We start from the raw sequence: 56595 nt of genomic DNA, 5'->3' as shown, positions 1-56595 counted from the left end.
ACCCAAGCCAGCCCCGGATTCCGGCGCGGGTAACGCGGCTGGCTGGGCGACACCGCCGTACCGACGATGGTCAGTTCGACCGGGCCACGCGTTCCGGCGAGGCGGAGCGTCGTGCCGACCCGGAGACCGAGTGCCTCGGCGAAGCTTCGTTCGAGCACGATCCCGTCCGCCGGTTGCGTCGTACCCTCGATCGGCACCGGGCGGTTGACCTGTGGTGCGGAGGCCAGTCCGGCGAGCTGCAGCTGATCGGGGCCGTTGGCAACGGTCGCGTTGGCGTTCGGGACGGCGGCGTCGCGTTCGGCGACGCCGGGGAGGCCGGCGATCTTGGCGGCGTCCGCGGGTGAGGCGACGTTCGCGAGGACGTGGGCGCCGTTGGCTTCGGTGAAGGTCCGTTGCCACGGATCGCGCGCGGTGGCGCCGACCTCCAGGGCGAGCACGATGGTCGCGGCCGCCGCACTGCACAGCAGGACCGTCAGAACGCTCGCGAGGAGCCGGGAACGCATCCCCGCGAAAGCGAGCCGTGCCAGGGTCAGCGTCACCGTGGACCGCCGGCATCGAAGGGAAGCGTGACCGGCCGGGCGGCCTGCAGTTCGGTGTCGTCGTTCACCAGCCCGTCGCGAAGGGAGATGACCCGATCCGCCGCGGAGGCGACGCGGGAGTCGTGGGTCACCAGCAGCAGCGTCTGGCCGCGGTCGCGGGCGGCGCGGAGGAGCGCTAGCACCTCGCGGGCCGAGGCCGAGTCGAGATTCCCGGTCGGCTCGTCGCCGAGCAAGATGTCCGGGGTGTTCGCCAAAGCGCGAGCGAGGGCGACCCGCTGTTGCTGTCCGCCGGACAGTTGGGAGGGCGCGGCGTCGTACTTGTCGACCAGACCGAGGTCATCAAGGTATCTGCGAGCGGTCTCGCGGGCTTCCTTCCGGTGCCGGCCGACGAGGAGGAGCGGCAGTTCGACGTTCTCGATGGCGGACAGCGTCGGCACCAGGTTGAAGAACTGGAACACGAACCCGACCTTCTGCCGCCGCATCCGGGCCAGCGCGGTCTCGCTCAACTGGTCGATCCGCTCGCCGCCCAGCCAGACCTCGCCGGCCGTGGCCCGATCGAGCCCCGCCAGGAGATTGAGCAGCGTCGACTTCCCGCACCCGCTCGGCCCCACGATCGCGACGAACTCACCCTTGCTGATCGTGAGGTCGATCCCGCGGACGGCGAGCACGTGCGTGCCGCCGGTGTCGTAGGTCTTCGCGAGCCTTCTCGTCTCGAGTACCGGTGTCATGCTGACTCCCGCTGCATCGGCAGCTTCTGCTCGATCAGATCGAGCCACTCCAGATCGGCCTTCAGGTGCAGGATCGCCCCTTCGGCCAGCAGATCCGCGGCGGGCCGGCTGCCGTCGACCGACACCGCGGCGTCGAGGTCGCGCAGGGACTGCAGGTACTCGCGCCGCTGTCCGGCGATCAGCGCCTTCGGCTCGGCCAGTCCGGCCGACGCGAGAATCACCAGCTTCATGAAGAACTCGTCTTTCAGCCGCGTCCCCGGCACCGGCGTCTCGATCCACCCGGCCAGCGCCGCGCGCCCCGCCTCGGTCAGCTCGTACACCCGCTTGCGCCGGTTGTCGCCCTCGATGCTCTCCCCGACCACCAGCCCGTCCCGCTCGAGCCGGGCCAGCGTCGAGTAGATCTGCCCGGCGTTCAACGCCGGCAGCAGATCCCCGAACTCCTGCTCGAGTGCCTGCTTGATCTCGTACCCGTACCGGCTCGCATCGGCCAGCAAGGCGAGGAAGAGGGACCTCATAGATAGCGAGAATATATACCCGCTACCTATTTGTCGAGAGCGTCGCGAAGGGCGGCGCGGGTGGTGATGCCCAGCTTCGGGAAGATCCGGTACAGGTGCCCGCTCACCGTGCGCGGCGAGAGGTAGAGCTTCGCCGCGATCTCCTTGTTCGTGAGACCGGACGCGGCGAGGTTGGCGATCTGCAGTTCCTGGGCGGTCAAGGGCGCGCCTGACGGAAGGGCAGCAAGCCCGGCGGCACGCAACTCACGCTCCGCTCGGGCAACCCAAGGCTCAGCGCCGAGCGCCCGGAACGCGGTGACCGCTGCCTGGAGCTGGACCTTGGCCTCCGTCAGCGCGCGGGTCCGTCGCAGTAGCTCGCCGTACGAAAGACGTACGCGCGCAACGTCGAACGGCCACTGGTCGACGGTAGGAAGGGCCAGGGCGCGCTCGAACAGTGCAGGGTCGCCAGCCGCCATGCCCGCGGCGCTCGCGGTCAGGATGGCCAGTCTGGGCGAGAGTTCCGGCAGCCTCGCCTCCTCCATCGCCCGCACGTGGCGTTCGGCCTCGGCCCGCCGATCCGTGCGTACGGCGGCCTCGACGAGATCCATCGCGATCCACAAGCTGTGCGGGACGTGTGAGGCGAGCGTCCCGGCCGGACTGACCATGGTCGCGTGCTGGTAGGCGCTCTCGAAGTCGCCACGTCCGAGATCGCCCAGGACGAGGGCATGGTGAGCGAAGACGCGGGCCGTGCCGACACCTCGCGGACCGGCCCAGCCGATCATCTGCTCGGCCAGCGCCCGGCTCGTCTCGAACCTGCCTCTGACCGCGGCCAGCAACGCCTGGTGATAGCGGAAGTACCACCCGAAGAAGCGACCACCACCCTCCTCGGTCAAGGAGAGTCCTTCCGCGGCGAGCTCCGCGAGCTCGTCCCACTTGCCCCGGTGGAAGTCGTCGACACAGATGTCCATCAGCGCGACCAGGTGCCTTCTCGCCGGACCGCCCTCGCGCCCGTGCAGCACGGCCCGCCACAACCTGTCGCGCAGCTCCGCAAGCCGGTCGGGGTACCAGGCGGCCGCCGCGTGGCCTTGCACCAGAGGCGTGTCGTCATGCGCTTGCAGAGCGGCCATCAGCCGGGGGAGCGCGGTGACGCCGGTGCGGGCCGGATCGGCGACCATGTCCAGCGTCAGGGTGAGGAACGGCGGGGGGTCGTGCGAGAGCCGGCCGAGCGCGTCGTACAGCGGTGTCCACAGCTCGCTGCGGCCGCCGAAGAAGCAGATCAGCAGCAGCGTCGCGAGCCCGTTGACGAGCTCGACCTCGTCGGCGTCGCCGCGGTCGAGGCTGCCCTCGATGGCGCTGACCATCATGCGGTGCGCGGTGTCGACGTGCGCGTCGCTGCTGAGCATCACCAACGTGGCCGCCGACGCGTAGTGCAGTGAGGCGCTCGCGGCTTGCCGGCTGCCTTCGAGGAGTTCCGCCGTACTGCCGACCTCGCCCATCGCCTCCGCGCCGATGTACGCGGCCGCGGCGAGCCTGCGACAACCCTCGGTCCGGTCGGGACTCAGATCCGAGGCGCGCGTGAGCAAGGCGACCGCGGCGGTGTAGTCACCGCGCGCGACGGTGTTGTGAGCTGCCTCCTCCAGCGCCGCCGCGACCTGTTCGTCAGGCTCGATCGTGGCCTCGCCGAGGTGCCAGGCGCGGTGCTCGGGTTGGTGCGAGAGGACTGCGGCCAACCTCCGATGCGCCGTACGGCGTTCTGCCGAAGTCGTCGCCTCGACCACCGCCGATCGGATCAGCGGGTGCCGGAACTCCACCCGATGTGCGTGCTCCCTCACCAGTCGATCCCGCTCGGCAGGCGCCAGGTCGTCGATGCGGTACGCGTCCTTGCCCGCGGCCTCCAGCACGCCAAGATCCCCGGTGCCCTCGAGCGCGGCCGTCAGCAGAAGTGTCCTGGTCGCGTCGGGGAGCCTCGCCACGCGCGACACGAAATGCCGCTGCAGGTTCCGCCCGAGCGGCAGTACGGCGGGTAGCGGTTCAGTCGCGGCGCGCTGGGACTGGCTCAGCGTCCGTGGGAGCTCGAGCAGCGCGAGCGGAATGCCTTGCGCGGTGTCGAGAATCCGCGCCTTGACGGTGGCGTGCAGGTCGGGGAACCGGCCGGTGAGGAGTTGATCGGCGGCCGCGTAGTCCAGCGGCTTCAGCTCGTACGCCGGTAGTCCTGCTCGATCGAAGAATCCTTGGTCCTCGCCCGTCCGGCTGGCGGCCAGCAGCCCGGCCCGGCTACCGGCGAGCCTCCTCGCGACAAAGCTCAAGACACCCGCACTGGCCCGGTCGATCCAGGGGATGTCGTCCACGATGAGCAGGAGTGGCGATCGGGCAGCGACCCGGCGCAGGAGGACAGTGGCAGCGTTGGACACCAGCAGCCGGCCCGGAGGCGGACCGTCTCCGAACCCGAGCGCCACCTGCAGCGCGTCCCGTTGAGCCGTGTTCAGCTCGTCGAACTCGTCGATCAACGGGTACAGAGCCTGGTTCAGCGCCGCGTAGCTCAGCTCGCCCTCGAGTTCGGTGGCGACGACGCGCAGAACGGTCGTCCCCGACTCCCGCGCGTACCGCTCCGACGCGTCGAGCAGGGTCGTCTTGCCGACGCCGGGCCCGCCCGAAACCAGCAGGGTTCCACCGTTGACGGCGGCCTCCCGCACGAAGGTCCGGAGGAACTCGAGCTCCTCCAGGCGTCCGACCAGCGTGGGGCTCATCACTCACCTCCCGGCACCCGCTCCGGATTCTATGAGGCCCGCCGTCGGTCATCTGACTCGATCGCACGCGGCGGGTCAGATGACTCATCCGCGCCGGCGTACCGATCCACCACCGTGGTCGTGCCGAACACCCCACCTGAAAGGAAGGCACTGACCATGTCGCACCATCTCGACTCCCCGCTCGCCCGTCAGGACGTCCGTCTCGACCTCACCGACCTGTACGTGTTCCGCGGCGAGACCGGCACCGTGCTGGCGATCAACCTCTGTCACTCGCTCGCCGGTGACATCCCGACACCGGGCTACCACCCGGAGGGCAAGTACGAGTTCAAGATCGACCTCGACCACGACGGCGTGGAGGACCTCACGTACCGGTTCGTGTTCGGGGAGCGCGACCAGCTCGGCCGGCAGAGCCTGACCGTGCATCGGATCACCGGCGATCCGTCCGAGGCGGGCAGTGTCGTCGCGACGGGGGAGACGGAGGAGGCGCTGGACGGCGACGGCGGACTGCGCGTGTGGGCGGGCAAGGCCGGCGACCCGTTCTGGATCGAGCCCGACGTCCTGCACGCCGTCGGCCACGCCTTCCAGGACGGTACGGCGATCGACCTCGGCACCTGGACCCCCGACCAGGCGAAGAACCTGTTCGCCGGGCACACCGTCTACTCGATCGTCCTCGAGATTCCCGACACCGAACTGCTCGGCTCCGCACAGACGACCCGCCCGATCGACGTCTGGGCGGTCGCGAGCCTGGCCACGGACGCCGGCGGCTGGCGTTCCATCAACCGGATTGGACTCCCGATGATCCACCCGCTCTTCACGCAGTACAACGAGAAGCTCGGCGACGACCTCAACGACGGCCGGCCCGCGGACGACCTCGAGACCCACGGGAAGCTGCTGACCCACGACATCGCCGGCGTGGTCCGCGCGTACGGCACGGCTGCCGACCCGGAGGCCTACGCGGAGGCCGTCGTCCGGCGGTTCCTGCCCAACATGCTGCCGTACGTCGTGGGCACGCCGGCCAGCTTCGGATTCAACGCGTGGAACGGCCGCTCGCTGACCGACAACGCGCCGAACGTGATGTTCTCCATCGCGGCCAACACTCCGGTCTCGCTCGGGATCGGCAAGGAATCCGTGGCGTCGAAGCCGCGGGGCTCCTTCCCGTACGTTCCGGCGGCGAGCTGACCATGAACGTCAGGTGGCGCAGCATCCGTCCGGTGACCGTGGCGATGGCGGGCTTCATCCTGCTGCTGCACGTGGTCGGTTGGGGCGTGCTCGTCGGTCTGGTCGCGCCGAGGCACTACAGCCTCGGCGCGTCCGGCGGGTTCGGGGTCGGTCTGGGGCTGACGGCGTACACGCTGGGGATGCGGCACGCGTTCGACGCGGATCACATCGCGGCGATCGACAACACCACGCGCCGGCTGACCGCGGCCGGGCAGCGGCCGGTGTCGGTCGGGTTCTGGTTCTCGCTCGGCCACTCCAGCGTCGTGTTCGCGCTGTGCCTCCTGCTGGCCTTCGGTGTGCGCTCGCTGGTCGGCCAGGTCGAGGACGACTCGTCCGTGCTCCAGTCGGCCACGGCCGTCATCGGTACGGCGGTGTCCGGGGTCTTCCTCGTCGCAATCGGCCTGGTCAACTTCGTCGTACTCGCCCGCATCGCGGGTGTCGTGCGCCGGATGCGGCGGGGACACGACGACGAGGCGGAGCTGGAAGCGCAACTCGATCGCCGTGGTCTGCTCAACCGGCTGCTGCGCCCGGTGACCAAGGCTGTGCACAAGCCGTTCCACATGTACCCGGTCGGACTGCTGTTCGGCCTCGGCTTCGACACCGCGACCGAGGTGTCGCTGCTGGTCCTCGCCGGTGGAGCCGCGGCCTTCGCGCTGCCTTGGTACGCCGTCCTCGTGCTGCCGATCCTGTTCGCGGCCGGCATGAGTCTGCTCGACACGATCGACGGCTGCTTTATGAGCGTCGCGTACCGCTGGGCGGTCATCAAGCCGGTCCGCCGGGCGTTCTACAACCTGGTCGTCACGGCGCTGTCCGTGGCCGTCGCCCTCGCGATCGGCGCCATCGAGATCCTGTCCATCCTGACCGACCAGCTCGACATCACGTCCGGACCGCTGGCCGCCATCAGCGGACTCGACCTGAACCAGGCCGGCTTCGTCATCACCGGCGCGTTCGTCGTGACCTGGGCCGTCGCCCTCCTCGTCTGGCGCTACGGCCGCATCGAGGAACGCTGGTCCACCCGGTCGACCGGGTGGACCAGCGGCCGGTCCTAGGAGGCGTCGGCCTTGCGGACCCAGACTTCGCGGATGATCAGGAGGATCGCGGCGGCGCTCGGGATGGCGAGCAGTGCGCCGACGACACCCAGCAGTGCGCCGCCGAGGAGGGCGGCGATGACGGTGACGGCGCCGGGGATGTCGACGGCCCGGCGCATGATGCGCGGGGCGACGACGTAGTTCTCGATCTGCTGGTAGATGATGCCGTAGGCGAGGCAGGCGACACCGGTCCACAGGCCGGTGGTGAAGCCGATCAGCGAGACCACCACGACGCCGATCAGGCCGCCGACCATCGGGATGAAGTCGCAGAACATCACCACGATCGCCAACGCCACGGCGTACTCCCGCAGGCCGATGATCTCCAGGAAGATGAACATGCAGATGCCCGCGCACAGGGCCACCATGAACTGGCCGCTGACGTAGCCGCCGACGCGGGTCAGGACCTCGTCGCCGAGGATCGAGACGCGGTTGCGGCGGGTGGCGGGGACCAGGCTGTACGCCGCGCGCTTCACCGACGGGAGCGAGGCGAGGAAGTACAGCGTCAGGATCATGATCGTGAAGGTGTTGAACAGGGCACCCGCGACGACCCGGCCGACGCCGAGGATGCCGCCGAACGCCCGCTGTGCCAGGGCCGGGTCCTGGATGTAGTCCTGCGCCTTCTCGATGAACTTGTACTTGTCGTTGAGCTCGTTGAGCGTCCTCGACTTGGTCAGCAGATCGAGCCATTCGGGCGCGTTCTTGATCAGGCTGTTGATCTGGTCGGTGACCACCGGGACGATCGCGAAACCGACGCCGGCGACCGCCAGGATCATCAGCAGGAACACGACGCCGACCGACAGGCCGCGCTTCAGGCCGCGGCGCATGAACCACTCGACCAGCGGGTTCAGGCCGACGGCGATGAACATCGACACCAGCAGCAGGATCAGGACCGACTTGGCCTGGCCGAGGGCGTTCCACAATCCCCAGGCGACCAGTACGCCGAGGGCCGCGAAGAACCCGAAGACGAACGGGTTCGACCGCCGCAGCGCCGGGCCGGGCATCCCCATGCCCTCGTCCGGGTGCCGCTCCTCGATCAGCATGTCCTCGGCGAGGTCGTCGCCGGCAGCCTTCTCCGCCGCAACCTCGGCCTTCTCCGCCGCGGCCTCCGCCTCAGCCGCCTCGCGCGCGGCGGTCTCCGCCTCCTCCTCAGACTTCTCGGCCTTGTCGGCCGACTTCTCGGCCTTGTCAGCGGCCACGTCGGCATCCCGCGCCGAGGTGTCCGCCTGAGTTGCCGCGGTGCCTGCTTGGGTCGCGGCAGCTTCCGCCTCTTCAGCCGATTCCTCGGCTTGGTCGGCGGATTGCTTGGCCTCGCTGGCGGAGTGTTCGCTCTTGTCGGCGGCCGCTTGGGCCTCGGCGGCGGCGGTCTGAGCCTCCCTGGTCGCCTCGGCGAGATCCTGGCCGGGGGTCGCTGTGGAGGTGTCGTCGCCGGGTGGCGTCACGTCGTCTTGCCCTTCGGGGATCGCGAGCGGCCCTTGGCCTCGTCGGTCGTCTCGTCGTCGGCGGCCGAACCGTCCGGCCGCGCCTGCACCCGAGTCTGCTCGTTCGCGAGGTCATCCAGCCGCAACTCGTCGATCCGGGTCGAGTCGGCCGGCTCGTCGTCGTCCTCGTCCTCGTCCTCGGTGTCCGCGTCGGCGGTCGGGGACGCGACCGACGTGGCAGTCGCGACCGGCTTCGCAGCCGACGTGGACCCGCTAGCGGCCGAGGGCGACGCGCTGGCGGGGGAAGCGGACGAGGTGGAGGTGGAGGAGGCGGACGTGCTGGGGGAGGACGTGGACGTGCTGGCCGTGGAGTCGTCAGGCTCGGCCGGGCCGCCGGCGGTCTTGCCGGCGAGGTCGTCGGTGTCCTTCGGGTCGACCCGAAGGCTGGTGTCGATCCGGGTCTCGTCGACCCGGGCGTCCCCCGCGCCGATCCCCACGAACGGGCTGGCCCCGGTGAACGGACCCTCCTCCTCCGCGTCGTACGACGAGCCGCCCGGTGCCTTCGCAGTCCCCGCGAACGGGTCGGCGAACGGGCTGTCCGCCGGAGCAGGCGTGTCCTCGGCCGGGCGGTCGAACGCGCTGCCGGCCGCCGAGCTCTGCGGGCCGTCGAACGGGCTGGACGACGAGCCGGCGGGGGCCGGGGAGTCGGCAGAGTTGTCCGCCGTGCCCGCGAACGGGCTGCTCGCCGGAGCCGGTGCGTCGGTGGAGGCGGCGAACGGGCTGGGGGCCGGGCCGTCGAGCGGGCTGGGGGTGGCGGGGGACTGGGGGCGGGCGAAGGGGTTCACGTACGTCGGGGCGGCCGTTTCGGAGTCGAGCTCGGCGGCCTGGCGGGCGATGTTGCTGGCGATCTCGTTCAGGCCGGCGATCTGGGTCAGGATGCCGTCGCGCCGCTTGGCGAGCCGCTCGGTCTCGCGCGCCACGATGGTCCGCGACCGTTCCGCCTCGTCGGCGGCGTTCGCCAGCTCGGCCTCGGCGCGCGTGCGCGCGGTGGTGAGCAACTGCTCAGCCTCACGACGGGCCCGCGAGATCGTCCGCTCGGCCGACTCCTCGGCCTCGGTGCGGATCTTGCGCGCCTGCTCGGTCGCCTCCGCCACCCGCCGCTCGGAAGCCTCGGCGGCCTCCTTCATCTGCTCGGTCAGGTTCTCGGTGTCGGCGGCGATCTGCTGGTGCTTGTCGGCCAATTCCTTGGCCTGCTGCTCCCGCTCGTCGGCCAGCCGCGCTCGCAGCGCCGCGGACTCGCGCTGGATCGCGGTGCGGATCTTCTCCGCCTCGTGCAGGGCGCCGTTCTTCAGCGTGCTCGACTGCGACTCGGCGGTCAGCTGCAGCTGCTCGGCCTTGCGCCGCGCCGCCTGCAGCACCTCGGCGGCCTCGGTCTCGGCCGTCCGGCGGAGCTCCGCCGCGTCACCCTCGGCGGTCCGGCGCATGCTGTCGGCCTCGTTCAGCGCGACCGAGCGGATGTCGTCGCCCTCACGCACACCGGTGGCCCGGGTCGCGGCGGCCTCCTTGGCCGCGTTCGTCCGCAGCTCGTCGGCCTCCCGCCTGGCCTCCTCGAGAGCCTCGGACGCCTGGTCCTGGGCGAGCCGGAGGATCTGCGCGGCCCGGTCGCCGAGTCCGGCGTACGACGGGTTCGCGCTGGCCTCGAGCTGGCGTCGGGTCTCCTCCAGCTGGCGCTGCATCGGCGCGACGCTGCCTTGGAGTTCGTCGGCGCGATTGCGCGCCTCGACGAGTTGCATTTCCAGCGCGCGGACATAGTCGTCCACGGCCTGCTTGTCGTACCCACGGCGACTGACCGGGAAGCCCCCGGCCGCGGTCGCCGTACGGTCGAAGAACGGCAGGCTCGACTCGTCAGGCATTTCCCGAGATTCCCTTCTGGCGGCTCAGCTGAATCCCCCACCTTAAGCCTGTCAGAACCCGGGTGTAACCAGCCAATCGGCCCCGGTGGACAACTACCTGTTACGGAAGCGATTTATCGCCGCGGCGTGCTGTTCGCGCAGCTCCGGGTCCCGGACCCCGAGTCCCTCGGTGGGGGCGAGGGTGAGGACGCCGACCTTGCCCTGGTGCAGGTTGCGGTGCACGTCGTACGCCGCCTGGGCGGTCTCCTCGAGCGGGTAGACCTTGCTCACCGTCGGGTGAACCATGCCCTTGGCAATCAGTCGGTTCGCTTCCCAGGCCTCGCGGTAGTTGGCGAAGTGCGAGCCGATGATCCGCTTCAGGTTCATCCACAGGTAACGATTGTCGTACTCGTGCATGAATCCCGACGTCGACGCGCACGTGACGATCGTCCCGCCGCGCCGGGCGACGTAAACGGACGCACCGAAGGTCTCCCGGCCCGGGTGCTCGAAGACGATGTCCGGGTCGTCGCCGCCGGTCAGCTCGCGGATCCGCGCGCCGAACCGCTTCCACTCCTTCTGGTCCTGGGTGGTCTCGTCCTTCCAGAACTTGTACCCCTCGGCCGACCGGTCGATGATCAGCGAGGCCCCCATCGCCCGGCAGATCTCCGCTTTCTCCGGCGACGACACCACGCACACCGGAATGGCCCCGCCGTTCAGCGCGAACTGCGTCGCGTACGAACCGAGTCCACCGGACGCGCCCCAGATCAGGACGACGTCGCCCTGTTTCATGTTCGCGCCGTTCGCCGAGACGAGCTGCCGGTACGCCGTACTGTTCACCAGCCCCGGCGACGCGGCCTCCTCCCAGGTCAGGTGGGCCGGCTTCGGCATCAGCTGGTTCGACTTCACCAGCGCGAGCTCGGCCAGGCCGCCGAAGTTCGTCTCGAATCCCCAGATCCGCTGCTCGGAGTCGAGCATCGTGTCGTTGTGCCCGTCCGGCGACTCCAGCTCGACCGACAGGCAGTGCGCGACCACCTCGTCGCCGGGCTTCCACGCGTTCACGCCCGGGCCGGTGCGCAGTACAACGCCGGCGAGGTCCGAGCCGACCACGTGGTACGGCAGGTCGTGGCGGGCGGTCAGCGGCGACAGCTTCCCGTACCGCTTCAGGAAGGAGAACGTCGACACCGGCTCGAAGATCGACGTCCAGACGGTGTTGTAGTTGATCGCGCTCGCCATCACCGCGACCAGCGCCTCACCCGGGCCGAGCTCGGGCGTCGGCACGTCGTCCAGATGCAGGCTCTTGCGCGGATCCTTCTCCTTGCTGTCCAGACCCTCGAACATCCCGGCCTCGTCGGCGTGGACGGTGATACCGCGGTAGTGCTCGGGTACGTCGAGCGCACCCACGGCAGCGGTGTCACCGGCGAGGATCGCATCGAGGATCTGCTTCACGTCGTACCTCCTGCAACGGCGGTCTGGGTGAGCGGAACTTACCGCTGAGTATGCACGCCTGGCTGTGCGCTGTAACACAGGAGGGGACGGGTGAGACGACCGTCACTTTTCCAGTCCACCGTTGTCAGTGGTCTTATCGGCGCAGGCGGGTGTGCAAGCGCACCTGGGTGAAGTCGTCGCCCGACCGGAGCTGAACCAGGTCGCAGAGCTGGTTGGCCAGCCAGACGCCGCGTCCACCGAGTCCGTCGAGGGGTGGCAGCACGCGACCGACGAGCAGGTCGTCGATCCGGCCGCGGTCGGCCACGTCGCAGATCAGCGCGCCGTCCTCGATCCACACCGACAGCGTCCCGCGGCCGCCGCCGAACCGGATGCTGTTCGTGCAGATCTCGTGCAATGCGAGCGCCAGGTCGTCCAGCCGGTCCCGGGGCACGCCGTACGACGCTGCCTGCGCGTTGACCCACAGCCGGACCTGCCCGAGGTCGGGCAGCCCGAACTCCCACCGCTCGGCCCGATCCGGTACGTCGCTCAGCGGCGTACGGAACGTCTTCTCCGCAAGGGCTTCCGCGCCGGAGTGGGTGGCGGTCGGGTCGATGCCGACGGACGCCTCGTACGGGCAGCACAAGCGGAAGGACCGCTCACCCGCGAAGGCGATGTCGAGGAGCGCTTCGTGCAGCAAGGCCTCCTCGTACTCGGCCGCGGTCCGGCCGGCGTACGCGGGCTCGCCGAGGCCGCGCAGCGGCAGGCCGGCCGCCTGCTCGACGGCGTCGCGCCAGAGCGGGATCAACCGCGCAGGGTTGCTTCCGGCAACAGTCATATCGATAAAGCGGACCTGGTCGCGCTCCGGACCGAGAGGCCCGCCCAGTAAGGCGATCCGCTCAGGTGGCAGCACGGCCACGATCTCTTCCCCCGCCGCCAAACCGTCACGCACGAACGTCAGCGCGAGCCGCACGAACTCTTCGTCGGACGCATAGACGAAGGCGTCGTGCTGGAACCCCGCCGGCACACCGTGCAGAGAGTCGGTGGCGCTGTCCTTCAGCACCCGAACAGACTAGTCCGCTCAAGGCCGCCAGGCACGGGACTTAGCGCGCCGTCACACCGTGTTCGAGGCCCGTGGCTCAACGAGTTCGACGAGCACGCCGCCGGCCGACTTCGGATGGACGAAGTTCACCCGCGAGCCGGCGGTGCCGCGCTTCGGCTCGTCGTAGAGCAGGCGGGCGCCGCGTTCGCGCAGGATCGCGGACACCTTGTCGAGGTCGCCGACGCGATAGGCGAGCTGCTGGATGCCCGGGCCGCGCTGGTCCAGGAACTTCGCGATCGGCGACGCGTCGGACAGCGGCGCGAGCAGCTGGATCGAGGATCCGGAGTCGCCGATCGACAGCATCGCCTCGCGGACACCCTGCTCCTCGTTGATCTCCTCGTGCGCGACCCGCAGGCCGAAGACGTCCGCGTAGTACCGGACGGCCTCGTCGAAGTCGGCCACCGCGACGCCGACATGGTCGATGGCTTCGAACAGGCCCGGGGTGTCGTGATCCATGCCGTCAGCTTAGGGCGGGTGTGACCCGATCCATGGCTCGTGTGACTTGATCGACAGCGGCGTACCAGTGCTGTCGCAGGTATCGTGACAACATGTCTGACGCCACTCGCAGCTCGCAGAACCAAACCGTCATAGTGGCCGGCGCACGCACCCCGATCGGGCGGCTGCTGGGTGGCCTCAAGGGCTTCACCGGCGCCGAGCTCGGCGGGTTCGCGATCAAGGCCGCCCTGGAGAAGGCCGGTGTCGCACCGGACCAGGTCGAGTACGTGATCATGGGCCAGGTGCTGCAGGCCGGCGCCGGCCAGATCGCCGCCCGCCAGGCCGCCGTCAAGGGCGGCATCCCGATGAACGTCCCGGCCATCACGATCAACAAGGTCTGCCTGTCCGGCCTGAATGCGATCGCGCTCGCCGACCAGCTGATCCGCGCCGGTGAGTACGACATCGTCGTGGCCGGCGGGATGGAGTCCATGACCAACGCGCCGCACCTGCTGCCGAAGTCCCGCGAGGGCTTCAAGTACGGCGATGTGCCGCTGGTGGACTCGATGGCGTTCGACGGGTTGTGGGACGCGTTCACCGACCAGGCGATGGGCGCACTCACCGACCAGGCCAACAACGAGGGCCTGAAGCTGACCCGCGAGGAGCAGGACGAGTTCAGCGCCCGCTCGCACCAGCAGGCCGCCGCCGCGTGGAAGAACGGCGTGTTCGCCGACGAGGTCGTCCCGGTCGAGGTGCCGCAACGCAAGGGCGACCCGATCGTGGTCGACAGCGACGAAGGCGTCCGCAGCGACACCTCGGCGGAGTCGCTGGCCAAGCTGCGTCCGGCGTTCGGCAAGGACGGCACGATCACGGCCGGCTCGGCCTCGCAGATCTCCGACGGCGGCTGCGCGGTCGTCGTGATGAGCAAGGCAAAGGCCGAGGAGCTCGGGCTGAGCTGGATCGCCGAGATCGGCGCGCACGGTTCGGTCGCCGGGCCGGACTCGACGCTGCAGAGCCAGCCGGCCACCGCGATCGTCAAGGCCTGCCAGAAGGAAGGCATCGAGCCGGGCGCCCTCGACCTGGTCGAGATCAACGAGGCCTTCGCCGCGGTCGGCATCGCGTCCGCCCGCGAGCTGCAGGTCGACCTCGCCAAGGTGAACGTGAACGGCGGCGCGATCGCGCTGGGCCACCCGATCGGGATGTCGGGCGCCCGCCTCGTACTGCACCTCGCGCTGGAGTTGCAGCGGCGCGGCGGTGGAGTGGGCGCGGCGGCGCTGTGCGGTGGCGGCGGCCAGGGTGACGCCCTGATCGTGCGGGTACCGCAGCGCTGACCGGAAGAGGGCTGATGCCACGTCGCACCGCACCTGTCGGTGAGCTGGTCGAGCGGGCCCGGGAGGGTGACTCCCGGGCCGTGGCCCGGCTGATCTCGCTGGTCGAGGACGCGTCCCCGCTGCTGCGCGAGGTGATGGCGGCGCTGTCGCCGCACGCCGGGCACGCGCACATCGTCGGCATCACGGGTTCGCCGGGCGTCGGCAAATCCACGTCGACGTCGGCGCTCGTCTCGGCGTACCGCGCGACCGGCCAGCGGGTCGGCGTCCTCGCGGTGGACCCGTCGTCGCCGTTCTCCGGTGGAGCGCTGCTGGGGGACCGGGTGCGGATGCAGGACCACGCGACCGACACCGGGGTGTTCATCCGGTCGATGGCCTCGCGCGGGCACCTGGGCGGGCTGGCGTGGTCGACACCGCAGGCGTTGCGGGTGCTGGACGCGGCCGGGTTCGACGTCGTCCTGGTCGAGACGGTCGGCGTCGGGCAGTCCGAGGTCGAGATCGCGGGGATGGCGGACACCACGCTCGTGCTGCTCGCGCCCGGGATGGGTGACGGGATCCAGGCGGCGAAGGCCGGGATCCTCGAGGTCGGCGACATCTACGTGGTGAACAAGGCGGATCGCGACGGCGTGCAGAACGTGACCCGGGACCTGCGGGCGATGCTCGCGCTGGCCGAACGCGCCGAGGGTGCGTGGGCGCCGCCGATCCTCAAGACGGTTGCCTCACGCAATGAAGGGGTCGCCGAGGTGGTGGCTGCGATCGACGACCGGCTGGAGTGGATGCGGGCGAACGGCGTACTCACCGAACGCCGGCGCAGCCGCGCGCGGGACGAGATCGAGGCGATCGCGATGACGGCGCTGCGGTCCCGGTTCGCGCATCTGCACGGTGATGCCCGGCTGGACGTGCTGGCGGCCAAGGTGGCCGACGGGGGAACGGACCCGTACACAGCGGCCGACGAGTTGATCGCCGCGTTGTGAGATCGGTCTCGGCTGGAACACTCGACCACGGAGTGTCACTGTGTGTCTTTATGCTTTCTGTTCACCGGGTGTTGTTCCGAATTCGGGCAAATGCCGCAGGATTTCCGCCGGACGGCCCGATCGGCGTCTCACGGCGGCGCGCCGATGGGTGCCGTGCCCCCGGATCCGTTACAGAATGGACCTTGTAGCTGGTGGGCATTGTGCGGTGGGCTGTGTTCAGTCAGTGACAATTGGTGACGGTCCGTGATACAAATTCAAACACAGTCGACCGAGTGGTTGCGAACGAGGAGTGGTGACATGCCGAAGAAGCTGTTGATCTGGTCGGTCATCGCCTTTGCGGCTTTCTATCTGTTCACTCAGCCGGCGAACGCCGCTGACGCGGTGGGTGGCGCGTTCTCTGCCGTCGGCGACGCGTTCCAGAGTGTGATCACCTTCCTGACCGCGCTGTTCAGCTGATCTGCGGTTCAAGTGTCCCGTGACGAGCAATCGTGCGGGACACTTGGCTGTAAGGGACGCAGGGACCGAGTGGTCCCCGCAACGGGGCTGACAGGGGAGTGAGTGGATGGCCGGAATTGGCCTGTTCCGGATCTTCGACCCGAAGGTCCGGCGCCATCTGATCTCGGACGAGGGCGAAGTCGTCATCGACGAAGTCCGGCAGCACTGGGTGGTGTACACGGTGCCGATGCTCGAGGTCGCGCTGGCGACCGCCCTGCTGGTGGCCATGGCGACCACCTCGATCGGCGGTACGCAGGTGCTGCTGGCGATCGTGCTGGTGCTGCTGGCGCACGCCTTCTGGCAGTTCCTCACTCACCACCGGGACCGGTTCGTGGTCACCAACATGCGGGTCATGCGGATCCGTGGCGTCTTCTCCCAGAGCATCGCCACCACCCCGATCGCGCGAGTCCTCGACATCACCCTGAAGAAGCCGAGCATCGGCCGGATCCTCGGCTACGGCCACTTCGTCTTCGAGTCGGCGGCGCAGGATCAGGGCTTCCGGGAGATCAGGTGGGTCAGCCGCCCGGACGACCGGGATCTGACCATCCAGCGAGTCATCCAGCGCACCGGTCTGCGCGCCGCGGCGAGCGTCGACGTGCTGGAAGGCGACGAGGACTCCGACGACGACGGCACCGGTCCGATCGGGATGGACTCCGCGCAGGAGGTCATCACCACCTCGGCCCCCGCCCCGGTCCACCACGCCCGGCCGCCGGCCTCGTCGGGCCCGAAGTCGATCTTCAACAGCGAACGCGGCAACTGGACCGACGACAACGACTGAGCCCGCCCGACCGCTGAGCCCGACGGGCTCCGGGTGCTCGACGCCGACGCGCGCCGGTGCCGGCCCTGGCCGCCCGACCGGCTGAGCCGACGCGCTGTTCAGCCGGTGCGCTGCCGGAACAGGTCGCGGCGGCGCTCCCGGTGGGCACGCTCCGGATGGTTCGCCGGAGCGGTCCCCAACGCCTCGTCCAGCTCACCCACTGCCTCGGCGTACCGACCCTGCCGGGCCAGCAGCTCCCCGCGGATCGCATGCCACCGCGGACTCCGCGGTACGCCGTCCAGCAGCGCCAACGCCGCCGTGATGTCGCCCGTCTCGGCGATCGCGACGACCAGGCCGAGCTGAGCAGCCGCACTCGGCGCGATCTCGACGAGCAGTTCGTACAGCCGCACGATCTCGCGCCAGTCCGTCGCCGAATAGCTCGGCACCCGGGCATGCTCGGCGGCGATCGCGGCCTGCAGTTGATACGCGTCGGCCTGGCGGTCCGAGCGCTGCAGCGAGTCGTTAAGTAGCTCGACCCCACGCGCGATCAGGCCAGCGTCCCAGCGGCTCCGATCCTGCAGATCGAGTGTGACCACCTCGCCCTGCTCGTCGAGCCGCGCGGGCCGACGGGCCTCGGTCAGCAGCAACAACGCGAGCACGGCGCTGGGCATCGGCTGATCGGGCAGCAGGCTGTGCAGCAGTTCGCCCAGCCGGATCGCCTCCGCACAGACGTCGACGTCGTACGCCGCCTCGCCCTCGAGTGGAGCGTGTCCGGCGGTGTAGAGGCTGTGGATCACCGCGCACACGGCCGGCAGCCGATCCGGCAGCTCGGCCTCGGCCGGAACGCGGTACGGGATGCGGGCGGCGGCGATCTTCTGCCGCCCTCTGGTCAGGCGCTTGGTCGTGGCGACCTCGGTGGTGAGGAGTACGCCGGCGATCTGCGCGGGCGACAGCCCACACAACGTCCGGAGCGCGAGGGCGACCCGGGTCGGCGGCGAGAGCGCCGGGTGGCAGCACGTGAAGATCAACCGCAGCAGATCGTCCTTGACCACCTGGTCCGCCTCGACTTCCCGGCTGCTGGTGAGCTCGATCAGCTCCGAACCGTCCCGCTCCTTGCCGGCCCGGGCCTGCTCGCGGCGGATGATGTCGATCGCCTTGCGCCGGGCGGTCACGGTCAGCCAGGCGCGCGGCTCGGGCGGTACGCCGGTCACCGGCCAGGCGCCGAGGGCCGCCAGGCTCGCCTCCTGGACGGCGTCCTCGGCCAGCTGGACGTCACCGACGGTCCGGATCAGGGTGGCCAGGATGCGGGTCCCCTCGATCCGGATCGTCTCGGCGACCGCGTCGTACTGCTGGGCCATGCCGGCGGATGGACTACTTGGCCAGGATGACCGGGCGGACCTCGACCGCGCCGCCCCAGGCCGCCGGGATCTCGGCCGCGATCTTGACCGCTTCCTCCAGGTCCTCGGCTTCGATCAGGTAGTAGCCGGTCAGGGCTTCCTTGGTCTCCGCGTACGGTCCGTCGGTCGTGATCACCGGTCCGCCACGGGCGCCCTCGACCCGGACGACGGTCGCCGTCGAGGTCGGGTGCAGGACCGCGCTCGCCTTGATCTGCGCGGCGTTGTCCAGGCCGAACCGCCGGTACTCGGCCAGTTCGTCGGCCTGCTCAGGCGCCCACCAGTCCACGTCCGCGGTGTAGGTCAGTGCAAGGTACTGCGGCATCGGAGTCCTCCTTCTGCTGAGACCACTGTGGTCCCTCGGGAAAGGAACGAACAGCCGGACCCGGGCAGGACATCAGGTCGTGCATTCCGCCAGCCGCCCGCGGAACGCCCGGACGATGTCCTCGTCGCCGGCGGTCTGGATCGCGTCGTCGGCGACGCGACCCCAGAGCCAGAGGTAGACCGGCGCGGGATCACCGAAGATCTCGGCGGCCGGCTCGCCCTCGGCGCCCTGACTCACCTCGACGCACGTGCTGTCCGCGCGGATCGTCCAGGAGCGTCCGGCGGCGGTGATCCGCACGGTCGCGTCGACCGGGTGCTTGGTGTCGCCCTCTTCCCACCACGGGCCGGCCAGGGTCGGATAGAGCAGCTCGTCGATGCCGTCGAGCGCCAACTCGGAGTCGATCGGCGTGACGACCGCGTGCGCCTGCTCGACGTCGATCCGGTGCACCAGACTCTCCAGCGCCATCCGGCGATACCAGAACCCGGAGGTGCTGTCGCGCGGGTTGAACGTCCACGTCTCCAGCGACGTCCCCGCCTTCTCCAGCGCTTCCACGATCGCCGCGCGCGCCTCGTCGTACCAGGTGAGGGTCTCCAGGCCGCTGAAGTCCGGTGGCCACGGTTTCGGCAACGCTCCGAGGCGCAACACCTCGACCTTGTGCACATAGACCTGCGCCACATGCCGCACCACGGACTCGACCGTCCACCCCGGACAAGCCGGCACCGCGGCCTCGAGCCCCATCCGCCCGACCTCACCCAGCCGAGCGGATTCCGCCCGCACGTGCCCCAGATAGACCTCCGCCGACAAACTCATGCCCCGACCCTCCCACGCCCGACGGACAGTTTCAGATACTCCGAGCCTTCAGCGCCGCCTCCCAATCACTGGTCTCCGCCTGGGAGATCTCGACCACTCGTTCTGCGAGCAGCCTCACCGGATCCTCGCAGTCTGCGTAGCGCCCAGCGCGCTGCGCATAGAGCCAGGCCTCGTTGCGAAGCTCAGCGGCGGTGCGTGTGTATGTCGGGTACGCGTCCTTGAAGCCGAACAGGGTGCGGATCCCCTCCGCCAGAGCGATCAGGCCACCGAGCGTCGGAGCGAGCCACGTCGGCGCGGAGATGGCGACCGAGATCGCAATCACGAGGGCCGCGAAGAGTTGGACCACACCGAGCGATCGGTACGCGACGCGGGCGTTCTTCGCCTGCCGCGCGTACCACTGGAACCTGATCTTGATCAACTGTTCCGCGGGTGAATCGGCGCCGAGCGCCGGAAAGTCTGAGTCCCTGAGCGACGCCATGGACAGTCACAGTAGAGCCTCAGCGTCCCGAGGTCAGCCCAGTGCGAGGAACGCTTTGCTGCGGGCGATCCCCAGCGCCACCTCGCCCCGCCACTGCGCCGCGTCGAGGCTCATGTCGCGGTTCTGGTCAGCAAGGATCGCCGGTGGGAGATCGAACTCCGCCAGCAGCCGATTCATCAGGACTCGTGAGGTCCGGCCGTTCGAGTCGCCGAACGGGTGCAATGCAACCAATTGACGCTGGAAATCAGCTGCCGACCCGATGGGTTCGGCGCCGGAGAGCAAGTCCGCCTTCACCTGTTCGACCAGGGTCGGCAACCTGGTCGGAACGAGAGATGCCGGCGGATACTCGAGCATCGCCAGCCCGCCGGGCAGCAATCGGACCCGCATCCCGAGCGCGATGAGGTTGGCGATCTCCAGGTCTGTGTATCTCTCCGGGCGGGCGAACGTTCTGCTCCGCCGGAGCACCCCTGCGCGATCCCAGTGGCCGCCGCGCATGACCATTGCGGTTGTGCGAAGGAGCTTGGCCTTCGTCCCGGGATCGGGGACATGGATCAGTCTATTGACCTCGACGACCATCTCCACGTCGAGCTCGGCGAGGAAGCTGCCTTGCGGGATGTCGTGCAGGAAGGTCTTGGCCCGGACGAATCCGTTCCAGGGCTCGGCGCCGTACGCTCGTTCGAAGTCGGCGAATCTGGGCGGGATGCCGAGTGGCGTCCCGCCATCCCCATCCCTTCGTGCGACGGCACCTGCCGGTAGAGACTAAAAGACCCGCGGGGTCAGCTGCGGTCGGCGGCTCAGCGGCTAATCTTCGGCTCATGGCGAGGAAGAGGGCGTTGCCGTTCGATCCGATCGAGGAGGCGTCGCGGCAGTGGGGGCGGCGCTGGGGCGCGGTCGAGCAGATGCGCGCCGTCACGTCGCTGATGCGGGCCCAGCAGATCGTCATCGGGGAGCTGGACGACATCCTGCGCAAGCACGGGCTGACGTTCGCGCGGTTCGAGGCGCTGGTGCTGCTGACGTTCTCGCGGCGCGGGTCGCTGCCGCTGGGCAAGATGGGGGAGCGGCTGCAGGTCCACCCCACCTCGGTGACCTCGATCGTCCGGCGGCTGGAGGCGGCCGGGCTGGTGACCCGGACGCCGCACCCGGACGACGGCCGCGCGGTCCTGTGCGAGATCACCCAGGAAGGGCGTGACCTCGTCGAGCTCGCCACAGCCGATCTGGTGGCCGCCGATTTCGCGCTGTCCGGCCTCACCGACGAGCAGCTCAAGATGCTCTGGTCGGTGCTCGAACCGCTCCGCCACAACGCCGGCGACTTCAGCTAGACCCGCCTGATCACCGCTCGGCCCGTGTTACGCGCACGCTAAAAGTTCATTTCCTACTGAAACTTCCCAAGTTTCCCTATTGCCAGACAGCACGTGGGAGTCCAGGATCGGGGGACGAGTCGGCCCACCCTGCGGGCCGCGACGTAGCTGGAGGATCCATGAAGCGTGCTGCTGCCGTTCTGCTCGCCGGCACCCTCGCGTTGGCCGGCTGTTCCGGAGGCGGTTCCGGCGGCTCGGCCGACGGCGGGACCAAGTCGATCTCGTACGCCGTCAGCGACCCGGTGACCCTGAACCCGGGCCGCCAGACGATCGCGTTCGCGCAGGTCAAGGAGCTGTTCTCGAGCCTCACCTTCGTCAAGAGCGACGGCTCGCTGACCTACCTCAACGCGGAGTCGGTGAAGTCCGGCGACGCCGTGCACTGGACCATCAAGCTCCGCCCGGGCTGGACCTTCCACAACGGCGAGAAGGTCACCGCCGAGAGCTACGTGAAGGCGTGGAACACGGTCGCCTACGGCCCGAACGCCTGGGAGAACAGCGGCCAGCTGGTCAACATCGCCGGGTACGACGCGCTGAACCCGGCCAAGGGCAAGCCCACGACCACCCAGTTGTCCGGGCTGAAGGTGGTCGACGACCTCACGTTCACCGTCACGCTGAAGAGCCCCGACGGTCAGTTCCCGGTCCAGCTGTCGCAGGCGCAGAGCGGGTTCTTCCCACTGCCGGAGGCGGCGTACAAGGATCTGGACGGGTTCGCGAAGAAGCCGATCGGCAACGGGCCGTTCGAGATGGTCGACGCCTACACCGAGAACGAGCCGATGACGGTCAAGGCGTACCCGGACTACGCGGGCCCGAAGCCGACCGTCGACGAGATCGTGTTCAAGCCGTACACCGACATGACGACGGCCTACACCGACGTCCAGGCCGGCAACACCGACATCCTGTTCGTCCCGGCGAACCGGATGGCCCAGGTGAAGAAGGACTTCGGCGACCGCGCGTACGTCTTCCAGGGGCTCGGCATGACATACCTGGGCCTGCCGTTGTGGGACAAGCGCTACCAGGACATCCGGGTCCGGCAGGCGATCTCGATGGCGATCGACCGGCAGGCCGTCAGCAACGTGATCTACGGCGGCATCTGGACCCCCGCGACCGCGCTGACCCCGCCGGGTGAGCCGGGTACGCCGGAAGGCCTCTGCGGGGAGCCGTGCACGTTCAACCCGGCCAAGGCCAAGCAGTTGCTCGCCGAGGCCGGCGGGTTCAGCGGCAAGATGGAGATCAGGTACCCGGGCGGCTCCGGGCTCGACGACCTCTACAACGCCTACGCCAACCAGCTCCGGCAGAACCTCGGGATCAAGGACGTCACCGCGACGCCGACCACCGACTTCCCGGAGTTCCAGAAGCTGCGCAACGAGAAGAACCTGAGCGGCCCGTACTTCTCCCGCTGGGGCGCGCTCTACGCCAGCCAGCAGAACACCCTGCGGTCCTTCTACACCAAGGCCGGCGGCTGCGTGAATTGCATCCCGTACTACACCCCGCAGGTCGAGCAGCTGCTCGCCGAGGCCGACTCCCAGGTCGACCCGCAGAAGGCGATCGAGGGGTACGTCGACGTGCAGAAGGCGATCCTGAAGGACTTCCCGGCCCCGCCGATGTTCTTCGAGAAGTACACCTACGCCACCTCGGACCGGATCGCCAAGCTGGCCGAGGGCGCCGGCAGCCTCGAGCTCGAGAACACCACCGTGGCGGACAGTTGATGGCGGCAACGAACGGCGGCCCGCTCCAGGCGATCCTGGAGCGGGCCCACCGCGTCCCCGGCCTGGGCCACTTCCCTGGGGTCGACGAGATCAACGCCCGCCTCGACGCCCTGACCGAGAAGCACCCGGACCTCGTCACCCGGCGACGGATCGGTACGTCGAGACTCGGCGACCCGATCACCATGTACTCGATCGGCGCCGGCCCCGACCAGGCCCTCGTGTACGCCGGTGTGCACCCGAACGAACCGATCGGGTTCTGGACCGCGATCCACCTGGCCGAGGACCTGTGTGCCGACGAGGAACTGCGCACCGGCTGCCGCTGGCACATCATCGGCTGCATCGACCCCGACGGCACCCGCCTGAACGAAGGCTGGTTCGACGGCCCGTTCAACCGCGTCCACTACACCGCCAACTTCTACCGCCCGGCCCCCGCCGAGCAGGTCGAATGGTCGTTCCCCTTCCAGTACAAGGACGCGTACTTCGACCAGGTGATGCCCGAGACGTTCGCCCTGATGCGCGTGATCGACGAGGTCCGGCCGACGGTCGCCGTCTCCCTCCACAACACCGAGCTCGGCGGCGTCTACTACTACCTCACCAAGGAACTCGCCGGCTTCGTCGACGAATTGCATGCGATCGCCGCGTCCTTCGACCTTCCCCTCGACCTCGGTGAACCCGAGACCCCGGTCGCGCGGCCGATCGGTCCCGCGGTCTACGAGATGATCTCGTCGAAGGCGACGTACGACTATGCCGAGGCCCTCGGCCTGCCCACGCCCAACGAGTCGGGCAGCTCGTCAGCGGCGTACGCCGAACGGCACGGCACGGTCAGCCTGGTCGCGGAGTTGCCGTACTGGACGCATCCGGCGGCGGATGACCAGTCGCCGACGGACTCGTCGTACCAGCAGGTGCTGGCCGACGCGGCGGACGAGCTCGAGAGCAACCTGCGGGCGCTGGACGAGGTGTTCCAGGCGGCTCGGCCGCACCTGTCGGACGACTCCCAGCTGGTCCGCGGTATCGCGTCGTTCCTCCCGTACCTGCTCAGGCGGCCGGATCGGGAACGGCGCCGCGCGGCGGAGACCGACCCGGCCCGGCGCGCGACGGTCGCCGAGGTGTTCGGGCTGCGCGACGTCAACCGCTCCTTCCGGCTCCGGTACGGCGGGATGCTCGTGCGCGCCATCGACGGTGAGATCGCGCGCGGCAGCGCCGCGGCCGCACTGCACCCGCCGGCCAAACGCCTCCGTGAGATCTACCGCGAATGGCAGGAGGAGGCTACGACCCTCGATCGCGAGCTCAACACCGTGCCGATCAAGGATCTGGTCGGAGTGCAGTACGCCGCGACCCTCGCGCTGCTGGACGCAGTACGGCGAGAGGCGGGCTGATGCTGCGCTTCACGATCCGGCGGTTGATCGAGCTGGTGCTCGTGTTCTTCGGTGTCACGTTCGCCATCTACGCGGCCGTGTTCGCGCTGCCCGGCGATCCGATCTCGAGTCTCGGCGGCGATCAGCCGTTGTCGCCGGCCGTGGTGGAACGGATCCGGGAGCTGTACCACCTCAACGATCCGCTCTGGTCGCAGTACCTGCGCTATCTCGGTCATCTGCTCACCGGTGACCTCGGCGTCGACTTCCGCGGCCGGTCGGTGGCGGAGCGGCTGGCGACCCGGTGGCCGGTGACGATCCGGCTCGCGCTGACCGCGTGGGTGATCCAGGTCGTGATCGGCGTCGGGCTCGGCCTGGTCGCCGGGTTGCGGAAGAACACCTGGATCGATCGCGGCGTGCTGATCCTGACGATCCTGATCGCGTCGGTGCCGATCTTCGTGATGGCGGTGACGGCGCAGCTCGTGTTCGGGGTCAAGCTGTCGGTGCTGCCGATCGCGGGCGTGACCGACGGGTGGCCGCTGTCCTACTTGCTGCCGGCAACTGTTCTGGCGATCTACGGGCTGGCCGCGGTCGCCCGGCTGACCCGGGGCAGCGTGGTCGACACGATGAGCTCGGACTTCGTCCGCGCGTTGTGGGCCAAGGGCCTGAGCAGTCGGCGGGTGATCGGCGTCCACGTGCTGCGGAACTCCGCGATCCCGGTGCTCACGTATCTCGCGATCGATCTCGGCGCGTTGCTCGGTGGCGCGGTGGTGACGGAAGGGATCTTCAACCTGCCCGGCGTCGGCCAGCTGCTGTTCGAGTCGATCCGGGTGCACGAAGGGCCGACCGTGGTCGGGATCGCGACCGCGCTGATCCTGATCTTCCTGCTCACCAGCGTGATCGTCGACATCCTCAACTCACTCCTCGACCCGAGGATCCGCCATGACTGATCAGGTACTCGCGCAGGCCGTCGAAGAAGATGCGCTCGCGGGCCGCGGTGTCTGGGCGACCGTCCGGCGCCGGGTGCTGTTCTGGCTGCCGCTGGGCGTCCTCGTCGTACTGCTGCTGATGGCCGTCTTCCCGCAGTTGTTCACCGGCACCGATCCGCGCGCCTGCGACATCTCCTCCAGCGCGCACCCGTCCTCGCCGGGTCATCCGTTCGGCCAGGATCTCCAGGGCTGCGATGTCTACGCGAGCGTCGTCCACGGCGCGCGGGCATCGCTCTCGGTCGGCCTGTTCTGCACGCTGATCGCGCTCGTCATCGCGGTCGTGGTCGGCACCATCGCCGGGTACGTCGGCGGCTGGGCGGACTCGGTGCTCGCGCGGCTCACCGACGTCTTCCTCGGCTTCCCGTTCCTGCTCGGGGCGATCGTCGTCCTGAACAGTCTGGGCGAACGGTCGGTCCTGTCGGTGTCGCTCGTACTCGCGCTGTTCTCCTGGCCGGCGCTGGCCCGGATGGTCCGTACGTCGGTCCGCGCGACCCGGGACGCGGAGTACGTGCAGGCCGCGAAGGCGATGGGGTTTCCGATCACCCGGATCCTCAGCCACTACGTGCTGCCGAACGCGATCGGCCCGGTCCTCGCGGTCGCGACGCTGACCGTCGGCGGCGTGATCGTGGCCGAGTCGACGCTGACGTTCCTCGGCCTCGGCCTGCGCGCGCCGTCGATCTCGTGGGGCCTGCAACTCGCGACCGCACAGTCGCGTTTCCAGCAGGCACCGCACACACTGATCTACCCGGGTCTGTTCCTCGCCGCGACCGTACTGAGCCTGATCACCCTCGGCGACGTACTCCGCGACGCGGTCAACCCGAAGGGACGCTCCTGAATGACATCCACCATCCATGGCCACGACAGAACGGACGCCGCCTTGTCCTACGACCTCGAAACCGCCCGCGAAGCAGCTCCGGCGATCGAAAGCTGGCTTGACTACCAACGCCGCTACCTGCGGACGCCGGGAGTCCAGGCAGCGATCCGGGTCGGTGACGAGCTGGTCCTGTCGACCGCGCTCGGCCACAGCGACGAGGTCGCCGGGACACCGCTGCGCACCGACCACCTGTTCCGGATCGCGTCGCACAGCAAGACCTTCACCGCGACCTCGGTCCTGCAGCTCGTCGAGCAGGGCAAGGTCCGCCTGGACGACCCGATCGACGCCCACGTCCCGGAGCTGGCCGGCACCGACCTTGCGCCGGTCACCGTCCGGGAGTTGCTCGGTCATCAGGCCGGCGTGATCCGCGACGGCGTGGACAAGGACTACTGGCAGCTGATGGACCCCTTCCCGGACCGAGCGGCCCTGATCGAGCTGTGTCGGTCCGCCGGCCGCGTCTTCGACCGCAACGAGTACTTCAAGTACACGAACATCGGCTACTCCCTGCTCGGCCTGGTGATCGAGTCCGCGAGCGGATCGTCGTACGGCGACTATGTCGCGGCCAACATCGTCGAGCCGCTGGGGCTGACCAACACCGGGGCCGAGTGGGACCCGGAGCGCGCCGGTGAGTACGCCGGTGGTCACACCGGTCTGCTCGACGGCGGCGACGTACGCCAGGTCATCCCGCACGTGGACACCCGCGCGATGGCCGCGGCGACCGGGTTCTACTCGACCGCGGAGGACCTGACCACGTACGGCGCCGCGCACTACTTCGGCGCCGAGGAGTTGCTGACCGACGCGAGCAAGCGGCTGCTGCAGCGCGACGAGAGCCTGGTGCGGGCGCACGGCAGCGAGATCGGCCGGTACGGGCTCGGCATGGACATCGTCACGATCGGCGGGCGGCGGCTGGTCGGGCACAGCGGCGGGTACCCGGGGCACATCACCCGGACGTTCATCGACCCGGCCGACCGGATCGTCGTGTCCGTGCTCACCAACTGCATCGGTGGCCCGGCCGGCACCCTCGCGACCGGCGTGGTCAAGCTGCTCAACCTCGCCGCCGAGCCGCCTGCCGGCACGCAGGTGCCCGGCGACATCGACGCGCGCAGGTTCTGCGGGAACTTCGCGAACCTGATGGGTGTGGTCAGCGTGGTCCTGCTCGGCGGCCGGCTGGTCGCGTTCTTCCCGGCCGCGCCGGATCCGGTCGAGAGCTACGAGGAGCTCGAGGTCATCGACGAGAACACGCTGGCCGTCGTGCCTGCCGCCGGATTCGGGTCGATCGGGGAGAAGGTGGAGTACACCTGGGACGCGGACGGGCAGCCGTCACAGGTCCGGTACGGCGGGAGCTCGCGCTGGCCGGTCGAGGCGTTCCGGGCCCGGCGGGCGGCGCAGATCGCGGAGGCCGACGTGCACGCAGCGGCAAGGAGGTCGTGATGGTCGACGACGATGCCTGGGAGGAGGATTCCCGCCGCGCGGACTTCGTCGAACAGTTCGCCCTGCTCAGAGAGCTGGCGGGCTCACCCCGGATGGAGGGCCGCGTGCTCGGCTACCTGATGGTGAGCAACAAGCCGTACGTCTCCTCGGCCGAGCTGGCCCGCGCGCTGTCGGCCAGCGCCGGCTCGATCTCGAGTACGACGCGGCGCCTGATCGACCTGGGGTTCGTCGTCCGGCACGCCGTACCGGGGGATCGCAGCCACTACTTCAAGGTCGACGACGACATCTGGGGCAGCTTCCTGGCAGGCGAGCGCCGGTCCCTGGGCAAGCAGCGGCAGCTGTTCGAGGACATGCTCGAGGAGCTGCCCGACGGTATGCCGGGCCCGCGGAAGCGGCTGCGGAACGCGCGCAACTACTTCGAGTGGCTGACGTCCTACCACCGCAAGATGCTCGCCGACTGGCAGGAGTACCGGGACAAGCTCGACGCCGAGGAGGGTCAGTGAGCGACCAGGAGGTCCTGTGCTTCGAAGACCTGACCGTCGACTTCGCCGTCGGCGGTACGACGCATCGCGCGGTGGACCAGGTGAGTTTCGCCGTCCGGTCGGGCGAGGTGCTCGCGGTCGTGGGGGAGTCCGGGTCGGGGAAGAGCGTCACGTCCCTGGCCGCGCTCGGGCTGCTGCCGTCGAACGCGTCCGTCGCGGGGCGGATCATGTTCGGCGGCGAGGACGTGCTGTCGATGTCGCGGGCGGAGCTGACGACGCTGCGCGGGCGCCGGATCGCGATGATCTTCCAGGATCCGGTCGGCGCGCTCGACCCGGTGTTCACGATCGGGTCGCAGCTGATCGAGATGATCCGGACGCACCAGCCGGATCTGTCCCGGTCGCAGGCGCGGGAGCGGGCGCTCGAGCTGTTGCGGATGGTCGAGATCCCCGAGACCCGGATGAGGTACTACCCGCACCAGCTGTCCGGCGGTCAGTGCCAGCGGGTGATGATCGCGATCGCGGTGGCGTGTGATCCGGAGCTGCTGATCGCGGACGAGCCGACGACGGCCCTCGACGTGACCGTGCAGCAGGAGGTGCTCGACGTACTGCTGGCGATGCGGTCGAAGATCTCCGGCGCGATCATGATCATCACGCACGACATGGGCGTAGTCGCCGACGTGGCCGACCGGGTCGTCGTGATGCGCAAGGGTTCCGTGGTCGAGACGGCCGACGTACACGAGCTGTTCGACCACCCCTCGCAGGAGTACACCCGCGCGCTGCTGGACGCCGTACCGCGCGGTGGTCTGCGGGACTCGGCCGAGCTCCAGTTGACGGCTGGTACGCCGGCTCTGTCCGTCGAGGACCTGGTGGTCGAGTACCGCGGCCGCCGCGGCAAGACGGTCCGCGCGGTCGATCACGTGAACCTGGTGCTGAACCCCGGCGAGATCACCGGACTGGTCGGCGAGTCCGGGTCGGGCAAGTCCACCATCGGCAAGTCCGTCCTCGGCCTCGCCCCGATCACCTCGGGTGAGGTCCGCGTCGCTGGTCAGGCCCTCACTACGGCATCGGCTGCGGTGGTGCGCCAGACCCGCGCCCGGATCGGCGTGGTCTTCCAGAATCCGGCCGGTTCGCTGAACCCACGGGCCACGATCGGGCAGTCCATCGGCGAACCTCTCGCCGTACACCGCGGTGTCCGTGGCTCCGAGCTGCGCGGACGGGTCGAGGAGCTGCTGGACAGCGTCGAGCTGCCGCGCGCCTGGGCCGGTCGCTACCCGCACGAGCTGTCCGGCGGGCAGCGCCAGCGGGTCTCGATCGCCCGGGCGATCTCGCTCGACCCGGCGCTGCTGATCGCGGACGAGCCGACCTCCGCGCTGGACGTCTCCGTGCAGGCGACCGTGCTCGAGCTGCTCCGCTCGATCCAGGACCGGCTGCACTTCGCCTGCCTGTTCATCAGCCACGACCTCGCGGTGGTCGACCAGGTCTGCGACCGCGTCGCCGTGATGAGCCAGGGCAGGCTCGTCGAACAGGGCGACCGCGAAGCCGTCCTCCGCGACCCCCAGGACGCCTACACCGTCCGTCTCCTCGAGGCGGCCCCGGTCCCGGATCCCCGCGAACAATCCCGTCGGCGGGGACTTCGTCTGGCCGGCTAGTTGGAAATAGTTGGACGTCCTAGTATTTTGGGACCAGTTCCCGAGGAGGTCTGACTGATGGATGCCGAGCAGATCGCCGCCGGCCGGAGCCGGTGGCAGCAGCGGTACGACGCGGCGCGCAAGCGGGAGGCGGACTTCACCACGCTCTCCGGCACCGAGGTCGAGCCGGTCTACGGACCTCCCGAGGGAGTCGACGACCCGCGGATGGAGCGGATCGGGTGGCCGGGGGAGTTCCCGTTCACCCGCGGTCTGTACCCGACCGGGTACCGCGGCCGGGCCTGGACGATCCGGCAGTTCGCCGGCTTCGGCAACGCCGAGCAGACCAACGAGCGGTACAAGATGATCCTGAACGGCGGTGGCGGCGGCCTGTCCGTGGCGTTCGACATGCCGACGCTGATGGGCCGCGACTCCGACGACCCGAAGTCGCTCGGCGAGGTCGGCCACTGCGGTGTCGCGATCGACTCGGCCGCGGACATGGACCGGCTGTTCAAGGGCATCCCGCTGCAGGACGTCACGACCTCGATGACGATCTCCGGCCCCGCCGTCCCGGCCTTCGTGATGTACCTGGTCGCCGCCGAGCGGCAGGGCGCGGACCTCACCAAGCTCAACGGGACGCTGCAGACCGACATCTTCAAGGAGTACATCGCGCAGAAGGAGTGGCTGTTCCCACCGGAGCCGCATCTCCGCCTGATCGGTGACCTGATGGAGTACTGCGCGTCGACGATCCCGGCGTACAAGCCGCTGAGCGTCTCCGGGTATCACATCCGCGAGGCCGGGTCGACGGCCGGGCAGGAGCTGGCGTACACGCTCGCCGACGGGTTCGGGTACGTCGAGCTCGGCCTGTCCCGCGGTCTCGATGTCGACGTGTTCGCCCCCGGCCTGTCGTTCTTCTTCGACAGCCACCTGGACTTCTTCGAGGAGATCGCGAAGTTCCGCGCGGCCCGCCGGATCTGGGCCCGCTGGCTGCGCGACGTGTACGGCGCGCGCACGGACAAGGCGCAGTCGCTGCGGTTCCACACCCAGACCGCGGGCGTGTCGCTGACCGCGCAGCAGCCCTACAACAACGTCGTACGCACGGCTGTCGAGGCGCTGGCCGCGATCCTCGGCGGGACCAACTCGCTGCACACCAACGCACTCGACGAGACGCTCGCGCTGCCGAGCGAGGAGTCGGCCGAGATCGCGTTGCGGACGCAATCGGTGCTGATGGAGGAGATCGGCGTCACCAACGTCGCCGACCCGCTCGGCGGATCCTGGTACGTCGAGGCGCTGACGGACAAGATCGAGGCCGAGGCCGAGGAGATCTTTGCCCGGATCAAGGAGATGAGCCCGGACGAGACGATCACCGGCGGCATCCTGCGCGGCATCGAGGACGGCTGGTTCATGGCCGAGATCGCCGACGCGGCCTTCGAGTACCAGCAGAAACTGGAGAAGGGCGAGAAGAAGATCGTCGGCGTCAACACGCTGACCGACACCGTCTCCGGCGAACTGGAGATCCTCCGGGTCTCCCACGAGGTCGAGGTCGAGCAGTGCCGGGTGCTCGCCGCGCGCAAGACACACCGCGACGAGGACCGGGTCCGGCGTACGCTATCGGCTCTGGTGGAGGCGGCCAGCGGGACTGGCAACCTGATCGAGCCCATGCTGGAGGCGGCGCGTGCGGAGGCCACGATGGGGGAAATCTGTCACGTTCTTCGGGAACAGTGGGGAGAGTACCGAGAGCCCGCCCGCTTCTGAGGAGGAGGCGCCACCACCGGTCGAGGCGACGGCCCGGGCCGCGATCGGTCCGCTCGAAGGGCGCAGCGTCGTCGTCTGCGGCTCGGACCGGACGATGCTGCGAGTCGTCACCGAGCTCGTGGGCTCGGGCGAGCGGGTGACCGCGATCGTCAACCCCGGATCGCGGCACTACGACCGGATCGGCGAGCTCGGCGCGCACGTGATCGGCGTCCGTGTCATCAGCGAGGCGCTGCTGCGCCGGGCCGGCATCGACGCGCAGGACGGGAACCCGTCGACCGCGCGCGCCCTGGTGCTGCTCGACACCGACGACGTCCACAACGTGCACACCGCGCTGACCGCGCGGGACATGGATCCCGAGCTGCGGATCATCGTGCAGATGGTCAACCCGCGGCTGGGCAAGCAGTTGCTCCGCCTGCTCGGCGACTGCGTGATGATCTCCGGACCCACTCTCGCCGCGCCGGCGTTCGTCTCCGACGCGCTGGAGGACGACGAGCTCACCTGGCTCGAGATCGGCGGGCGCCGGCTGGTCGCCGGCCAGGCTGATCTGATCCGGGAACCGCATCTGACCGTGCTGGCCGACACGACGTCGTCGGCGACGCCGGACCTGCTGCCGATGGCCAGCTCCGACCCGGAGGGCGACATCGTTCTCGGCACCGGCGTACGGTCCGTGTGGCGGACCAAGGACGTCCGGCGGGCCGGCTGGCTGATGGGACTGCGCGACATCTTCGACCGGCGGGTCCGGCGGATCGCCGCGGTGATGGCGTTCCTGGTCGTGGTCGGGACCGCGGTGATCCACTTCGTCGGTCACATCGAGTGGTGGCGGGCGGTCTACCTCGCGTCCGGTGCGGTGACGTCCGCGGGGATCGAGGACGACAAGTTCTCCGGCGCGGATCCGTGGGTGAAGGTCGCCGCGGTCCTGGTGCAGCTGACCGGCATCGTCCTGATGGCCCTGCTCACCGCGGTCGTCGTCGACTCGCTGATCGGCGCCCGGCTGTCGCGGGTGATCGGCGGTGTCCGGGGGCGGCCGCGCAACCACGTGGTCGTCTGCGGCCTCGGTACGGTCGGAGCCCGGGTGCTGGAGATCCTGGCCGAGCGCGGGGTCGCGGTGGTCGGGGTCGAGCAGGACGAGGACGCGCCCGGCGTACAGACCGCGCACCGGCTCCGGATCCCGGTGGTCATCGGCGACAGCAGCAACGAGGAGACGTTGCGGTCGGCCGGGGTGCAGCGGGCTCAGTCGGTCCTCGCGCTCACCGACGGCGACATCACGAACCTCGAGTCCGCGATGGTGGTCCGTGACCTTAACGCGGACGCCCGGATCACGATGCGGATGTTCGACCACGACCTGGCCCAGCGGGTCGAGCGGCAGCTCGGGCTCGGGCACAGCCGGTCGGTGTCGATGCTGGTCGCGCCGGCGATCGCGGCCGCGGTGGCGAACCGGCGTAGTCAGGTGACCGTGCCGGCCGGTCGGCGGGTGCTGCTGCTCACCGAGGTCACGGTCGAGCCCGGTTCGGTCGCGGTCGGCCTGCGGCTGGGCGAGCTGGACGAGGCGGGCGGCCTGCGGGTCCTGGCCCGGCAGACCGGCGGGACGGCCTGGGACTGGACGCCGTCGTACGACCGGGTGGTGCTCGAGCCGGGCGACAGGATCGCCGTCGCGGGCACCCGAAGTGGCCTGGCCCGCCTCCTCCTGGCCACCCGGCCGCAACGCAGTTCGCAGTCGTCATAGAGGATGGACCCTGTGAACGTGAACGGAATGCGAGGGCAGTCGTGAGTCAGTCGAACTTCTCCCGTCCCGGGGCGATCGATCTGTCGTCCCTGCGCAAGCCCGGTGGGCCGGCCGGTCCGGCGGGTCCCGGCGCGCCGGCCGGCGGCGGTGGCGCCGCGGGTTCGTACGTGCTGAACGTGAGCGAACCGACCTTCCAGGCCGACGTGATCGAGCGGTCCCTGCAGGTCCCGGTGGTGGTCGAGTTCTGGTCGCCGCGCTCGGAGGCCTCGAACGCCCTCGGCCCGGTGCTGGCCCAGCTGTCCACCGAGTACGCCGGGAAGTTCCTGCTGGCCAGGATCGACATCGACGCGAACCCGCAGCTGGCCCAGGCGGTCGGTGTGCAGACGATTCCGCTGGTGATCGCCGTACTGCGCGGCCAGGTGGTCCCGCTGTTCCAGGGCGCGGTCGGCGACGCGGAGGCCCGGCAGTACTTCGACCAGCTGCTGACCGTGGCGGTCGCGAACGGCATCACCGGCCGGGCCGAGCCGGTCGGTCCGGCGGGCGAGACCTCCGACGAGGAGGAGCCGCCGCCGAACCCGCGGTACGAGAAGGCCGAGAACGCGGTCGGCGCGGGTGACCTGGACGGCGCGATCGCGGCGTACGAGGAGCTGCTCAAGGAGACGCCGGGCGACGCCGAGGCGAAGTCGGGGCTGGCGCGGGTGCAGCTGGTCAAGCGGACCCAGGACGTCCCGGCCGACCTGCGGACCCGGGCGGCGGACAACCCGACCGATGTCGAGGCGCAGTTGCTGGTCGCCGACGTCGACCTGATGGGTGGGCATGTCGACGACGCGTTCAACCGGCTGATCGCCACGGTCCAGGCGACCGCGGGCGACGAGCGGAACACCGTCCGTCTGCACCTGCTCGAGCTCTTCGAGGTGGTCGGCGCCGACGACGACCGCGTGATCAAGGCGCGCCGCCGGCTGATGTCCGCTCTGTTCTGAGTCGAGACAGCTGGCCGGATCCGGTCAGCTGTGAACGCTTGTAATCGGCGCTGGCCTGCTCCGAGAATTATTCACATGACGGTTCTCGCCGAGACGCCACCGCCGAGCCTGGAAGCGCGGATCAACGGCCTGCTGCCCGCGCTCAGCCCGGCGCAGGCCCGGATCGCGACCGAGGTCCTGCGCGATCCGGCCGCGGTGGCCTCGTCGACGATCGGCCAGCTCGCGGCCAGGTGCGGTACGTCGCTGCCGAGCGTGACCCGGTTCTGCCTCGCGCTCGGCCTGTCCGGGTACGCCGAGCTCCGGCTCACGCTCGCGGCCGAGAGCGGGCGCAGCAGCACCAGCTGGGAGCGGGGGACCGGCTCCGAAGTCGGTCCGGACGACTCGCTCGACGACGTACTCCGGACCCTCCTGCGTGCCGACACCCGCGCGCTCGAGGACACCGTCGCCTCGCTCGACCGGGACGCGCTCGGCCGGGCGATCCAGGCGATCTCCGACGCCCGCCGGATCGACCTGTACGCCGTCGCCGGGTCCGCCTCTGTCGCCGAGGACCTGCGCCTCCGGCTGCACCGGATCGGCCGCGGTGCCTCGACCTGGAGCGACGTCCACACCGCGCTCGCGAGCTCGGCGCTGCTCGGTGTCGGCGATGTCGCGATCGGCATCTCGCACAGTGGCGAGACGATCGAGGTGCTCGAGCCACTCGGCCGGGCCGGCCGGCAGGGTGCGACGACTGTTGCCATCACCAACTACCCGCGGTCGCCGCTCGCGCGGACGGCGGACGTCGTACTGGTCACCGCTGCTCGCGATGTCACGTTCCGGACCGGCGGACTGTCCGGCCGGCATGCGCAGATGATCGTGCTCGACGCGCTCTATCTCGGTGTTGCGCAGCGCGACTACCCCTTGGCGGAGCAGGCCTTCGATGCCACCGCCGACGCCGTCGCCGACCACCGACGGCGGCCCTGACTTTTCTGTTTGCTCCGTTCGACCGCCCTCCGAAGGAGAACCATGCAGAGCCCGCACCAAATCCTTGGCCCCACCCGCCGCACGCTGCTCCTGGGCGCCGGCGCCACCGCCCTCACCGCCGCCACCGCCTCGACAGCCGCCGCAGCTCCGGCCGCGTCCGCGTCTGGCGCGTCCGCGCCGGCCGCCGGCGCGTCGGCGGGGGTTGCCGCCGGCGTCGTGCCTGCGGCCGTCCCCTCGCCGGCTGACCTGCCTTTGACTGGTGGGCCGGACTTCCCGATCGGCCTGTTCTGGCCGCCGCATCCGTACGCGAGTACGGCGGAGCGGTACGCCGAGATCAAGTCCGCCGGGTTCGACTTCATCATCTCCGGCAACTACGCCGGCGACGGCAACATCTTCCAGTACCAGCTCGGTCTCGCCCGCACCGCCGGCCTGCAGATGCTGATCTCGGACGACATCCAGATCCGCAACATGTCCCGCTGGTTCTCGATCTCCGACACCACCACCGACTTCCTCAGCGTCACGCCGGCCGAGGCGAGCGCTCTCTACATCCGCGCCCGCGACGCCTACGGCCCGTTCTCGTCACTGGCCGGCTTCAACTTGTACGACGAACCCGGTCCGGGCTGGTTCGGCACGCTGGCGAAGGCCGTGGCGATCTCGCGTGAACTCGCGCCCGGACTGCTGCCGTACATCAATCTGTTCCCGTCCGACGACCCGGCGTACTACCGCGGTTTCGTCGACGTGGTGAACCCGTCCCTGATCTCGTTCGACCGGTACCCGCTGCTGTCCGACGGCCGTGAGGACGCGAACTACTTCCACAACTGGGCGATCGTCCGGGACGCCGCGCTGCACGGTGACATCCCGTCCTGGGTGTTCATCCAGACGCTTGCCTATGACAACCACCGCGAGCCGACCGCGGCCGAGCTGCTCTGGCAGGTCAACATCAGCCTGGCCTACGGCGCGAAGGGCATCCAGTACTTCACCTACTGGACTCCCGAGGCCGCACGCGGTGAAGGATTCGGGCCGGCGTTGATCACGGTCGACGGCCGCCGTACACCCCGGTACGCCGCCGCCCGGCAGATCAACACGACCTGGCTGCACCAGGTCGGGCGTGAGCTCAAGCCGCTGGTGTCGGAGTCCGTGGCCCATGCCAACGAAACGCCGCTGCCCAACGGTGCCGTCGGTTTCACTCCCACGAACCTGGTCACCGGCGTCTCCGGGAGCCCGGTGGTCATCGGCACCTTCCGTGCGCGCGACACCACGTCCGCGGATCGTTGGCTGCTGGTCGCGAACCGCTCCCACCACGAGCGCGCCCGAGCCGTCGTCACGCCGAACCAGCAGACGGTTGCTTCCGTCGGCCTCTTCCAGGCGGCGAGCCAGACCTACCAGGCTCGTCCAGTCGCTCCCATCCCGGTCGACCTCGCGCCCGGTGCCGCAACCCTGGTCAAACTCAGCGCCAAGTAACCGACTAGCCGCTCGGCCGGATCAGCCGGTTGCCGGTCGGCCGGATCAGCCGGTTGCCGGTCGGTCGCTCGGCGGATCGGCGGGTCAGCCGGTCTCGCCGGTGTAGATGCCCATGGCCCGGAAGCGGAGAGCTGGGGCCGCGTACTCCTCCAAGGCGTGCGCGGTCCAGCCGATCATCCGGGCCAGGGCGAACAACGCGTCCCCGGCATCCGGCCGGAAGTCGTAGGCGTGCATCATCGCCGCGATGGCCAGATCGCTGTTCGGGAATCCCGGCGTCCGGGCGGCGACCGTGGCGACGGTCTCCACGATCGGATGGTCCCCGAGGAGCTCGAGGAGTACCTCGGCCCGAGGATCGCGGTGCTGGTAGATCCGGTGTCCGAAGCCCGGCACCGGCTCACCTGATCGCAGCTGATCCGACAACGCACCCAGTGGGTCTCCCTGCGCCCGCTCCAGGAACTCGTAGGCGAGCGTCGGCGCGGCGCCGTGGTACTGCCCGTCCAGTGCGCCGAGCCCGGCCGACACCACGGCGTACAGGTTCGCCCGGGCGCTCGCGGCGACGCGGGCTGCCACCGTCGAGACGGCCAGCCCGTGATCGGCCAGCAGGATCAGCGCCGCGTCGAGCACCTCCGGGCGCGGGGGCCGGGACGAGAGCTTCGGCCAGAGCCTCGCACCGAGCGTCTCCCGAACGTAGTCGGTGGGCCCCGGCAACGCGGTCACCAGCGTGCCGATCAAATGCTCCGCCGCCGCAGTCACCGAACCGGGCGACAGATCGAACCGCAACGGATCCGCAGCCCCCAGCACGGCAACCCCCACCCGCAGCTGATCCGTCAACCGCGCCGTCCGAGGAACAACCTCCATCGCCGACCGAGCCAGCAAAACCAACTCCCGCTCCACCGAAAACCCCGGCTCGTCACTCACCCCCCGATCACCCGCCGCCGAGCCACCAGACATACCGCCGCCAGGGGTGGTGCCGCCCGGGGGCACGCCGCCTGGGGTGGTGCCGCCGAGGCTGGTGCCGCCTGGGGTGGTGCCGCCGGGGCTGGTGCCGCCTGGGGTGGTGCCGGTGGGGGTTTCGGCGGTCCAGAGGAGGTGGGCTACTTGTTTGACTGTCCAGTGGGTTGCGAGGTGGCGGACGGAGTGGCCTCGGTAGTAGAGCTCGTCGTCGCGGAGCAGGGTGAGCTCGGACTCGATGCGCTCGACCACGCCGGAGTGCTCGACGGACCGGCTCGCCAGTCGCTCGACGTCAGCGACCGCGAACAGGCTGCCGCGGCGGCCCCGGGCGCGGACGCTCGTCAGCAGGCCGCGGCTCACGTAGGCGTAGATCGTCTCCGGCTTCACCTGCAGCCGGCGCGCGACCTCGGCCGTGGTCAGGTAATTCTCGTCACTCTGCGACGGCATCCGCGCTCCTCCGAGCCTTCATGTTGACTGGATCAATATTGACAATAGTTGATTGCCTGTCAACTCTGAAGATATGTCAACAACAATCAATGTTCCGCCCGGCCTGCGCAACGTCGTCGTCACCGAGACGACCCTCGGCGACGTCCGGGGCGACGAGGGGTTCTACCACTACCGCGAGTACTCGGCGATCGACCTCGCCAAGTCGAAGACGCTCGAAGACGTCTGGTTCCTGATGTTCGAGGGCCACCTCCCGACCGCGGCGGAGCGGGAACGCTTCATCGCCGAGCTGGCACCGCTGCGGGTGCTGCCCGACGAGGTCAGCGCGGTCCTGCCCGCGATCGCGGCCGCGGGTCCGAAGTTCAATCCGCTCGCCGGTCTCCGCACCGCATTGTCGCTGCTGGCCGCCGTACGGAGTCTTCCGCCGCTGTTCGACGCCGATCCGGCCCGCCGGAAGGCCGACGCGATGCTGGTGTGCGCGGTGACGCCGACGATCCTGGCGGCGCTGTACCGGCTGCGCGAAGGACTCGAGCCCCTGGAGCCACGGGCCGACCTGACCGCCGCGGCGAACTGGCTCTACCTGGTGACCGGCACCGAGCCGAGTGCGATCGAGGCGACGGCGATCGAGCACTACCTGGTCGCCACCGTGGACCACGGGTTCAACGCATCGACGTTCACCGCGCGAGTGATCGCGTCGAGTGGTGCCGACGTCGTCTCCGCCATCGCCGGCGCGATCGGAGCCTTCTCCGGACCGCTGCACGGCGGCGCGCCGGACCGGGCGCTGGCGAGCCTCGACGAGATCGGTACGCCGGACCGCATCGACGCGTGGGTGCGGGCGAAGGTGTCGGCCGGCGACCGGATCATGGGCTTCGGTCATGCGGTCTACCGGACCGAGGACCCCCGCTCGCTGATGCTGCGCGACATCGCCCGCGGCATCGGCGGCGACCTGGTCGACTTCGCCACCACCGTCGAGCAGCGCATCGTCGACGTGCTGGCGGAGCTCAAGCCCGGCCGCAACCTCTACGCGAACGTCGAGTTCTACGCCGGTGTGGTGATGGAGCTCTGCGGCGTCCCGCGCGCGATGTTCACGCCGACGTTCGCCGTCAGCCGGGTGATCGGCTGGTCCGCCAACATCCTCGAGCAGGCCACCGACCCCAAGATCATCAGGCCGATCGCGACGTACGTCGGACCGCAGCCGCCGGTCCCGGTCCCGTAGGTGCTTTGAACCGCATGGTGCCGTCGTCGACCGGACTGAACCGCAGGGACAGCAGGTCGCGAGGGTAGTTCTGCCGCAGGCGCCAGGGGCCGGTGGAGCCCTGGCGCGGCAGGATGGCGGCGGCACGCCGGATGTACCCGGACGACAGATCGACCACCGGCCGCGGGGGAGCGTCGTACTCGGCCGGGTCGATCTCGGGGACGCAGATGCTGGTGCCGGTCGCGGTGAGGTGGTTGAGCAGCCGGCACACGTACTGCGAGGTCAGGTCGGACCGCAGAGTCCAGGAGTTGTTGGTGTAGCCGATGCACCAAGCCAGGTTCGGTACGCCGCTCAGCATCATCCCCTTGTAGACAAAGGTGTCATGCGGCTCCACCACCTGCCCGTCGACCGTCAGCTGGATGTTGCCGAGTGCAACCATGCGGAGTCCGGTCGCGGTGACCACCAGGTCCGCCTCCAACTCCTGACCCGACCGCAGCCGCAGCCCGGTCGGCGTGAACGTCTCGATCTCGTCGGTGACCACGGCAGCCGAGCCATCGCGCAGTGCCTCGAACAGGTCTGCGTCCGGCACCAGACACAGTCGCTGATCCCAGGGCTTGTACCGGGGAGTGAAGTGAGGGTCTACCGGGATGGACTCCGGCAGCTCCTTGGCCACCGTGCTGTTCAGCAGCCACGCAGCATGCGCCGGCCACTTCCGGAAGGCGCTGTAGACCGCCGTGCTGAAGGCAACGTTCTTCCCGCGGATGAGCCGGTGAGCGAGCTTCTCGGGCAGTACGGCGCGCAACCGGTCGGAGAACGCGTCATGAGCCGGTCTGGACGCCACATAGCTCGGTGAACGCTGCAGCATCGTCACGTGCTCCGCCGTACGAGCCATGGCCGGTACGAGCGTCACCGCGGTCGCGCCACTGCCGATCACGACCACGCGCTGACCGGTGTAGTCCAAGTCGGACGGCCAGTGCTGCGGGTGGACGATCCGCCCCTGGAACTCGCTCTGCCCCGGGAAGTCGACCACATGGCCCGAGTCGTAGTCGTAATACCCACTGCAGGCATACAAGAAGGAACACGTGTACGACGCCTGGCTCGTCTCCACGGTCCACAGCGCCTCCTCCGACGACCACGACGCCCGTACGACGCGCTCGCCGAAGCGGATGTGCTTGTCGATGCCGTAGGTGGCCGCGGTCTCGTGCAGGTACTCCAGGATCGACGGGCCGTCCGCGATCGCCTTGGCCGCCTTCCACGGATGGAACGGGAACCCGAGCGTGAACATGTCCGAGTCCGACCGGACGCCGGGGTAGCGGAACAGGTCCCAGGTGCCGCCGAGGGCGTCGCGCGCCTCCAGGATCGCGTACGACCGGTCCGGAGACTGGGTTTGCAGCCGGTAGGCGGCGCCGACGCCGGACAGCCCGGCGCCGACGATCAGGACGTCGAGGTGTTCCATGTACTCAACAGTAGTGAACATTCCTTCCCGGCGTTGTCGATTCCGTGCGGCGCCGATCGTCAGCAAGATGTCCAGTAGAAGCCCTAGACAAGGGAGCCGGAGATGGCGCAGTACATGTTCCTGCTGTTCGACAGCGAAGAGTGGTACGACAACCTCACCGCGGAGGAGTGGGGCCAGGCGATGAAGCTGCACGGAGCCTTCTCGGAGGCGGTCGAGAAGGCCGGGGCGCGGATCCTCGGTGGGGAGGCGCTGGAGCGGTCGAGTACGGCGAGCACGGTCAAGCAGCGCGAGGGGGCCGAGCCGCTCGTCACCGACGGGCCGTTCATCGAGACCAAGGAGGCGCTTGGTGGGTTCTACGTGATCGAGGCCCGTGACCTCGACCAGGCGCTCGAGCTCGCCAAGCTCTGTCCGTCCGGGAACATCGAGGTCCGGCCGGTCATGCCGACCTCGGCGGGCTCCGGGCCGACGGTCTGACGATGTCCCGCCGGCCGGGTACGCCGACGGCTCGCCCCGTCGGCGTACCTGCCCGGAGGTGGGGGTGAACGCGGGTGACTGAGGGCGGGATCGCGGTGCCGGCGGTCGAGGTGGCCCGGGTGGTGGACCGGGCGCACAGGGAGAGTTGGTCGACCGTTCTGGCGTCCGTAGTGCGGATGACGCGGGACCTGGATCTGGCCGAGGACTGCACGCAGGATGCGTTCGTCCAAGCGTTGCGGACCTGGCCGGACGGCATCCCGGCGAATCCGGGTGGCTGGCTGACGACGGTAGCGCGGCGCCTCGCGCTCGATCGGCTCCGGCGGGAGACGACGCTGTGGCGGAAGCTGCCGCTCCTGGTCGAGGATCCGGTGGCGCCGGGCGACGTGGAGCAGCCGACGGATCCGTTGCGTCTCGTCTTCACCTGCTGCCACCCGGCGTTGGCGCGGGACTCGCAAGTGGCGTTGACGTTGCGGCTGATCTGCGGACTCACCACCCGGGAGGTGGCGGCCGTTCTCTTGATCAGTGAGTCGACGGCGGCCGCGCGGATCACCCGGGCGAAGAAGAAGATCGCCGCGGCTGGCATCCCGTACCGGATCCCTGCGGATCACGAGTTGCCGGCGCGGCTGGACGTCGTACTGACGGTGGTGCACCTGGTGTACACGGCCGGGCACGTGGCGGCTGGGTCGGAGTTGACGCGGACGGACCTGACCGGGCGGGCGGTGGAGCTCGCGCGGTTGCTGGTGCGGTTGATGCCGGACGAGCCGGAACCGCAGGCGTTGCTCGGGTTGTTGCTGATGACCGAGGCGCGCGGGGATGCACGGGTGAGCGAGGACGGGGAGCTGGTCCTGCTGGCCGATCAGGACCGGTCGCGCTGGGATGCGCGGATGCTGGCGGAGGGGGTGTCGCGGGCGACGGCCGCGTTGGGGCGGGGGCAGGGGCGGTTCGTGTTGCAGGCGGCCGTGGCCGGGCTGCATGTCACCGCGCCGTCGTGGGAGCGGACGAACTGGACCCAGGTGGTCCGGATGTACGACGCGATGATGATCAGCTGGCCGACGCCGATCGTCGCGCTCAACCGGGCCGCCGCGCACAGCCTCGTCCCCGGCGCGGACCTCGAGGCCGTCCTCGCCGAACTGGATGCCCTCGGCAAGGAGCCCGCGCTGGCGGCGTACGCCTATCTGCCCGCGGCCCGGGCCGATGTCCTCGCCCGCCTGGACCGCCCCCAGGAAGCAGCGGCCGCGTACGAAGCCGCCATCGCCCTCACGGCCAACGAAGCCGAACGCCGCTTCCTGACCCTCCGCCTGACCGCCCTGACCACCTAATCGGGAGAGGGTGCCCACAGGCGGTCAGCGTCGCCGGCTTCCAGGCGGCCGCGGTAGACGTCGATCTTGTGGTCGATGAGCTCGAGGTTGTCCTGGAGCTCGGCCAGCTTGGTGAGCACCTCGGACCGGTGGGCCTCGAGGAGAGCCAGCCGCTCCTTCTCGTTGCCGCGGCCGGCGGTGACGAGTTCGGCGTACTGACGGATCGTCCGGATCGGCATGCCCGTGGCCCGCAGACGGGTGCAGACCTTGATCCAGTCCAGGTCGAGCTGGTGGTAGCGGCGGCGGCCGCTCGCGGTCCGGTCGACGGTGGTGACGACCAGGCCGGCGCGCTCGTAGTACCGCAGGGTGTGCACGCTCACCCCGGTCCGCTGCGCGGCCTCGGCGATGGTGATGCCGGTCTCGGGGATCTGTTTGACTTCGAGCACGCTCTAAATTCTAGCGTCGACGATATGAGTGCTCCAGCGGTGCGGCGCAGTGGTCAGGGCGAGCTCAGTCGGCGGCGTCGGCTGGGGGTGCTGGCGATCTGTTGCGCCAGCATCGTCGTCGTGGTGATGGACATCTCCATCGTCACGGTGGCATTGCCGGCGATTCGAGCCGACCTGGAAGCGTCGGTCGCGCAGCTGCAGTGGACCGTCGACGCCTACACCTTGGTGCTGGCGAGCCTGCTGTTGCTGGCCGGGTCCACGGCCGATCGGGTCGGGCGGCGGCGGGTGTTCATGATCGGACTGGCCGCATTCGGACTGGGTTCGTTGTTGTGCAGTCTGGCGCCGACGGCGGGGTGGCTGATCGCGGCGCGGGCCGTGCAGGCAGTCGGCGGCACGATGCTCAACCCGGTGGCGATGGCGATCGTCGCGACCACATTCCCGGACCGGGCCGAGCGGGCGCGGGCCATTGGCGTGTTCGGGTCGATGTCCGGCCTGTCGCTCGCGCTGGGGCCGATCCTCGGTGGCGCGCTGGTCGACGGCATCGGGTGGCGGGCGATCTTCTGGGTCAACGTTCCGGCGGTCGCCATCGCGATCGTCTGTACGGCGCTCTTCGTGCCCGAGTCGCGCGCGCACCGAGCGCGGCGTTTCGACCCGGTCGGTCAGGCTCTCGTGATCTTGATGCTCGGATGCGTCGTGTACGCGATCATCGAGTCGGAGACGCGCGGCTGGACGTCGCCGGTGATCCTTGGGCCGCTCGGAATCGCCGTACTCGCGGCTTTGGCCCTGCTGGCGTACGAGCCCCGCCGTACTGACCCGCTGCTCGAGCTTCGGCTCTTCCGGAGCGTGCCGTTCAGCTCGGCGATCCTGATGGCTCTGTTCGCGCTCTGCGGTTTCGGCGCCTTCTTGTTCGTCACGACGCTGTACCTGCAGAACGTTCGCGGGCTGTCGGCACTCCAGGCCGGCCTGTGTCTGCTCCCGGTCGGCGCGGTGATCACCATCGTGGCGCCGAGGGCAGGACGGATCGTCGGTACGCGCGGTCCCCGGCTTCCGCTCGTGGTGGCCGGCTCAGCGCTCGCGCTCGGCGCGCTCAGCTCGTTGTGGCTCGGGCCGGCGACGCCGCTGCCGGTGGTGCTCGCGATCTACCTGTTCTTCGGGATCTTCCTGGGCGCCGTCAACCCGCCGATCTCCAACACCGCGGTCTCCGGCATGCCGTTGTCCATGGCCGGTCTGGCGGGCTCGGTGGCCTCCGCCGCCCGTCAGACCGGCACCACGATGGGAGTCGCCATCGCCGGCACGATCGTCGGCGCGACCGCGGGCCGCGATCCGCACGCGTTCACCGACGCTGAGCACCTGCTCTGGTGGCCCGTTGCGGGTCTGGGCATCGGCGTCGTAGCGCTGGCGCTGATGAGTACGACGCGCTGGGCGCAGGTGACCGCCCATCGGACCGCCGAACTGTTCAGTTCGCCGGCAGGCCGAAATGGGTGACGAGGCCGGGGATGCTGAACACATGGATGTGGGTCAGGCCGGTAGGAGTCGGCGTGAGTACGGCGACGCCGTACGGCTCGTAGTCCCCGCCCGGGCCGCGGAGGTACGCACCGACCGCGGGCTGTCCGTTGGCGATGATCGGGAGCATCCGCCAATCGCCAGGTGAGCCGACAGCCTCCGCGAGCAGCCGCAGGCACATCACGCGCCCGTCGAACCAGGCGGTGGTGCCTACCATCTCGATCGCCGCGTCCGCGCGCAGCGCACGTTCGAGCGCGGCCGTGTCGGCGTTCTCGAAGCCGGTGATGTACTCGGCCAGCAAGGCCTGCGCAACGGGATCGGTCGGCTCGGAGATCTCACCGAATGAGGTCTCGTCGAGCCGGGCCCGCGCCCGTTGCAGCGTGCTCTTCACCGCCGCGACCGATGTGTCGAGCATCGTCGCCACCTCAGCCGCCGGGAACCCGAGCACCTCACGGAGGATCAGTACGGCGCGCTGCTTGGCCGGAAGGTATTGCAGCGCGGCGATCAGTGCCAGCCGAAGACTCTCCCGTGTGGTCACGATGGTGGCCGGGTCGCTGGACTCCGACAGGACCAGCGAATCCGCGATCGGCTCCACGAACGCCACGCCGGCCGGCACCGACCCCGGAGCAAGGTCGGTGGCCGGTGCCCCGAGCCCTGAGGGGAGCGCCCGCCGCCCACGCTGCTCGAGCGCGGTCAGGCAGGCGTTGGTGGCAATGCGATAGAGCCAGACCCGGATCGACGAGCGGCCCTCGAAGGCCGAGTACGCACGCCATGCCCGCAGATAGGTCTCCTGCACCACGTCCTCGGCCTCGTGCACCGACGCGAGCATCCGATAGCAGTGCGCCAGCAGTTCCTTCCGGAACGGCTCGGTACGGCGGGCAAACTCGGCCTCGCCGGTCATCGCGGCTCCTTCGGTCTCGACGGCGTACATCACTTCACCCGGCCCTTCTCGATGAGGTTCTCATCGGTACAGACCGACCACCCCACGAAAAGGAATCGGTGTGCTTCACTGGATTATGAGTACGCCGAACGCCGGGCCACCGCTGTCGGCCTCGGATGAACGGACGTGGGGGATGATCGCCCACATCGGGGTGCTGGTCGCGGCCTGGTTCGCGATGGGGTTCCTGTGCCCACTGGTCATCTGGCTGGTCTACCGGAACCGGTCCGACTTCATCCGCCGGCACGCGCTGGAGTCGCTGAACTTCCAGCTGTCGCTGCTGATCTACACCGCGCTCGCGGTGATCCTGATCCTGGTCACCTTCGGCCTCGGCATCCTGATCATCGTCCCGCTCGTCATCATCGGCGCGGTCGCGGCGCTGGTCGTGATCATCCTCGCCACGATGGCCGCCTCCAGTGGCCACGACTACCGCTACCCGTTGACGATCCGCCTGGTCCGCTAACGTTCGGCCGGTGGAGCTCATCGGCCAAGGCATGGAAGGCGCGGTCTACGACCTGGGGGACGGGACGGTCCGCAAGATCTGGTTCGACCGGCGGCCGGACGACGTACGGCCGCTGCAGGCGTTCCTCGACGAGCTGCCACCGCTTCCGTTCCGTACGCCGCGCATCCGTGAGATCACCGCGGACGGCGACGGCCGGGCGACCAGCGTCGAGGACAAGCTCACCGGCACCCCGCTGAGCGAAGCCGATCTCCCGGAGGACCAGGCGCTCGACGCCTTCGTCGCGATCGTCGAGGCGCTCGGCCGGACCGTCGCCGGTCCCGCGAGCAAGGCGCTCCCGGTCCTCAACCAGCCCTTCTGGCAAGCGTCCTGGGGTGAGTCGCTGGCAGCCCTGGTACTCCGCCGTGCCGCAGCCTCACGCCCGCACCTGGAGCGCGACGTCTCCGGCTTCGCCGAGCTACTGGACCACCTCACCGACGAGCTCGCGAAGATCCACCCCGACCACCTCAGCGTGATCCACGGCGACATCTGCCCGGCCAACCTACTCATGGACGGCGCACGTATCGCGGCCGTGCTCGACTGGGGCTTCCTCTCGACCGCGGGCGACAACACGTTCGACGCGTCGCTCGCGGCCGGCTTCTTCGACATGTACGGCCCGGACGCGCGGCGCCTCGACGACCTGCTCCTCGACCGCTTCGAGCAGTTGGGCCACGACCGCGAGCGCATGGGCCTGTACCGCAAGGCGTACGCCATCACCACCGCGACCATCTACGACGCCGACGCCCGGGACGGTCACTACTCCTGGTGCGTCGCCCAGCTCACGAGGTGATCGGCGAACCGTTGCTCAGGTTGTGCAGCGACGACGGGTCGCGAAGGATCAGCGGCAGTCGGCGCGCGTTCAACGGCGACACCAACCCCTCCAGCGCATCCGGCGCGTGCCAGGAGATCCCGCGGATCTCGAAGCCGTCCGGCTGCAGTGTGTCCAGCAACGACGGGTCGTGGACGCCGCCGTCGTACAGGATCTCGACCGCGTCGCCCCAGCCCTCCCAGCGCGGGAGCCAGTCGATCGCGAGGACGCCGAGCAGCGGCAGTGCGACGCCGAGCTCCTCACGCATCTCACGAGACGCGCCCGTGGCCGGATCCTCATCCGGCTCGACCACGCCGCCCGGCAGCTCCAGATCGTTCTTGTAGCTGACCTGGCACAGCAGCACCCGCCCGGCCGTGTCGCGCACGATCACATGCGCGATCACGCGCTTCTTCGGCAGCACCGAGTCCATCAGCGAGGTCCAGCCGAACAGGGTGTCCGGCAGCGGATCGTCCCGCCGCAGGCCGTACACCGCCATGTCACGACGCTCACCCTGCATCGTGCCGGCGCCCCGCAGCAGTCCCTCGCGCCGGAACCCGGACCGGATCGCCACCCGAGCGGATGCCCGGTTCTCCGGATCCACCCGCGCCTCGAGCCGCTCCAGCCCCAGCTCACCGAAGGCGTACACGGCCAGCAGCCGCACGGCGCGCCGCGCGACCCGGCGCCCGCGGTACGGCTTGTACGTCGTCCAGGACACGTTGGCCACGCCCGGGGAGAGCCGCCGGAGCTCGACCGAACCGACCGGACCGGACTCGCCGGCCAGCTCGATGACGAAGTTGACCACCCGGCGGTCGTCGGCGTACTGCCGGTGCCACTCCTCGACCGCCGAGGCCAGGTTGGACCGCGCCGGGAGGCCCGGGAAGTCGAACCACCGGACCATCTCGTCGTCGTGCAGGCCCACGGCGGCGTCGATGTCCTCCTCACGCCACGGTCTGAGCATCAGCTCGCCATCGGTCAACGTCGGCTGCGGCGGTACGGCGGTCACCTCGTGAACGCTACCCCGTGTAGCGCAGGTACACCGTCGCCAGGGGTGGCACGGACAGCTCGGTGCTCGTCGTCATGCCGTGCCACTCCGGCCCGTCCGCCTCGACGGCACCGTAGTTGCCGACCCCGGATCCGCCGTACACGTCGGCGTCGGTGTTGACGGCCTCTTCCCAGCGGCCTGCGTACGGGAGGCCGAGGCGGTAGCCGTGGTGCGGGATCGCGGAGAAGTTCGCCACGCAGGCGACCGTCGGCTCACCGTCGTCGCCGTACCGGAGGAAGGAGAAGATGTTGTTGCTGGCGTCGTTGGCGTCGATCCAGCTGAACTTCTCCGCCGAGTGGTCGGTCCGCCAGAGCGCCGGGTTGTCCTTGTAGATGCCGTTCAGGTCGCGGACCAGCTGCTGCAGGCCGCGGTGATCGGTGTGGTCCAGCAGCCACCAGTCGAGCTCGCCCTTCTCGGACCACTCCGACTCCTGGCCGAACTCACAGCCCATGAACAGCAGCTGCTTGCCCGGGTGGGCCCACATCATCGCCAGGTACGCGCGCAGGTTCGCCAGCTGCTGCCAGCGGTCGCCGGGCATCTTGCGCAGCAGCGAACCCTTGCCGTGCACGACCTCGTCGTGGGACAGCGGGAGGACGAAGTTCTCCGAGTAGGCGTACATCATCGAGAACGTCAGCTCGTGGTGGTGGTACTGCCGGTGGATCGGCTCGTGCTCCAGGTAGCGGAGCGAGTCGTTCATCCAGCCCATGTTCCACTTGAAGCCGAACCCGAGACCGCCCAGGTGCGTGTCCCGGGTGACGCCCGGCCACGAGGTCGACTCCTCGGCCACCGTGATGACGCCGGGGACGCGCTTGTAGAGGGTCGCGTTCATCTCCTGCAGGAACGACACGGCCTCCAGGTTCTCGCGGCCGCCGTACTGGTTCGGGACCCACTCGCCGTCCTGGCGGGAGTAGTCCAGGTAGAGCATCGAGGCGACCGCGTCCACCCGGAGGCCGTCGATGTGGTACTCCTCGGCCCAGTAGATCGCGTTCGCGACCAGGAAGTTCCGCACCTGCGGACGGCCGAAGTCGAACACCAGCGTGCCCCAGTCCGGCTGCTCGCCGCGGCGCGGATCCGGGTGTTCGTAGAGCGGGGTCCCGTCGAAGCGGGCCAGCGCCCAGGCGTCCTTCGGGAAGTGTGCCGGCACCCAGTCGACGATCACGCCGATCCCGGCCTGGTGCAGCCGGTCGACCAGCAGCCGGAAGTCGTCCGGGTCGCCGAACCGCGACGTCGGCGCGAAGTACGACGTCACCTGGTAGCCCCACGAGCCGCCGAACGGATGCTCCATCACCGGCATCAGCTCGACGTGGGTGAAGCCCATGTCGTTGACATAGGCAACGAGCTCGTCGGCCAGCTCGCGGTACGACCTGCCCTTGCGCCACGACCCGAGGTGCACCTCGTAGACACTCATCGGCTCGGCGTGGGCCTGTGAGGCGGCCCGCCGCTCCAGCCAGGCCGCGTCGCTCCACTCGTACGACGACTCGTGCACGACGGACGCGTTCGCCGGGGGAGTCTCGGCCAGGTTGGCCATCGGGTCGGCCTTCTGCCGCCAGACCCCGTCCCGGCCGCAGATGTCGAACTTGTACCGCGTCCCCGGGCCGACGCCGGGCACGAACAGCTCCCACACGCCGGACGAGCCGAGCGAACGCAACGGGTGCGCGCGACCGTCCCAGAAGTTGAAGTCCGCGGTCAGCCGGATCCCTTGCGCGTTCGGCGCCCAGACGGCGAACGACGTCCCGGTGACGGTGCCGGTCGGGCCGTCGTACCGGCGGACGTGGGCACCCAGGACGGTCCACAGCTGCTCGTGCCGGCCCTCGCCGATCAGGTGCAGGTCGACCTCACCGAGCGACGGGAGGTAGCGGTACGGGTCGTCGAGCTCGACCGCGGGGCCGTCGGTGTAGCTGACCTCGAGGCGGTAGTCGGGCACCTTGTCGATGTCGAGCACGCCGACCCAGACACCCTCGAACTCGTGCCGGAGCTCCAGCCGCTTGCCGTCGTACAGCACCGTGACGGACTGGGCGAACGGGCGCAGTGCCCGGACGGTGACACCGTGCTCACCGAGGTGCGGACCGAGCACCTGATGGGGATCGTGGAACGTCCCGCCGACCAGCCGCTCCAGCACGGTCCGGTCCACCGGAACCGCTGTCACCACAGGCTTGTCAGCCGGCACCACCGGCGCCACGAAAGCTTCAGTCGCCGGTCCGGCGTTCTGCTCGCTCGATCCCATGAACCCCATCCTGCCCGATCGACACTCCATTCACCGCACCCCGTACCCGTCGAGTTCCGACGTACACAACTTCAGGCGCTCAGAGCGTCCCGCACGGCGGTCAGCCGGGCGGCGCAGCGGGGCCACGCGAAGCCGGTGACGGTGTAGGCGATGGAGGTCTCGGCGACCAGGGCGCTGGGGCGGGCGGCGAGCCAGGAGGTGCTGTGGTCGGCGAGCTCGACCAGCCGTATGACGCGATCCGACAACGCCCTCGCGGCCTCGAAGGAGAGAAGGCACTTGCCGCTGCCCGGACCACCGTCAGTGTGATCAGGCCGAGTTCACCGAGCCGCTTCACCAGCGCGGACAGCTCGTTCTCCCGGCTGACGAAGCTGGTCAACGGAGAGGGCAGCTCCGCCACGACGCCGGCCGCGGGAGGTGCCGGCTCGGTTGCCTGCAGCAACAAGGTCGGTCCTGCCGGAGCAGCCGCAGCTCCATCGCCGCGGTGTCCGGCGCTGGGTCGACCCCGAGCTCGTAGGACCTCCAGCTGTGGCTCGGGTGGCATGCCCGGACGTATTACAGTGTTCGCTCGCCCACGCTCTGTAATTCTCGGGCGGATTTTGGGTACAACTACTGCTCGGCCAATTGTGCTGCGGCCGCCAGCGGGATCGGCAGCCAGCTCGGGCGGTTGCGGGCCTCGTAGAGCGTTTCGTAGATGACCTTGTCGGCCAGGAACGCGCTCAGCAGGACGCCCTGCTCCCGCGGGTCCGTGCCGGCGACCTCGGCGTACCCGTCGCAGAAGGCCTGCTGGTTCCGGGTCGCCCACTCGGCCGCGCGGTAGGCGATCTGCTGGTCGCCCTGGTGGTCGGCGAGCAACGAACGGGCCGCGTAGTCGAACGACCGCAGCATCCCGGCGATGTCCTTGACCGCGGTGTCCAGCGCCCGCCGCTCGATCAGCGACTTGGCCGGCTCACCCTCGAAGTCGATCAGCTTCCAGCCCTCGATCGTCCGCAGCACCTGACCCAGGTGGAAGTCGCCGTGGATCCGCTGCACCGTCACCGGCTGGTCGTACGCCGCCAGCGCCTCGAACCACCGGCCCAGACCGGCCTTGTACGGCGCGAGCTCGGGGATCGCCGCGGCTGCCTGATCGAGCCGGCGCTGCATCGCCGCGGCGTGCTCGACCAGCTTGGCCGGCTCCCAGATGTCCGTGCCGAGTGCCTTCGCCAGCTCCGAGTGGACCTGCGCCGTGCTCGCGCCGAGCCGGTGCGACTCGGCCGCGAAGTCACCGCCGACCTCCTCGGCGTGCAGGTCGCCCTCGGCGTACAGGTCCCGCACCGACGAGCAGGCGAACGACCAGCCGTCGGTGGCGTTCTTCTGGAACGCCGTCATCATCGCCAGCTCACCGGAATCCGTGCCGCCGCCCGCCCGCGGCCAGGTGCCGCGCGCGGACCCGAGCACCTCGGGAACCAGCTCGGAGCCCGCCTCGGTGAGCGCCGACTCGATCTCGACCCCGGGGTTGCTCCCGGGCTCGAGCCGGCGGAACACCTTCAGCAAGGCCACGTCGCCGAACACCAGCGAGGTGTTGCTCTGCTCCACGGTGAGGACGAGCGACTGCGAGTCCTCGGGTACGACGATGGTCCGCTCCGGACTGTGGACCGGGTGGAACTCCAGCCCGTCCAGCCGCCGGCCGTGCGTGAGCCCGTCCAGCCAGTACGGAGTCGCCTCCTTGTCGTGCAGAGCGTCGTACACCCAGACCTCGGTGTCGTCGAGGTCCTGCTCGACCCACTCGCCGATCAGCGCGTGGCCGAGGTTCTCGACCGGGTGGCGGTGGTAGCTGAGCGGCAGCTGGTACACCCGGATCGGGAACTCCGACCCGGGCGGACCGGAACAGTAGACGAACCCGATCCGGACCGCGGGCCAGGCATCCTCGCCCGACAGCCACACCGAGGTGGCCATCGCGTCGACGTGGACGTCGTGTCCCTTCTCCCCGAACCACCTCTGGCTCGCGCAGAAGGACTGGACCTGGTCCAGATGGGAACTCACTACATGCTCTCCTCGTGGTCAGCCGGCTTGGTCACCGGCAGCCGGAACCAGTAGAAACCGTGGGCTCCGAGCGTCAAAAGGTAGGGCAACTCCCCGATCGTGGGGAAGTGCACACCACCCAGCAGTTCGACGGGTTCCACGCCCTGCCACTGCCGTAGGTCCAGCTCGATCGGCTGCGGGAAGCGTGACAGGTTGTTCACGCACAGCACCACGTCGTCACCGAACTCGCGCACGTACGACAGCACGCTGGGGTTGGAACCCCCCAGGTCTGTGAAAGTACCCATGCCGAAACACGGGTGCTGCTTGCGGGTCTGGATCATCCGCCGGGTCCAGTGCAGCAGCGAGGACGCGTTCTCCATCTCGGCCTCGACGTTCACCGCCTGGTAGCCGTAGACCGGGTCCATGATCACCGGCAGGCTGAGCTTGCCGGGGGTCGCGGTGGAGAACGACGCGTTGCGGTCCGGGGACCACTGCATCGGGGTCCGGACGCCGTCGCGGTCGCCCAGCCAGATGTTGTCGCCCATGCCGATCTCGTCGCCGTAGTACAGGATCGGCGAGCCGGGCAGGCTGAGCAGCAGCGCGGTGAACAGCTCCATCTTGTTGACGTCGTTGTCCAGCAGCGGCGCCAGCCGGCGGCGGATGCCGATGTTCGCCTTCATCCGCGGGTCCTGGGCGTACTCGCCCCACATGTAGTCGCGGTCCTCGTCGCTGACCATCTCGAGGGTGAGCTCGTCGTGGTTGCGCAGGAAGATCCCCCACTGGCAGGTGTCCGGGATCTCCGGGGTCTGCGCCAGGATCTCCGAGATCGGGAACCGGGACTCGCGGCGGACGCCCATGAAGATGCGCGGCATGACCGGGAAGTGGAAGGCCATCTGGCACTCGTCACCCCCGGAGGCGCGGTCGCCGAAGTACTCGACCACGTCGGCCGGCCACTGGTTCGCCTCGCAGAGCAGGACGCGGTCGCTGTAGTTCGCGTCCACCTCCTTGCGGACCCGCTTGAGGAACTCGTGGGTGCGCGGGAGGTTCTCGCAGTTGGTGCCCTCGGTCTCGAACAGGTAGGGCACCGCGTCCAGCCGGAAGCCGTCCACACCGAGGTCGAGCCAGAACTTCAGCGCCTCGATCATCGCGTCGCCGACGGCCGGGTTCTCGAAGTTCAGGTCCGGCTGGTTGGAGTAGAACCGGTGCCAGAAGTACTGGCCGCGGACCGGGTCCCAGGTCCAGTTCGAGGTCTCGGTGTCGACGAAGATGATCCGGGCGTCGGAGTACTTGTCGTCGGTGTCGGACCACACGTAGAAGTCGCCGTACGGGCCGTCCGGGTCCTCGCGCGATGCCTGGAACCAGGGGTGCTGGTCGGAGGTGTGGTTCATCACGAAGTCGACGATGATCCGGATCCCGCGCGCGTGCGCGGCCTCCATGAACGCCGCGAAGTCCGCGATCGTGCCGACCTCGGGCATCACTCCGGTGTAGTCGGAGATGTCATAACCGCCGTCGCGCAACGGCGACGGGTAGAACGGGGGTAACCAGAGGCAATCGACACCGAGCCACTCGAGGTAGTCGAGTTTCTCGGTGAGGCCTTGCAGATCGCCGATGCCGTCGGCGTTCGAGTCCTTGAAGGACCGCACGAGGACCTCGTAGAAGACGGCCCGCTTGAACCACAGCGGGTCACTCTTCGTCAGTCCGTGGTGCTGCTCCGGCAGCATGTCGGTCACGCTCACCTCCATCGGGTGTCTCCAAACCTAGCGGTACTGCGGTGTGCCGCACTGCATCCCGTACCCCTTTGGGGCGTTCGTGAAAAGGGGACAGTGCGCTGTGTCCGGCAGAGCCGGTGATGTGGTGGACGCCCCGGGACGGACGGTTCCGGCAAGGCGTTCCGCTCAGTGTGACGGCCCTCCGCCAGTACAAGCAAATAGGGGCCCGATCCCCCTATCCGGCAGGCCTTCCCGCGGCTCAGTCGCGGGGGTTGGCGGACTTGCGGGGGCGGCGGGTGTACTTGGTGAAACCGGCGCGTTCGGCGTCGGACTCACTGCGGAACCAGACCTCGGGTTTGGTCCGGCCGTAGTACGGCGAGTCGGGGGTGTGGAACAGCATCGACTGGGCGTTGCCCTTGATGGTGAACCCGTCCGGCGGAGCCTGATGAGGGACCGCTTCGGCCGAGCCCTCACCGTAGCGCCCGGGCGGCACCGCGGCCCGCATCTGCGGCACGGTCGCGTTGGTGTCGCCGTTCATCGCGGCCGGTTCGAGGTGGTCGAACAGCGTCGGCTCCGCCTCCATCAACTGCGAGAACGCCGGCTTCAGCTCCTCCCGCACGACGGGCTCGGGTCTGGTGGCGGGCTCCGCCTCCGCAACTCCGGCTCCGACCAGAACCTCTGCCTTCTCGGCCACTGGCTCCTCGGCCTCAGGTTCCGGGGGAGCGGCCGGGGTGCGGCGTTCGAGGAGGAGCCAGGTGATGAGGGCGCCGATGAAGAAGGCGAGGAGCGACCAGAGCCAGTTGTGTCGCAGCAGCCAGCTCATCAGCGGGTTCCTCTCGCGGGGTTGCGGACGAGCCGGTGCAGCAGCCAGGCGGCCGCGCTGCCGAGGACGAACGCGACCAGTAGCAGGATCCACATCTGTGCGATCAGCCAGCTCATTCAGTTCCCCTGCAGGACTCGGATCTCGGCCCGGCGGTTGGCGATCCGGCCGGCGGCGGTGGTGTTGGGGGCGATCGGGAAAGCTTCGCCGTACCCGTTCGCGTGGATGTGGTTGGCGGCCACGCCGAGCCGGACCAGCTCGGCCTTGACCGCGGCGGCCCGGCGCTCGGACAGCGGCAGGCTGCTCGCGGCCGAGCCGAGGTTGTCGGTGTGACCCGCCACCTCGAAGAACGCCGTCGGGCACGACCTCAGCAGCGCGGCGGCCCGGACCACCGTCGGCTTCGACGCGTTGTTCACGATCGACGTACCGGACAGGAAGATGATCTTGTGCTGCCGGGTGAACTCCGACACCCGGGCCGGGAGTGTCCGGCACGGCTCGCTGACCTGGGTCGTCGGCGGCGCCGGGATCTCCAGCTGGTTCGCGATGACCGCGCCGGGGACCGCCTTGGCCGCCACCCGGGCGACCGTCGCCTTGGTCGCCTGGTCCGGCACCTCACCCGACAGCGTCACCGTGCTGCCGTCGTACCGGACCGAGGCGTCACCGGTCCCGATCGCGAGGGCCTGCAGCAGCGCGGACACCGCGGTGGCGTCGGCCAGTCCGTTCGCGGCGTCGAGCGTCGTGCGGTCGTCGTACTCACGGTCTTCGCCGAGCACCTTGCCGACCTCGGCGGCGATCGCGTCCTTGACGGCCTGGTCCTTGACCGCCGCCTGCACCCGGATCGACCGGTCCGTCCGGCCCACCTCGAACGGCGCGACGGCGGACTCGGCGGGCGCGGTCGTCGTCGAAGGAGTGGGTGTAGCGGTCGTCGCACCACCCTCGATGCGGACCGAGCGAACGCCGTCCACGGTCACGACGACCTCGCGGACGAGCTCGGCGTCGACTCCGGCCGGTACGGCGATCGTCGCGTCGCGGCCGTCGAAGTCGATGGAGCCGGCTTCGATGCCACGGGCCTGGAGCGCTGCCAGTGTCCGGTCGCGCAGTTCGTCCTCGGTGGTGCCCGCTTTGGCCGGAACCAGCACAGCGGTGAGCAGCACCGGGACCGCGAGGGCCGCGAGCAGCCAGACGACGATCGGCCGCCGAACGAGACCGGGCACTGTTCCTCCGTCGGGTGCGGTCAAGAGACCGTGCGCGAGGAGATTACTCCGCTGTGCGCTCCCTCCGCACACTCGTCGCGGGTGCGTCGGCATGATCACGAGATCATCTTTATTTGGATGAGTTCTTTTCTTAACCGGATGTGGTCAGCAAGGTGCGGATCCCCGCCGGACCGCCGGCCGTGCCGGCAGCCCCGGTCCGGCCCGCCTTTTCCCTGTCCTGCTTGGATTTCTGTCCTGTCTCGGACAGGTCGCATTTGTGCCAGCCCGGGGTGCGGGGAATCCCTTGACTTAGTTCGCGTCGTAAACCGTACTTGTGGCTGGCCGGCGTTGGATTGTGGGAGGGGCTCGCCATGGAGAGGCCTGCGGATTCGTCGTTGATCATCGGTGTGGCCACGTCCACGTCCGAACGGGTGCAGCTCGCGCGGATGCTCGGTGAGGCCGACGCGCTGCTGCTGGTGTCGAGCGCGGACCAGGCCCGCGCGTTCCTCGAGCTCACCGCGGGCGCAGAGCCCACCGTCCTCACACGGACGGTCCTGCCGGCCGCCGTTGCCCGGATCGAGGCAGTGCCGCCCGCGGTGGCCGCTGTACCCACCGCGGTCGCGGTGTCCGAGCCCGAGCTCTACCTGGACGTCGATCGACGCGTCGTCCGGTGGAAGGACCGCGAGGTCTCACTCACCCGGCTCGAGCACGACTTCCTGCACTGCCTGGTCGAGGAGCCCGGCCGGGTGTGGACCTACCAGCGCCTCCACCACGCCGTCTGGGGCAACGAACACCTCGGCCACGGCTCCCACATCCACTCCGTCGTCAAGCGCCTCCGCCAGAAACTCTCCAACCTGGGCGCGACCGTCACCATCCACGCCGTCCGGGGCGTCGGATTTCACCTGCTCCCCACCGTCTAGCTGAGGTACCGTTCCGGCGGTGCGACCGCGCTTGGTGGGGATCCTCAACATCACGAAAGACTCGTTCTCCGACGGCGGCCGCTATCTGTCGCCCGGAGATGCGATCACCCACGCCCACGAACTGTCCGAGGCCGGCGCCGACCTGGTCGAGCTCGGTCCGTCATCCAGTCACCCGGACGCGGAGAAGGTCTCGCCGGGGGAGGAGATCGAGCGTCTGGCCTGCGTGATCGACGGGCTCGACGGGATCTCGTGGGGTGTGGACTCCTACCACCCGCAGACCCACCGCTACGCGGCCGCCCGCGGAGCGGCGTACCTGAACGACATCCAGGGCTTCCCGGACC

52 protein-coding genes and 1 pseudogene (2 of these 53 cut by a window edge) are annotated in these 56595 nt (G+C 69.4%); 28 read left to right on the top strand and 25 right to left on the bottom strand.

All coding sequences use genetic code 11. The features are described from left to right. The 4 genes in view from ACZ6O0_RS28220 to ACZ6O0_RS28205 are tightly spaced (at most 32 nt apart) and all read right to left on the bottom strand, a layout consistent with a single transcriptional unit that may run on beyond the window. On the bottom strand, positions 1–503 hold the beginning of the coding sequence (locus ACZ6O0_RS28220) for an ABC transporter permease (protein ID WP_465768005.1). It extends 1210 nt beyond the left edge of the window; 503 of the gene's 1713 nt are visible here — the first part of the coding sequence; the start codon lies at positions 501–503; its stop codon lies beyond the left edge, outside the window. A 32-nt stretch (positions 504–535) separates the two neighbouring features. Then, the gene (locus ACZ6O0_RS28215) at positions 536–1267 is read right to left on the bottom strand and encodes an ABC transporter ATP-binding protein (RefSeq protein ID WP_465768004.1); all 732 of its coding nucleotides are present in this window, start codon (positions 1265–1267) and stop codon (positions 536–538) included. After that, positions 1264–1782: a PadR family transcriptional regulator gene (locus ACZ6O0_RS28210; protein WP_465768003.1), complete on the bottom strand. Its 519-nt coding sequence runs from the start codon at positions 1780–1782 to the stop codon at positions 1264–1266. The genes ACZ6O0_RS28215 and ACZ6O0_RS28210 overlap by 4 nt, the downstream gene beginning before the upstream one ends. Before the next feature lie 26 nt (positions 1783–1808). After that, positions 1809–4508 (bottom strand): helix-turn-helix transcriptional regulator, encoded by a 2700-nt coding sequence (locus ACZ6O0_RS28205; RefSeq protein WP_465768002.1) that lies wholly within the window; start codon positions 4506–4508, stop codon positions 1809–1811. 156 nt (positions 4509–4664) lie between these two features. Here ACZ6O0_RS28205 and ACZ6O0_RS28200 point away from each other — a divergent pair, with 156 nt between their 5' ends. Further along, a complete protein-coding gene (locus tag ACZ6O0_RS28200) occupies positions 4665–5687 on the top strand; it encodes a DUF4331 family protein (RefSeq protein WP_465768001.1) in 1023 nt (340 codons plus the stop codon). 2 nt (positions 5688–5689) lie between these two features. Further along, positions 5690–6775, top strand: a complete 1086-nt coding sequence (gene nicT / locus ACZ6O0_RS28195; RefSeq protein ID WP_465768000.1) for a Nickel transporter NicT — start codon at positions 5690–5692, stop codon at positions 6773–6775. Here the strand turns inward: nicT and ACZ6O0_RS28190 are convergent. The 5 genes from ACZ6O0_RS28190 to mce form a co-directional block, all read right to left on the bottom strand. Beyond that, positions 6772–8253 carry an AI-2E family transporter gene (locus tag ACZ6O0_RS28190; protein WP_465767999.1) on the bottom strand — a complete coding sequence of 494 codons (1482 nt, stop codon included), beginning with the start codon at positions 8251–8253 and terminating at the stop codon, positions 6772–6774. The genes nicT and ACZ6O0_RS28190 overlap by 4 nt on opposite strands. After that, positions 8250–10145, bottom strand: coding sequence for a transposase (locus ACZ6O0_RS28185; protein WP_465767998.1), 1896 nt, complete (start codon positions 10143–10145; stop codon positions 8250–8252). The genes ACZ6O0_RS28190 and ACZ6O0_RS28185 overlap by 4 nt, the downstream gene beginning before the upstream one ends. A 93-nt stretch (positions 10146–10238) precedes the next feature. Further along, entirely contained in the window at positions 10239–11570 is a 1332-nt protein-coding gene (gene ccrA, locus ACZ6O0_RS28180) for a crotonyl-CoA carboxylase/reductase (protein ID WP_465767997.1), read from the bottom strand. Between the two features lie 133 nt (positions 11571–11703). Further along, on the bottom strand, positions 11704–12609 hold the full coding sequence (locus ACZ6O0_RS28175; RefSeq protein WP_465767996.1) for an anti-sigma factor RsbA family regulatory protein: 906 nt from the start codon (positions 12607–12609) through the stop codon (positions 11704–11706). Between the two features lie 51 nt (positions 12610–12660). After that, positions 12661–13104, bottom strand: coding sequence for a methylmalonyl-CoA epimerase (gene mce / locus ACZ6O0_RS28170; protein ID WP_465767995.1), 444 nt, complete (start codon positions 13102–13104; stop codon positions 12661–12663). A 92-nt stretch (positions 13105–13196) separates the two neighbouring features. On the opposite strand from mce, the gene ACZ6O0_RS28165 reads away from it, so the two are divergent. The 4 genes from ACZ6O0_RS28165 (at position 13197) to ACZ6O0_RS28150 (ending at position 16655) form a co-directional block, all read left to right on the top strand. Then, positions 13197–14411 (top strand): acetyl-CoA C-acetyltransferase, encoded by a 1215-nt coding sequence (locus tag ACZ6O0_RS28165; RefSeq protein ID WP_465767994.1) that lies wholly within the window; start codon positions 13197–13199, stop codon positions 14409–14411. A 14-nt stretch (positions 14412–14425) separates the two neighbouring features. Continuing rightward, entirely contained in the window at positions 14426–15382 is a 957-nt protein-coding gene (gene meaB / locus ACZ6O0_RS28160) for a methylmalonyl Co-A mutase-associated GTPase MeaB (RefSeq protein ID WP_465767993.1), read from the top strand. A gap of 297 nt (positions 15383–15679) precedes the next feature. Further along, positions 15680–15838: a hypothetical protein gene (locus ACZ6O0_RS28155; protein ID WP_360376765.1), complete on the top strand. Its 159-nt coding sequence runs from the start codon at positions 15680–15682 to the stop codon at positions 15836–15838. Between the two features lie 106 nt (positions 15839–15944). After that, entirely contained in the window at positions 15945–16655 is a 711-nt protein-coding gene (locus ACZ6O0_RS28150; protein WP_465767992.1) for a PH domain-containing protein, read from the top strand. Between the two features lie 98 nt (positions 16656–16753). Here the strand turns inward: ACZ6O0_RS28150 and ACZ6O0_RS28145 are convergent, their stop codons facing one another. The 5 genes from ACZ6O0_RS28145 to ACZ6O0_RS28125 form a co-directional block, all read right to left on the bottom strand. Then, a complete protein-coding gene (locus ACZ6O0_RS28145) occupies positions 16754–17992 on the bottom strand; it encodes an RNA polymerase sigma factor (RefSeq protein ID WP_465767991.1) in 1239 nt (412 codons plus the stop codon). A 13-nt stretch (positions 17993–18005) separates the two neighbouring features. Next, positions 18006–18353, bottom strand: a complete 348-nt coding sequence (locus tag ACZ6O0_RS28140; RefSeq protein ID WP_465767990.1) for a YciI family protein — start codon at positions 18351–18353, stop codon at positions 18006–18008. Positions 18354–18425: 72 nt separating this feature from the next. Continuing rightward, positions 18426–19163: a maleylpyruvate isomerase family mycothiol-dependent enzyme gene (locus tag ACZ6O0_RS28135; protein WP_465767989.1), complete on the bottom strand. Its 738-nt coding sequence runs from the start codon at positions 19161–19163 to the stop codon at positions 18426–18428. Between the two features lie 31 nt (positions 19164–19194). Continuing rightward, on the bottom strand, positions 19195–19641 hold the full coding sequence (locus tag ACZ6O0_RS28130) for a DUF4231 domain-containing protein (RefSeq protein ID WP_465767988.1): 447 nt from the start codon (positions 19639–19641) through the stop codon (positions 19195–19197). Between the two features lie 33 nt (positions 19642–19674). Beyond that, the gene (locus ACZ6O0_RS28125) at positions 19675–20106 is read right to left on the bottom strand and encodes a Fic family protein (protein WP_465767987.1); all 432 of its coding nucleotides are present in this window, start codon (positions 20104–20106) and stop codon (positions 19675–19677) included. An 81-nt stretch (positions 20107–20187) separates the two neighbouring features. Between ACZ6O0_RS28125 and ACZ6O0_RS28120 the strand changes: the two genes are divergently transcribed. The 14 genes from ACZ6O0_RS28120 to ACZ6O0_RS28055 all read left to right on the top strand — a co-directional run bounded on the left by ACZ6O0_RS28120 (position 20188) and on the right by ACZ6O0_RS28055 (position 36337). Then, positions 20188–20397, top strand: a complete 210-nt coding sequence (locus ACZ6O0_RS28120; protein WP_465767986.1) for a hypothetical protein — start codon at positions 20188–20190, stop codon at positions 20395–20397. A 59-nt stretch (positions 20398–20456) separates the two neighbouring features. Continuing rightward, positions 20457–20960: a MarR family winged helix-turn-helix transcriptional regulator gene (locus tag ACZ6O0_RS28115; protein ID WP_465767985.1), complete on the top strand. Its 504-nt coding sequence runs from the start codon at positions 20457–20459 to the stop codon at positions 20958–20960. A gap of 158 nt (positions 20961–21118) precedes the next feature. Continuing rightward, on the top strand, positions 21119–22705 hold the full coding sequence (locus ACZ6O0_RS28110) for a peptide ABC transporter substrate-binding protein (RefSeq protein WP_465767984.1): 1587 nt from the start codon (positions 21119–21121) through the stop codon (positions 22703–22705). Then, positions 22705–24081, top strand: coding sequence for a M14 family zinc carboxypeptidase (locus tag ACZ6O0_RS28105; protein ID WP_465767983.1), 1377 nt, complete (start codon positions 22705–22707; stop codon positions 24079–24081). The genes ACZ6O0_RS28110 and ACZ6O0_RS28105 overlap by 1 nt, the downstream gene beginning before the upstream one ends. After that, a complete protein-coding gene (locus tag ACZ6O0_RS28100) occupies positions 24081–25007 on the top strand; it encodes an ABC transporter permease (RefSeq protein WP_465767982.1) in 927 nt (308 codons plus the stop codon). The genes ACZ6O0_RS28105 and ACZ6O0_RS28100 overlap by 1 nt, the downstream gene beginning before the upstream one ends. Then, positions 25000–25881, top strand: coding sequence for an ABC transporter permease (locus tag ACZ6O0_RS28095; RefSeq protein ID WP_465767981.1), 882 nt, complete (start codon positions 25000–25002; stop codon positions 25879–25881). The genes ACZ6O0_RS28100 and ACZ6O0_RS28095 overlap by 8 nt, the downstream gene beginning before the upstream one ends. Further along, entirely contained in the window at positions 25882–27351 is a 1470-nt protein-coding gene (locus ACZ6O0_RS28090) for a serine hydrolase domain-containing protein (RefSeq protein ID WP_465767980.1), read from the top strand. It begins immediately after the preceding gene. Then, a complete protein-coding gene (locus tag ACZ6O0_RS28085; protein WP_465767979.1) occupies positions 27351–27854 on the top strand; it encodes a GbsR/MarR family transcriptional regulator in 504 nt (167 codons plus the stop codon). Before ACZ6O0_RS28090 ends, ACZ6O0_RS28085 begins: the two co-directional genes overlap by 1 nt. Next, positions 27851–29482 carry a dipeptide ABC transporter ATP-binding protein gene (locus ACZ6O0_RS28080; RefSeq protein ID WP_465767978.1) on the top strand — a complete coding sequence of 544 codons (1632 nt, stop codon included), beginning with the start codon at positions 27851–27853 and terminating at the stop codon, positions 29480–29482. The genes ACZ6O0_RS28085 and ACZ6O0_RS28080 overlap by 4 nt, the downstream gene beginning before the upstream one ends. 57 nt (positions 29483–29539) lie before the next feature. Next, positions 29540–31213: an acyl-CoA mutase large subunit family protein gene (locus ACZ6O0_RS28075; RefSeq protein ID WP_465767977.1), complete on the top strand. Its 1674-nt coding sequence runs from the start codon at positions 29540–29542 to the stop codon at positions 31211–31213. After that, positions 31134–32936 carry an NAD-binding protein gene (locus ACZ6O0_RS28070; RefSeq protein WP_465767976.1) on the top strand — a complete coding sequence of 601 codons (1803 nt, stop codon included), beginning with the start codon at positions 31134–31136 and terminating at the stop codon, positions 32934–32936. Before ACZ6O0_RS28075 ends, ACZ6O0_RS28070 begins: the two co-directional genes overlap by 80 nt. A gap of 41 nt (positions 32937–32977) precedes the next feature. Further along, entirely contained in the window at positions 32978–33916 is a 939-nt protein-coding gene (locus tag ACZ6O0_RS28065) for a co-chaperone YbbN (RefSeq protein WP_465767975.1), read from the top strand. 75 nt (positions 33917–33991) lie between these two features. After that, on the top strand, positions 33992–34876 hold the full coding sequence (locus ACZ6O0_RS28060) for a MurR/RpiR family transcriptional regulator (RefSeq protein ID WP_465767974.1): 885 nt from the start codon (positions 33992–33994) through the stop codon (positions 34874–34876). 42 nt (positions 34877–34918) lie between these two features. Further along, positions 34919–36337 (top strand): hypothetical protein, encoded by a 1419-nt coding sequence (locus ACZ6O0_RS28055; protein ID WP_465767973.1) that lies wholly within the window; start codon positions 34919–34921, stop codon positions 36335–36337. Positions 36338–36421: 84 nt separating this feature from the next. Here the strand turns inward: ACZ6O0_RS28055 and ACZ6O0_RS28050 are convergent, their stop codons facing one another. Then, a complete protein-coding gene (locus tag ACZ6O0_RS28050) occupies positions 36422–37735 on the bottom strand; it encodes a citrate/2-methylcitrate synthase (protein WP_465767972.1) in 1314 nt (437 codons plus the stop codon). A gap of 73 nt (positions 37736–37808) precedes the next feature. Here ACZ6O0_RS28050 and ACZ6O0_RS28045 point away from each other — a divergent pair, with 73 nt between their 5' ends. Further along, positions 37809–38948 (top strand): citrate/2-methylcitrate synthase, encoded by a 1140-nt coding sequence (locus ACZ6O0_RS28045; protein ID WP_465767971.1) that lies wholly within the window; start codon positions 37809–37811, stop codon positions 38946–38948. Here ACZ6O0_RS28045 and ACZ6O0_RS28040 read toward each other — a convergent pair. Further along, complete coding sequence (locus ACZ6O0_RS28040) at positions 38896–40404, bottom strand: flavin-containing monooxygenase (protein ID WP_465767970.1); 1509 nt, start codon at positions 40402–40404, stop codon at positions 38896–38898. The genes ACZ6O0_RS28045 and ACZ6O0_RS28040 overlap by 53 nt on opposite strands. A gap of 81 nt (positions 40405–40485) precedes the next feature. Between ACZ6O0_RS28040 and ACZ6O0_RS28035 the strand changes: the two genes are divergently transcribed. Together ACZ6O0_RS28035 and ACZ6O0_RS28030 are read left to right on the top strand one after the other, a co-directional pair. Then, on the top strand, positions 40486–40857 hold the full coding sequence (locus tag ACZ6O0_RS28035) for a YciI family protein (protein ID WP_465767969.1): 372 nt from the start codon (positions 40486–40488) through the stop codon (positions 40855–40857). 74 nt (positions 40858–40931) lie between these two features. After that, positions 40932–42176: an RNA polymerase sigma factor gene (locus tag ACZ6O0_RS28030; RefSeq protein WP_465767968.1), complete on the top strand. Its 1245-nt coding sequence runs from the start codon at positions 40932–40934 to the stop codon at positions 42174–42176. Here ACZ6O0_RS28030 and ACZ6O0_RS28025 read toward each other — a convergent pair. Further along, complete coding sequence (locus tag ACZ6O0_RS28025; RefSeq protein ID WP_465767967.1) at positions 42173–42601, bottom strand: MerR family transcriptional regulator; 429 nt, start codon at positions 42599–42601, stop codon at positions 42173–42175. The two genes, ACZ6O0_RS28030 and ACZ6O0_RS28025, sit on opposite strands and share 4 nt — an antisense overlap. A 24-nt stretch (positions 42602–42625) precedes the next feature. On the opposite strand from ACZ6O0_RS28025, the gene ACZ6O0_RS28020 reads away from it, so the two are divergent. Continuing rightward, on the top strand, positions 42626–44086 hold the full coding sequence (locus ACZ6O0_RS28020) for an MFS transporter (protein WP_465767966.1): 1461 nt from the start codon (positions 42626–42628) through the stop codon (positions 44084–44086). Here the strand turns inward: ACZ6O0_RS28020 and ACZ6O0_RS28015 are convergent. Continuing rightward, positions 44058–45035, bottom strand: a complete 978-nt coding sequence (locus ACZ6O0_RS28015; RefSeq protein WP_465767965.1) for a sigma-70 family RNA polymerase sigma factor — start codon at positions 45033–45035, stop codon at positions 44058–44060. The genes ACZ6O0_RS28020 and ACZ6O0_RS28015 overlap by 29 nt on opposite strands. Positions 45036–45105: 70 nt before the next feature. Between ACZ6O0_RS28015 and ACZ6O0_RS28010 the strand changes: the two genes are divergently transcribed. Both ACZ6O0_RS28010 and ACZ6O0_RS28005 read left to right on the top strand, forming a co-directional pair. Next, positions 45106–45504: a DUF4870 domain-containing protein gene (locus tag ACZ6O0_RS28010; RefSeq protein WP_465767964.1), complete on the top strand. Its 399-nt coding sequence runs from the start codon at positions 45106–45108 to the stop codon at positions 45502–45504. Between the two features lie 10 nt (positions 45505–45514). Then, a complete protein-coding gene (locus ACZ6O0_RS28005) occupies positions 45515–46330 on the top strand; it encodes a phosphotransferase family protein (protein ID WP_465767963.1) in 816 nt (271 codons plus the stop codon). Here ACZ6O0_RS28005 and ACZ6O0_RS28000 read toward each other — a convergent pair. The 7 genes and pseudogenes from ACZ6O0_RS28000 to arfA all read right to left on the bottom strand — a co-directional run bounded on the left by ACZ6O0_RS28000 (position 46320) and on the right by arfA (position 55355). Next, complete coding sequence (locus ACZ6O0_RS28000) at positions 46320–47351, bottom strand: NUDIX hydrolase (RefSeq protein ID WP_465767962.1); 1032 nt, start codon at positions 47349–47351, stop codon at positions 46320–46322. The genes ACZ6O0_RS28005 and ACZ6O0_RS28000 overlap by 11 nt on opposite strands. A 10-nt stretch (positions 47352–47361) precedes the next feature. Then, entirely contained in the window at positions 47362–49614 is a 2253-nt protein-coding gene (gene glgB / locus ACZ6O0_RS27995; protein ID WP_465767961.1) for a 1,4-alpha-glucan branching protein GlgB, read from the bottom strand. Positions 49615–49685: 71 nt separating this feature from the next. Further along, positions 49686–49859 carry a hypothetical protein gene (locus ACZ6O0_RS27990; RefSeq protein ID WP_465767960.1) on the bottom strand — a complete coding sequence of 58 codons (174 nt, stop codon included), beginning with the start codon at positions 49857–49859 and terminating at the stop codon, positions 49686–49688. A 361-nt stretch (positions 49860–50220) separates the two neighbouring features. Beyond that, on the bottom strand, positions 50221–51633 hold the full coding sequence (locus tag ACZ6O0_RS27985) for a maltokinase N-terminal cap-like domain-containing protein (RefSeq protein ID WP_465767959.1): 1413 nt from the start codon (positions 51631–51633) through the stop codon (positions 50221–50223). Further along, positions 51633–53354, bottom strand: a complete 1722-nt coding sequence (treS, locus tag ACZ6O0_RS27980; protein ID WP_465767958.1) for a maltose alpha-D-glucosyltransferase — start codon at positions 53352–53354, stop codon at positions 51633–51635. Before treS ends, ACZ6O0_RS27985 begins: the two co-directional genes overlap by 1 nt. Positions 53355–53580: 226 nt before the next feature. Further along, positions 53581–53799 (bottom strand): annotated as a pseudogene (locus tag ACZ6O0_RS27975) (sunset domain-containing protein); the annotation flags it as partial. 461 nt (positions 53800–54260) lie between these two features. Beyond that, positions 54261–55355: a channel-forming protein ArfA/OmpATb gene (gene arfA / locus ACZ6O0_RS27970; RefSeq protein ID WP_465767957.1), complete on the bottom strand. Its 1095-nt coding sequence runs from the start codon at positions 55353–55355 to the stop codon at positions 54261–54263. Positions 55356–55705: 350 nt separating this feature from the next. On the opposite strand from arfA, the gene ACZ6O0_RS27965 reads away from it, so the two are divergent. After that, positions 55706–56254, top strand: a complete 549-nt coding sequence (locus tag ACZ6O0_RS27965) for a winged helix-turn-helix domain-containing protein (protein ID WP_465767956.1) — start codon at positions 55706–55708, stop codon at positions 56252–56254. 19 nt (positions 56255–56273) lie between these two features. Beyond that, positions 56274–56595, top strand: the beginning of a protein-coding gene (gene folP, locus ACZ6O0_RS27960; RefSeq protein ID WP_465767955.1) for a dihydropteroate synthase. Its footprint extends 482 nt past the window's final position; the window shows 322 of its 804 coding nt (coding positions 1–322); the start codon lies at positions 56274–56276; the stop codon falls past the right edge of the window.

This window comes from Kribbella sp. NPDC048837 (assembly GCF_055586945.1).
The sequence above is the reverse complement of the archived record's forward strand: the minus strand, read 5'-3'. Positions and strand labels throughout refer to the sequence as shown.

Excerpts from the sequence above, each read along its gene's own strand:
- ACZ6O0_RS28215 (WP_465768004.1), bottom strand. The coding sequence starts at position 1,267 with ATGACACCGGTACTCGAGACGAGAAGGCTCGCGAAGACCTACGACACC.
- ACZ6O0_RS28210 (WP_465768003.1), bottom strand. The coding sequence starts at position 1,782 with ATGAGGTCCCTCTTCCTCGCCTTGCTGGCCGATGCGAGCCGGTACGGG.
- ACZ6O0_RS28205 (WP_465768002.1), bottom strand. The coding sequence starts at position 4,508 with ATGAGCCCCACGCTGGTCGGACGCCTGGAGGAGCTCGAGTTCCTCCGG.
- ACZ6O0_RS28200 (WP_465768001.1), top strand. The coding sequence starts at position 4,665 with ATGTCGCACCATCTCGACTCCCCGCTCGCCCGTCAGGACGTCCGTCTC.
- nicT (WP_465768000.1), top strand. The coding sequence starts at position 5,690 with ATGAACGTCAGGTGGCGCAGCATCCGTCCGGTGACCGTGGCGATGGCG.
- ACZ6O0_RS28185 (WP_465767998.1), bottom strand. The coding sequence starts at position 10,145 with ATGCCTGACGAGTCGAGCCTGCCGTTCTTCGACCGTACGGCGACCGCG.
- mce (WP_465767995.1), bottom strand. The coding sequence starts at position 13,104 with ATGGATCACGACACCCCGGGCCTGTTCGAAGCCATCGACCATGTCGGC.
- ACZ6O0_RS28165 (WP_465767994.1), top strand. The coding sequence starts at position 13,197 with ATGTCTGACGCCACTCGCAGCTCGCAGAACCAAACCGTCATAGTGGCC.
- meaB (WP_465767993.1), top strand. The coding sequence starts at position 14,426 with ATGCCACGTCGCACCGCACCTGTCGGTGAGCTGGTCGAGCGGGCCCGG.
- ACZ6O0_RS28155 (WP_360376765.1), top strand. The coding sequence starts at position 15,680 with ATGCCGAAGAAGCTGTTGATCTGGTCGGTCATCGCCTTTGCGGCTTTC.
- ACZ6O0_RS28150 (WP_465767992.1), top strand. The coding sequence starts at position 15,945 with ATGGCCGGAATTGGCCTGTTCCGGATCTTCGACCCGAAGGTCCGGCGC.
- ACZ6O0_RS28145 (WP_465767991.1), bottom strand. The coding sequence starts at position 17,992 with ATGGCCCAGCAGTACGACGCGGTCGCCGAGACGATCCGGATCGAGGGG.
- ACZ6O0_RS28140 (WP_465767990.1), bottom strand. The coding sequence starts at position 18,353 with ATGCCGCAGTACCTTGCACTGACCTACACCGCGGACGTGGACTGGTGG.
- ACZ6O0_RS28135 (WP_465767989.1), bottom strand. The coding sequence starts at position 19,163 with ATGAGTTTGTCGGCGGAGGTCTATCTGGGGCACGTGCGGGCGGAATCC.
- ACZ6O0_RS28130 (WP_465767988.1), bottom strand. The coding sequence starts at position 19,641 with ATGGCGTCGCTCAGGGACTCAGACTTTCCGGCGCTCGGCGCCGATTCA.
- ACZ6O0_RS28120 (WP_465767986.1), top strand. The coding sequence starts at position 20,188 with ATGGATCAGTCTATTGACCTCGACGACCATCTCCACGTCGAGCTCGGC.
- ACZ6O0_RS28115 (WP_465767985.1), top strand. The coding sequence starts at position 20,457 with ATGGCGAGGAAGAGGGCGTTGCCGTTCGATCCGATCGAGGAGGCGTCG.
- ACZ6O0_RS28110 (WP_465767984.1), top strand. The coding sequence starts at position 21,119 with ATGAAGCGTGCTGCTGCCGTTCTGCTCGCCGGCACCCTCGCGTTGGCC.
- ACZ6O0_RS28105 (WP_465767983.1), top strand. The coding sequence starts at position 22,705 with ATGGCGGCAACGAACGGCGGCCCGCTCCAGGCGATCCTGGAGCGGGCC.
- ACZ6O0_RS28100 (WP_465767982.1), top strand. The coding sequence starts at position 24,081 with ATGCTGCGCTTCACGATCCGGCGGTTGATCGAGCTGGTGCTCGTGTTC.
- ACZ6O0_RS28095 (WP_465767981.1), top strand. The coding sequence starts at position 25,000 with ATGACTGATCAGGTACTCGCGCAGGCCGTCGAAGAAGATGCGCTCGCG.
- ACZ6O0_RS28090 (WP_465767980.1), top strand. The coding sequence starts at position 25,882 with ATGACATCCACCATCCATGGCCACGACAGAACGGACGCCGCCTTGTCC.
- ACZ6O0_RS28085 (WP_465767979.1), top strand. The coding sequence starts at position 27,351 with ATGGTCGACGACGATGCCTGGGAGGAGGATTCCCGCCGCGCGGACTTC.
- ACZ6O0_RS28075 (WP_465767977.1), top strand. The coding sequence starts at position 29,540 with ATGGATGCCGAGCAGATCGCCGCCGGCCGGAGCCGGTGGCAGCAGCGG.
- ACZ6O0_RS28060 (WP_465767974.1), top strand. The coding sequence starts at position 33,992 with ATGACGGTTCTCGCCGAGACGCCACCGCCGAGCCTGGAAGCGCGGATC.
- ACZ6O0_RS28055 (WP_465767973.1), top strand. The coding sequence starts at position 34,919 with ATGCAGAGCCCGCACCAAATCCTTGGCCCCACCCGCCGCACGCTGCTC.
- ACZ6O0_RS28050 (WP_465767972.1), bottom strand. The coding sequence starts at position 37,735 with ATGCCGTCGCAGAGTGACGAGAATTACCTGACCACGGCCGAGGTCGCG.
- ACZ6O0_RS28045 (WP_465767971.1), top strand. The coding sequence starts at position 37,809 with ATGTCAACAACAATCAATGTTCCGCCCGGCCTGCGCAACGTCGTCGTC.
- ACZ6O0_RS28040 (WP_465767970.1), bottom strand. The coding sequence starts at position 40,404 with ATGTTCACTACTGTTGAGTACATGGAACACCTCGACGTCCTGATCGTC.
- ACZ6O0_RS28035 (WP_465767969.1), top strand. The coding sequence starts at position 40,486 with ATGGCGCAGTACATGTTCCTGCTGTTCGACAGCGAAGAGTGGTACGAC.
- ACZ6O0_RS28020 (WP_465767966.1), top strand. The coding sequence starts at position 42,626 with ATGAGTGCTCCAGCGGTGCGGCGCAGTGGTCAGGGCGAGCTCAGTCGG.
- ACZ6O0_RS28015 (WP_465767965.1), bottom strand. The coding sequence starts at position 45,035 with ATGTACGCCGTCGAGACCGAAGGAGCCGCGATGACCGGCGAGGCCGAG.
- glgB (WP_465767961.1), bottom strand. The coding sequence starts at position 49,614 with ATGGGATCGAGCGAGCAGAACGCCGGACCGGCGACTGAAGCTTTCGTG.
- treS (WP_465767958.1), bottom strand. The coding sequence starts at position 53,354 with ATGGAGGTGAGCGTGACCGACATGCTGCCGGAGCAGCACCACGGACTG.
- ACZ6O0_RS27965 (WP_465767956.1), top strand. The coding sequence starts at position 55,706 with ATGGAGAGGCCTGCGGATTCGTCGTTGATCATCGGTGTGGCCACGTCC.